The 57,113-nt window shown below is 58.1% G+C and carries 53 protein-coding genes and 1 pseudogene (1 of these 54 running past the window's edge); 26 read left to right on the plus strand and 28 right to left on the minus strand.

Going from position 1 to position 57,113, the window contains the following annotated elements; all coding sequences use genetic code 11:
• Window positions 1-1,197: 4Fe-4S binding protein (locus AC53L6_RS22825; protein WP_496909509.1), on the plus strand; the 1,197-nt coding region annotated here is incomplete at its 5' end.
• On the opposite strand, the gene AC53L6_RS22830 is transcribed toward AC53L6_RS22825, so the two are convergent.
• Window positions 1,191-1,922 (minus strand): hypothetical protein, encoded by a 732-nt coding sequence (locus AC53L6_RS22830; protein WP_496909510.1) that lies wholly within the window; start codon window positions 1,920-1,922, stop codon window positions 1,191-1,193. The genes AC53L6_RS22825 and AC53L6_RS22830 overlap by 7 nt on opposite strands.
• 57 nt (window positions 1,923-1,979) lie before the next feature.
• Between AC53L6_RS22830 and AC53L6_RS22835 the strand changes: the two genes are divergently transcribed.
• From AC53L6_RS22835 to AC53L6_RS22850, 4 genes are read left to right on the plus strand one after another with little or no spacing between them, the layout of a single operon-like run.
• Window positions 1,980-2,171, plus strand: a complete 192-nt coding sequence (locus AC53L6_RS22835; RefSeq protein WP_299775043.1) for a DUF6494 family protein — start codon at window positions 1,980-1,982, stop codon at window positions 2,169-2,171.
• A 3-nt stretch (window positions 2,172-2,174) separates the two neighbouring features.
• Entirely contained in the window at window positions 2,175-3,236 is a 1,062-nt protein-coding gene (locus AC53L6_RS22840; RefSeq protein ID WP_496909511.1) for an Mrp/NBP35 family ATP-binding protein, read from the plus strand.
• Complete coding sequence (locus AC53L6_RS22845; RefSeq protein WP_496909512.1) at window positions 3,233-3,943, plus strand: biotin/lipoate--protein ligase family protein; 711 nt, start codon at window positions 3,233-3,235, stop codon at window positions 3,941-3,943. The genes AC53L6_RS22840 and AC53L6_RS22845 overlap by 4 nt, the downstream gene beginning before the upstream one ends.
• Window positions 3,940-4,425: a DUF6505 family protein gene (locus AC53L6_RS22850; protein WP_496909513.1), complete on the plus strand. Its 486-nt coding sequence runs from the start codon at window positions 3,940-3,942 to the stop codon at window positions 4,423-4,425. The genes AC53L6_RS22845 and AC53L6_RS22850 overlap by 4 nt, the downstream gene beginning before the upstream one ends.
• Window positions 4,426-4,540: 115 nt before the next feature.
• On the opposite strand, the gene AC53L6_RS22855 is transcribed toward AC53L6_RS22850, so the two are convergent.
• The 5 genes from AC53L6_RS22855 to AC53L6_RS22875 all read right to left on the minus strand — a co-directional run bounded on the left by AC53L6_RS22855 (window position 4,541) and on the right by AC53L6_RS22875 (window position 9,150).
• Window positions 4,541-5,344 carry an ABC transporter substrate-binding protein gene (locus tag AC53L6_RS22855; RefSeq protein WP_496909514.1) on the minus strand — a complete coding sequence of 268 codons (804 nt, stop codon included), beginning with the start codon at window positions 5,342-5,344 and terminating at the stop codon, window positions 4,541-4,543.
• A complete protein-coding gene (locus AC53L6_RS22860) occupies window positions 5,341-6,057 on the minus strand; it encodes an ATP-binding cassette domain-containing protein (RefSeq protein ID WP_496909515.1) in 717 nt (238 codons plus the stop codon). Before AC53L6_RS22860 ends, AC53L6_RS22855 begins: the two co-directional genes overlap by 4 nt.
• Window positions 6,051-6,755 carry an ABC transporter permease gene (locus AC53L6_RS22865; protein ID WP_299210119.1) on the minus strand — a complete coding sequence of 235 codons (705 nt, stop codon included), beginning with the start codon at window positions 6,753-6,755 and terminating at the stop codon, window positions 6,051-6,053. Before AC53L6_RS22865 ends, AC53L6_RS22860 begins: the two co-directional genes overlap by 7 nt.
• A gap of 203 nt (window positions 6,756-6,958) precedes the next feature.
• Complete coding sequence (locus AC53L6_RS22870) at window positions 6,959-7,948, minus strand: ParB/RepB/Spo0J family partition protein (RefSeq protein ID WP_496909516.1); 990 nt, start codon at window positions 7,946-7,948, stop codon at window positions 6,959-6,961.
• A complete protein-coding gene (locus AC53L6_RS22875) occupies window positions 7,945-9,150 on the minus strand; it encodes an AAA family ATPase (protein ID WP_299707252.1) in 1,206 nt (401 codons plus the stop codon). Before AC53L6_RS22875 ends, AC53L6_RS22870 begins: the two co-directional genes overlap by 4 nt.
• Before the next feature lie 617 nt (window positions 9,151-9,767).
• Between AC53L6_RS22875 and AC53L6_RS22880 the strand changes: the two genes are divergently transcribed.
• The 12 genes and pseudogenes from AC53L6_RS22880 to AC53L6_RS22935 all read left to right on the plus strand — a co-directional run.
• The gene (locus AC53L6_RS22880) at window positions 9,768-10,784 is read left to right on the plus strand and encodes a replication initiation protein (RefSeq protein WP_299707247.1); all 1,017 of its coding nucleotides are present in this window, start codon (window positions 9,768-9,770) and stop codon (window positions 10,782-10,784) included.
• A gap of 9 nt (window positions 10,785-10,793) precedes the next feature.
• Entirely contained in the window at window positions 10,794-12,755 is a 1,962-nt protein-coding gene (locus AC53L6_RS22885; RefSeq protein ID WP_496909517.1) for a sensor histidine kinase, read from the plus strand.
• Between the two features lie 368 nt (window positions 12,756-13,123).
• Window positions 13,124-15,097: an acetate--CoA ligase gene (gene acs, locus AC53L6_RS22890; protein WP_496909518.1), complete on the plus strand. Its 1,974-nt coding sequence runs from the start codon at window positions 13,124-13,126 to the stop codon at window positions 15,095-15,097.
• Window positions 15,097-15,783: an adenylate kinase gene (locus tag AC53L6_RS22895; protein WP_496909519.1), complete on the plus strand. Its 687-nt coding sequence runs from the start codon at window positions 15,097-15,099 to the stop codon at window positions 15,781-15,783. Before acs ends, AC53L6_RS22895 begins: the two co-directional genes overlap by 1 nt.
• 259 nt (window positions 15,784-16,042) lie before the next feature.
• Window positions 16,043-16,327, plus strand: coding sequence for a DUF4212 domain-containing protein (locus AC53L6_RS22900; RefSeq protein WP_299209996.1), 285 nt, complete (start codon window positions 16,043-16,045; stop codon window positions 16,325-16,327).
• A 5-nt stretch (window positions 16,328-16,332) separates the two neighbouring features.
• Complete coding sequence (locus AC53L6_RS22905; RefSeq protein WP_299592766.1) at window positions 16,333-18,117, plus strand: sodium:solute symporter family protein; 1,785 nt, start codon at window positions 16,333-16,335, stop codon at window positions 18,115-18,117.
• 105 nt (window positions 18,118-18,222) lie between these two features.
• A complete protein-coding gene (locus AC53L6_RS22910) occupies window positions 18,223-20,043 on the plus strand; it encodes a DUF294 nucleotidyltransferase-like domain-containing protein (protein ID WP_496909520.1) in 1,821 nt (606 codons plus the stop codon).
• 3 nt (window positions 20,044-20,046) lie between these two features.
• The gene (locus AC53L6_RS22915; RefSeq protein WP_496909521.1) at window positions 20,047-20,565 is read left to right on the plus strand and encodes a hypothetical protein; all 519 of its coding nucleotides are present in this window, start codon (window positions 20,047-20,049) and stop codon (window positions 20,563-20,565) included.
• Window position 20,566: 1 nt separating this feature from the next.
• On the plus strand, window positions 20,567-21,976 hold the full coding sequence (locus tag AC53L6_RS22920; RefSeq protein WP_496909522.1) for a 3'-5' exonuclease: 1,410 nt from the start codon (window positions 20,567-20,569) through the stop codon (window positions 21,974-21,976).
• Window positions 21,977-22,039: 63 nt separating this feature from the next.
• Window positions 22,040-22,309, plus strand: a complete 270-nt coding sequence (locus AC53L6_RS22925) for a ribbon-helix-helix domain-containing protein (RefSeq protein WP_299210004.1) — start codon at window positions 22,040-22,042, stop codon at window positions 22,307-22,309.
• Window positions 22,293-22,652, plus strand: coding sequence for a type II toxin-antitoxin system RelE/ParE family toxin (locus tag AC53L6_RS22930; RefSeq protein ID WP_496909523.1), 360 nt, complete (start codon window positions 22,293-22,295; stop codon window positions 22,650-22,652). Before AC53L6_RS22925 ends, AC53L6_RS22930 begins: the two co-directional genes overlap by 17 nt.
• A 207-nt stretch (window positions 22,653-22,859) precedes the next feature.
• Window positions 22,860-23,066: pseudogene (locus AC53L6_RS22935) on the plus strand (EF-hand domain-containing protein); the annotation flags it as partial.
• 132 nt (window positions 23,067-23,198) lie between these two features.
• Here AC53L6_RS22935 and AC53L6_RS22940 read toward each other — a convergent pair.
• Complete coding sequence (locus tag AC53L6_RS22940) at window positions 23,199-23,426, minus strand: hypothetical protein (RefSeq protein WP_496909562.1); 228 nt, start codon at window positions 23,424-23,426, stop codon at window positions 23,199-23,201.
• 92 nt (window positions 23,427-23,518) lie between these two features.
• Here AC53L6_RS22940 and AC53L6_RS22945 point away from each other — a divergent pair, with 92 nt between their 5' ends.
• The 4 genes from AC53L6_RS22945 (at window position 23,519) to AC53L6_RS22960 (ending at window position 28,461) form a co-directional block, all read left to right on the plus strand.
• A complete protein-coding gene (locus AC53L6_RS22945; protein WP_299707200.1) occupies window positions 23,519-24,583 on the plus strand; it encodes a P-loop NTPase family protein in 1,065 nt (354 codons plus the stop codon).
• Window positions 24,580-26,094: an ABC transporter transmembrane domain-containing protein gene (locus AC53L6_RS22950; RefSeq protein ID WP_496909524.1), complete on the plus strand. Its 1,515-nt coding sequence runs from the start codon at window positions 24,580-24,582 to the stop codon at window positions 26,092-26,094. Before AC53L6_RS22945 ends, AC53L6_RS22950 begins: the two co-directional genes overlap by 4 nt.
• A gap of 12 nt (window positions 26,095-26,106) precedes the next feature.
• Entirely contained in the window at window positions 26,107-27,690 is a 1,584-nt protein-coding gene (locus AC53L6_RS22955) for a sensor histidine kinase (RefSeq protein ID WP_299707189.1), read from the plus strand.
• A gap of 99 nt (window positions 27,691-27,789) precedes the next feature.
• Entirely contained in the window at window positions 27,790-28,461 is a 672-nt protein-coding gene (locus AC53L6_RS22960; protein WP_299750734.1) for a response regulator transcription factor, read from the plus strand.
• A 114-nt stretch (window positions 28,462-28,575) separates the two neighbouring features.
• Here AC53L6_RS22960 and AC53L6_RS22965 read toward each other — a convergent pair whose 3' ends face one another.
• The 7 genes from AC53L6_RS22965 to AC53L6_RS22995 are packed head-to-tail and all read right to left on the minus strand — an operon-like array spanning window position 28,576 to window position 37,365.
• Window positions 28,576-29,313, minus strand: a complete 738-nt coding sequence (locus tag AC53L6_RS22965) for an amino acid ABC transporter ATP-binding protein (RefSeq protein WP_299606467.1) — start codon at window positions 29,311-29,313, stop codon at window positions 28,576-28,578.
• 16 nt (window positions 29,314-29,329) lie between these two features.
• Window positions 29,330-29,674, minus strand: coding sequence for a RidA family protein (locus AC53L6_RS22970; RefSeq protein WP_496909525.1), 345 nt, complete (start codon window positions 29,672-29,674; stop codon window positions 29,330-29,332).
• 3 nt (window positions 29,675-29,677) lie between these two features.
• Window positions 29,678-31,585 carry a propionyl-CoA synthetase gene (locus tag AC53L6_RS22975; protein ID WP_496909526.1) on the minus strand — a complete coding sequence of 636 codons (1,908 nt, stop codon included), beginning with the start codon at window positions 31,583-31,585 and terminating at the stop codon, window positions 29,678-29,680.
• Between the two features lie 10 nt (window positions 31,586-31,595).
• Window positions 31,596-32,339 carry an SDR family NAD(P)-dependent oxidoreductase gene (locus tag AC53L6_RS22980; RefSeq protein WP_496909527.1) on the minus strand — a complete coding sequence of 248 codons (744 nt, stop codon included), beginning with the start codon at window positions 32,337-32,339 and terminating at the stop codon, window positions 31,596-31,598.
• 17 nt (window positions 32,340-32,356) lie between these two features.
• Entirely contained in the window at window positions 32,357-34,003 is a 1,647-nt protein-coding gene (locus tag AC53L6_RS22985) for a hydantoinase B/oxoprolinase family protein (RefSeq protein ID WP_496909528.1), read from the minus strand.
• Window positions 34,000-36,087: a hydantoinase/oxoprolinase family protein gene (locus AC53L6_RS22990; RefSeq protein ID WP_496909529.1), complete on the minus strand. Its 2,088-nt coding sequence runs from the start codon at window positions 36,085-36,087 to the stop codon at window positions 34,000-34,002. The genes AC53L6_RS22985 and AC53L6_RS22990 overlap by 4 nt, the downstream gene beginning before the upstream one ends.
• A gap of 3 nt (window positions 36,088-36,090) precedes the next feature.
• Window positions 36,091-37,365: an NAD(P)/FAD-dependent oxidoreductase gene (locus AC53L6_RS22995; protein ID WP_496909530.1), complete on the minus strand. Its 1,275-nt coding sequence runs from the start codon at window positions 37,363-37,365 to the stop codon at window positions 36,091-36,093.
• A 117-nt stretch (window positions 37,366-37,482) separates the two neighbouring features.
• On the opposite strand from AC53L6_RS22995, the gene AC53L6_RS23000 reads away from it, so the two are divergent.
• Window positions 37,483-37,884 carry a rhodanese-like domain-containing protein gene (locus tag AC53L6_RS23000; protein WP_299210030.1) on the plus strand — a complete coding sequence of 134 codons (402 nt, stop codon included), beginning with the start codon at window positions 37,483-37,485 and terminating at the stop codon, window positions 37,882-37,884.
• Window position 37,885: 1 nt separating this feature from the next.
• Here AC53L6_RS23000 and AC53L6_RS23005 read toward each other — a convergent pair whose 3' ends face one another.
• Both AC53L6_RS23005 and AC53L6_RS23010 read right to left on the minus strand, forming a co-directional pair.
• Window positions 37,886-38,677 (minus strand): IclR family transcriptional regulator, encoded by a 792-nt coding sequence (locus tag AC53L6_RS23005; RefSeq protein ID WP_367181145.1) that lies wholly within the window; start codon window positions 38,675-38,677, stop codon window positions 37,886-37,888.
• Window positions 38,674-40,977, minus strand: a complete 2,304-nt coding sequence (locus AC53L6_RS23010; RefSeq protein ID WP_496909531.1) for a molybdopterin-dependent oxidoreductase — start codon at window positions 40,975-40,977, stop codon at window positions 38,674-38,676. The genes AC53L6_RS23005 and AC53L6_RS23010 overlap by 4 nt, the downstream gene beginning before the upstream one ends.
• Before the next feature lie 203 nt (window positions 40,978-41,180).
• Here AC53L6_RS23010 and AC53L6_RS23015 point away from each other — a divergent pair, with 203 nt between their 5' ends.
• Complete coding sequence (locus tag AC53L6_RS23015) at window positions 41,181-41,822, plus strand: VOC family protein (RefSeq protein ID WP_496909532.1); 642 nt, start codon at window positions 41,181-41,183, stop codon at window positions 41,820-41,822.
• A gap of 117 nt (window positions 41,823-41,939) precedes the next feature.
• On the opposite strand, the gene AC53L6_RS23020 is transcribed toward AC53L6_RS23015, so the two are convergent.
• The 7 genes from AC53L6_RS23020 to AC53L6_RS23050 form a co-directional block, all read right to left on the minus strand.
• Window positions 41,940-43,028: an amino acid ABC transporter permease gene (locus AC53L6_RS23020; RefSeq protein ID WP_496909533.1), complete on the minus strand. Its 1,089-nt coding sequence runs from the start codon at window positions 43,026-43,028 to the stop codon at window positions 41,940-41,942.
• Window position 43,029: 1 nt separating this feature from the next.
• Window positions 43,030-44,166: an ABC transporter permease subunit gene (locus AC53L6_RS23025; RefSeq protein WP_496909534.1), complete on the minus strand. Its 1,137-nt coding sequence runs from the start codon at window positions 44,164-44,166 to the stop codon at window positions 43,030-43,032.
• A gap of 63 nt (window positions 44,167-44,229) precedes the next feature.
• Entirely contained in the window at window positions 44,230-45,252 is a 1,023-nt protein-coding gene (locus AC53L6_RS23030) for an amino acid ABC transporter substrate-binding protein (protein ID WP_299606505.1), read from the minus strand.
• 252 nt (window positions 45,253-45,504) lie between these two features.
• Complete coding sequence (locus AC53L6_RS23035; protein WP_496909535.1) at window positions 45,505-47,706, minus strand: hybrid sensor histidine kinase/response regulator; 2,202 nt, start codon at window positions 47,704-47,706, stop codon at window positions 45,505-45,507.
• On the minus strand, window positions 47,706-48,902 hold the full coding sequence (locus AC53L6_RS23040) for an FIST N-terminal domain-containing protein (protein WP_496909536.1): 1,197 nt from the start codon (window positions 48,900-48,902) through the stop codon (window positions 47,706-47,708). The genes AC53L6_RS23035 and AC53L6_RS23040 overlap by 1 nt, the downstream gene beginning before the upstream one ends.
• A 33-nt stretch (window positions 48,903-48,935) precedes the next feature.
• Window positions 48,936-49,637 (minus strand): response regulator, encoded by a 702-nt coding sequence (locus AC53L6_RS23045; protein ID WP_299210045.1) that lies wholly within the window; start codon window positions 49,635-49,637, stop codon window positions 48,936-48,938.
• A 109-nt stretch (window positions 49,638-49,746) separates the two neighbouring features.
• Window positions 49,747-51,516 carry a PQQ-dependent methanol/ethanol family dehydrogenase gene (locus AC53L6_RS23050; RefSeq protein WP_299606514.1) on the minus strand — a complete coding sequence of 590 codons (1,770 nt, stop codon included), beginning with the start codon at window positions 51,514-51,516 and terminating at the stop codon, window positions 49,747-49,749.
• A 217-nt stretch (window positions 51,517-51,733) separates the two neighbouring features.
• On the opposite strand from AC53L6_RS23050, the gene AC53L6_RS23055 reads away from it, so the two are divergent.
• From AC53L6_RS23055 to AC53L6_RS23065, 3 genes are all read left to right on the plus strand, one after another.
• Window positions 51,734-52,255, plus strand: coding sequence for a hypothetical protein (locus AC53L6_RS23055; RefSeq protein WP_496909537.1), 522 nt, complete (start codon window positions 51,734-51,736; stop codon window positions 52,253-52,255).
• Window positions 52,256-52,326: 71 nt separating this feature from the next.
• Entirely contained in the window at window positions 52,327-53,295 is a 969-nt protein-coding gene (locus AC53L6_RS23060) for an ABC transporter substrate-binding protein (RefSeq protein WP_496909538.1), read from the plus strand.
• A complete protein-coding gene (locus AC53L6_RS23065) occupies window positions 53,296-53,961 on the plus strand; it encodes an ABC transporter ATP-binding protein (RefSeq protein WP_496909539.1) in 666 nt (221 codons plus the stop codon).
• On the opposite strand, the gene AC53L6_RS23070 is transcribed toward AC53L6_RS23065, so the two are convergent.
• The 5 genes in view from AC53L6_RS23070 to AC53L6_RS23090 are tightly spaced (at most 54 nt apart) and all read right to left on the minus strand, a layout consistent with a single transcriptional unit that may run on beyond the window.
• Window positions 53,901-54,437 carry a tetratricopeptide repeat protein gene (locus tag AC53L6_RS23070; RefSeq protein ID WP_496909540.1) on the minus strand — a complete coding sequence of 179 codons (537 nt, stop codon included), beginning with the start codon at window positions 54,435-54,437 and terminating at the stop codon, window positions 53,901-53,903. The two genes, AC53L6_RS23065 and AC53L6_RS23070, sit on opposite strands and share 61 nt — an antisense overlap.
• Before the next feature lie 54 nt (window positions 54,438-54,491).
• Window positions 54,492-55,283, minus strand: coding sequence for an ABC transporter permease (locus tag AC53L6_RS23075; protein ID WP_496909541.1), 792 nt, complete (start codon window positions 55,281-55,283; stop codon window positions 54,492-54,494).
• Entirely contained in the window at window positions 55,280-55,996 is a 717-nt protein-coding gene (locus AC53L6_RS23080) for an ABC transporter ATP-binding protein (RefSeq protein WP_496909542.1), read from the minus strand. Before AC53L6_RS23080 ends, AC53L6_RS23075 begins: the two co-directional genes overlap by 4 nt.
• A complete protein-coding gene (locus AC53L6_RS23085) occupies window positions 55,993-56,445 on the minus strand; it encodes a hypothetical protein (protein WP_299210062.1) in 453 nt (150 codons plus the stop codon). The genes AC53L6_RS23080 and AC53L6_RS23085 overlap by 4 nt, the downstream gene beginning before the upstream one ends.
• A 24-nt stretch (window positions 56,446-56,469) precedes the next feature.
• Window positions 56,470-57,113, minus strand: partial view of a YVTN family beta-propeller repeat protein gene (locus AC53L6_RS23090; RefSeq protein WP_299606530.1) — the 3' portion only. Its footprint extends 319 nt past the window's final position; only the last 644 of its 963 coding nucleotides appear in the window; the start codon falls outside the window, past its right edge; it ends in the stop codon at window positions 56,470-56,472.

Genomic DNA, 57,113 nt, shown 5'->3' on the forward strand with positions numbered 1-57,113 from the left:
CATCTCACCGGCACGTTCGAAAAGACGCTCTACGTCAAGACAACCCCGCTGCTCTGCGCCCATTCCCGCGCCGAGCAGACGGGGTGCACCAACTGTCTCGACCTCTGCCCGACCGGAGCGATTACTTCTGCGGGCGAACATGTCGCCATCGACCCGATGATCTGCGCGGGCTGCGGGGCTTGTTCCGCCGCCTGCCCGTCCGGGGCGATTACCTATGAAGCGCCAACCGTCGATCTGACCATGCGGCGCGTGCAGACCATGGCCAAGGCATATCTGGATGCCGGCGGCACCGCCCCGCGTTTGCTGGTTCATGACGCCCACGGGGCCGAGATGGTGCGCCTCTCTGCCCGACACGGCCGTGGATTGCCGGCGGACGTAGTGCCACTTGAGATGACGGCCGTCGGCGCATTCGGTCATGCAGAGGCGGTGGCAGCCTTGGCCGCTGGCTTCGCCTCGGTCACCCTCCTGCCCGGTCCCAGGGCGGATATCTCTGCGTTAGAGACACAAATTGCTCTTACAAATGCCATCGCTGGCGAAGGAAAGGCAGCGCTGGTCGACACCCCCGACCCCGATGCGATGAGCGACGCACTGTTTGGGGCCGAGGCCCCTGCACCCGTCGCCACGCCCGTGCGGCCCATGGGCACACGGCGGCAGATCACGCGGCAGGCAGCCAAGGCCTTGCACCCCGACAATGACAGCATCGCACTGCCGGATGGCGCGCCTTACGGGGCGGTGCTTGTCGATACGGATTCCTGCACCCTCTGCCTGTCCTGCGTGTCGCTCTGCCCCTCCGGCGCGCTTGGCGACAACTCGGACAAACCACAGCTCAGGTTCCAGGAAGACGCCTGCCTGCAATGCGGCCTCTGCGCCAATATCTGCCCAGAGGATGCGATCACCTACGAACCCCGTCTCGACCTGACAGACGCGGCCCTGCGCCAAGAGGTGCTGAACGAGGAAGAGCCCTTCCCCTGCATCGAATGCGGCGCACTCTTTGGCTCAAAGTCGGCCATCGACCGGATCACCGACAAGCTCAAGGATCACGCCATGTTCTCAGGCGACAAGCTGCGGATGATCCAGATGTGCGACAATTGCCGGGTCACCGCGCAGTTCCATTCGGACGACAACCCGTTCCAGGGCGGCGAGCGCCCCCGCGTGCGTACCACGGATGACTATCTGTCAAAGCGGCGCGATCACTGATGTTCGAGCGGTTTGCCCAGATCGGCAGGGTCCAGCACGGCCACGTAGGCCAGGATCGCCTCAAGATCATCGAGCGTCAGTTCGATGGGCGCGATGGGCGACGGCCGGTCGATGGGAAACGGGTCTGTCACACCTTCGAGCTGGGTGAAGGCCGCGTGGGGTTTCAGCGCATAGAAGCCCGCAAAACGCGACTGCCAGTCCTCAAACCCACGCATCACGAAGAAGCTGGGGGTCGAGCCAATGCCAAAACTGTCCTTGCCCCGCTCGGTCACGTGACAGCGCCCACACTTTGCCCAGGACACGCCCTGCCCTGCAATGGCGTCGCCTGTCATTTCGACCTTGGTCACAGCGATTTTTTGCGCCTTCGGTTCGGTAAAAATCGGCGTACCCTCGGGCGCAAAACTCTGCACCGTGCGGCGGCCCACATCCGACGTCAGCCAATCTGCAAACCGCTGCGCGCCTTTGCCCTCACTGCGCACATCCATGTGCCACGTCTGGCCCAAACCAGAAAACAGCGCCCTGCCGTCCGGCCCAAGAACCAGATCAGCAGCAGCCGGATCGTCGGCAATTTCGACCCTAACCTGGGTCTTCAACGAAAAGCGCGGGGCGATATACTTGATCAGCCCACTCTCGACCAACGCAGGCGGGGCATAGAACACCACCCGCTTGTCATCGGCCATTGCCAAACCCGGCAACAAGGCCAAGATCAGAACCAAGATGCGCATTACGGCAGCCTACGGCCCGCCAGCGCAATCCGTCAACGTTAGGGAGGGGAAAGCCCCATGAGCGACGATTTCAACATGTCCATGCGCAAGTTCTTGAAGCAGGTCGGCGTGACCTCGCAACAGGCCATCGAAGAGGCTGTGCGCAATGCGGGTGGCAACGGCAAGACCTACGCGGTCAAAGCGGTGGTCACCATCGAAGAGCTCGACATGACCCACGAGGTCACAGGCGAGATCAAGGGACAGGACTGACGCGTGAGCACGAGCAGAGAACAGGTTCTCGAGGTCCTCAAGGGCCTCGACGCGCCGGGGGGTGACATCGTGTCGTCCGGCGTCATGCGGGCGTTGAATGTCGACGGCAGCACCGTGCGCTTCGTGATGGAGATCAACCCGGCACAGGCCGCAGTCTATGAAAGCGTTAAAGCTCAGGCAGAAGCCGCAGTGGGCGCGCTCGATGACATCGAAAGCGTGTCGATTGTACTAACGGGCCATACGGAAAAGACCCCGCCCCCCGATTTGAAACCGCAGCGCCCTGCCGACCCGAAAGGGCCACAGAAGGTCCCGGGCATTGACCGCATTCTCGCGATCGCCTCGGGGAAAGGCGGCGTTGGTAAGTCCACCGTGTCGGCCAACCTCGCCTGCGCGCTGGCGCAACAGGGACGGCGCGTGGGTCTGCTCGATGCGGATGTCTACGGCCCCTCTCAGCCCCGGATGTTAGGCGTGTCTGGTCGCCCCGCCTCCCCCGATGGCAAGACAATCCTGCCGATGCGCAACCATGGCGTCACAATGATGTCCATCGGCCTGATGATGAACGAGGATCAGGCGGTTGTCTGGCGCGGGCCCATGCTGATGGGTGCGTTGCAACAGATGATGAGCCAGGTGCAATGGGGCGCGCTTGATGTGCTACTGGTGGACCTGCCTCCAGGCACCGGCGACGTGCAGATGACTTTGGCCCAAAAGTTTGTCGTGGATGGCGCGATAATCGTCTCTACACCGCAGGATGTGGCCCTTTTGGACGCGCGCAAAGGTGTGGACATGTTCCAGCAATTGCATGTGCCGATCGTCGGGATGATCGAGAATATGAGCACGCATATCTGTTCCAATTGCGGGCACGAGGAACACGTGTTTGGGCACGGTGGGGTCAAGGCGGAAGCCCAGAAACTGGACGTGCCATTGCTGGCCGAAGTGCCACTGGATCTGCAGATCAGGCTGGCCGCAGATGGCGGCGCACCCGTTACGGTCAGCCAACCTGACAGCCCGCAAGCCAAGGCGTTTCAGGACGTCGCAGCGGGCCTCGTAACAGCGGGGGCAGCATGAGCGACGGATCGCAGGTCACCTTTCCCCCGCTGATGTGGGGCGAAGAAGCGCCGGACGGTGCCTTTGACCACGCGGTCATGCGCGCGACACTCGGTTGTGATGCTGGCCTCATCTCTTACAAATTGGGTGCAACCGAGATGGAGGCCGCGCTGGTCTTTGCTCCCGAAGTGCCATTGTCCAAGGCGATTGCCATGTTGCCGCTCTGCGGTGTGGGTTTCCAAAATGCCCTTGGTGCACTGGCCCCCCCCGAGGTGGCGGTGCATCTGGATTGGTGGGGCGGTATTCGCGTCAATGGTGCGCGCTGTGGCAAGTTCCGCGCCATGGCTTCGGGAACCGAGCCCACGACGGTGCCGGATTGGCTCGTTGTGGGCTTCACCCTTCCGCTGATCCCGGCGTCCGAGGACACTGGTCTAACCCCGGATGAAACCGCCCTGTTTGCCGAAGGCTGTGCCGAGGTGTCGCCACCGACCCTGCTCGAATCCTGGTCGAGACACACGCTGAACTGGCTGAACAGGTGGGAAGATGAAGGCTCTGCATCTTTGCACTCGGAATGGCGTGGACTGGCTGAAGGTATCGGGGAAGAGACTGAAAATCAGTCTCTAACCGGTACATTTCTGGGCGTGGACGAAGAGTTCGGCATGCTGCTGCGCAACGCAGACACAACCCACCTGATCCCGCTCATAACCGTGTTGGAGGCTCAAATATGAAACTCGCCCGCGCGATCCATTTTGACGAAAGTGACATGAACGTTTTCGCGTCCCCTGCCCGCACCGGCGAATGGTGCATTTCCGGTGGGTTCGAGTTTTCGAACTGGGGCGAAAGCGATCTGACTGGCAAGGCGCGCCAGGCCTTTGCCAATGGATGGTTCGGGCTGGAAACCGGGGGGCGTGTGACCTTTGTTGCCGTCACCCAGCTGGAACAGGCAGAGCTGGAAACGCTGACCGCCCTGCTTGCCCAACACTTCGTGACATATTACGGCGCCCCATCCGTTGAGGCGGCGCAACCCGTCGCGACCGAGGAACTGGCGCAGATGATTGATCTCTGCGAGGACCACGACCCCAACACGCTGCTGACGGTCGCACGTGAGCTGACGGAAGCGGGTGTGCGCGAAGCGTTCCGGACGATTCGACCGCAAGACGCCGGGCTGGATCAATTCGCGATCCACGGGGATACGGATCACGGACACTGAAGACTTGATTTCGAATTGGCTTTGCCAATCCGACCAATGCGATAGGGTTGTTATCCGTCCCGCGCGCTCCCCACCGAATTTCCGGTCAGAAGAAGCAAAAGAGACTTGTCAGAGCCTATTTTGCATTGAATACGAACAGCGTTTCACCGTCGATCATGTACCCGTCAATCAGTGATTGCGCGCGCTCGGATGTTAGCCACTCTTCCAACTTGGCCGTAAGATCAGTTTTGACATGATCATGCCGCGCAGGATTGACCGGCAGGTAAGCGTATTGGTTGAACAGCACCGGGTCGCCAGCAAACAGCAGGGCCAGATCACCTTTGTTTCCGAAGTTCAGCCAGCTTGCTCGGTCTGAAAGCACATAGGCGTTCAGGCCCGATGCCGTGTTCAGTGCTGCCCCCATGCCCGCACCGACAGCATTGTACCATGCGTCGAATGTGTCAGCGTCCAACCCCGCATCCACCCACAAGCTCAGTTCTTTCTTGTGGGTGCCGCTGTCATCACCACGACTTACAAAAGCAGCACTGGCGGACCAAATCTTTTGAAGGGCATCAGCGGCCGTTTTGGCCTCGGCAATCGCAGCCGGATCGTCCGCCGGGCCAATGAAAACAAAATCGTTATACATGATTTCACGCCGATGTGTGCCGTAGCCACCGTCCACAAATGCATCTTCAGCCGTGCGGGAATGCACGAGGATCGCATCCACATCGCCCGCCTCTCCTAGCTTGATGGCCTGCCCCGTGCCGACCACCAGCAGCTGAACCTCAAGATCGAGGTCCTTTGTAATCTCTGGCAGCAATACATCGGCCAGCCCTGAATTGTGGAACGACGTTGTCACTGCCATACGCATCTGATCAGCCGCCTGCGCGATCCCGGCGGCAAAAACTGCCAAAAACGTGAGTATCAGGGTCTTTTTCATTCCACGATGTCTCCATTCAAAAAGGCCCGTGCTTCGGGCGTTTGCGGCGCGTCAAAGAACCCCTGCGCGGGGCCGGTTTCGTGAACCTTGCCGCCTAGAATGAAGATTACCCGATCCGCAATCCGTCTGGCTTGACCCATGTCATGTGTCGACAAAATAAGACGCGTGCCGTCAGCCTTAGCTTGCAGCAGAATCGCCTCGATCTCGCGCATGGCGCGTCCGTCCAGCGATGCCGTGGGTTCGTCCAGAAACACAAGTGCCGGATCGGTGATCAGAGCGCGGGCGATGGCCAGTTTTTGCTGTTCACCCCCGGACAGAACCATGGCGCGGCGGGTCAGGTGCGCGCCCAATCCGACCCGTTCGGCCCATGTACGCGCCGCCGTCCGCGCAGTCCTTCGATCCGCGCCTCGTAGGCGCAACGGGTACGTCAGGTTCTCTTCGACCGTGCGTCGCAGAACGACCGGTTGCTGAAAGACAAACGCCTGATGATGGCGGGCCGTTTCGGTATCACAGGCCCATTGCACTGTGCCCCCCGTCAGGCGCGCCGTTCCGTGCATAAGGCGCAAAAGCGTTGTCTTACCGGCGCCATTTGGACCCAGAACCACGCACAACCCCTGCCCGTCCAAGGACAGATCCACCGGCCCAACCAGCCGCTTGCCACGGCGCGAGGTTTCAGCCCCCTTGAGCGTCACGGGAAAAAGTTCGGTCACCATCGGCTGTCCCGCTCTGTCTGACCAATCCAATGGATCGCAAGGTTGACCCCCAAGGCCAGGGCGATAAGGACGAACCCCAGTGCGAGCGCAAGCGCGAACTCACCCTTGCCCGTCTCAAGTGCTATGGCCGTGGTCAGAACGCGCGTCGCATTGTCGATATTACCGCCCACAATCATGATAGCGCCCACCTCTCCGATCCCGCGCCCAAACCCGGCCAGCGCTGCCGTCAGCAGCGCCCGCCGGGCATCCCAGATCAGCGTGCGCATTTTCTGCACCTGCGTGACATTCATCGAGATCAGCAAGTCGTGGTATTCGGCCCATAGCTCGCGCAAGGACTGGTGCGCAATGGACGCTATCAACGGAACAATGATGATCACCTGCGCCACGATCATGGCCGTGGGTGTGAAGAGCAGGCCAAGCGCGCCAAATGGACCGGAGCGGGACAGAAAGATGTAAACGATCAGCCCGACAACGACCGGCGGCAGGCCCATCAGCGCGTTGAGCAAGGCAATGGTCGCCCGCCGCCAGCGAAAACGCCGCACAGCCAGCATGGCCGCCAGGGGCAGGGCGATCAGACAGGCAATCACCAATGCGGTGAGGGTGACGCGGAGCGAGCGCAGCGCAATCTCTGCCAGCTCTGCATCAAACGTGACGACCAGCCAAAAGGCGTGTCGCAAACCCTCCCATAGATCGACGATGGCCGATCCTCCCGTTGTTTCTTTTTCCTGAAATTGGACGGTTTTGCGTGTGGATACCAGCCCTGTTATGCCAGCCTGTCAGGTTGTCTCTGCCAGAGCTGTGACGAGTACAGTTAGGGGTCAGTTTGTCCGCCAGGCAAAAAAATTGCCCGCGGGCAACTTCCGCGGGCAGGATAAGAATTGCCCATGGGCAATTCTCCGAACTAGCTGTCGAACTCGGCCTTGAGGTAGGCGTCGAACGCTCCCTGCAATTGCATACGGCTCATACCCGCTTCAAATTCGATCCGCACCTTACGGCCCTTTTGAACGACGGCAATGCCCTTGTCATGGACACTCCGGCGGAACACCTTTCCATCGGGTTCTGCCTTGGGCTTTGCAGGTTTGCCTACCCGTGACAACCGCCGCATGACTGTGGCTGCATCCACAAAGGATCCACGCCCGGTGCGGGCTCGCGCCTGTTCGCGACCAATGGCACCCGCTTCTTCCAACACCGCGCGCGCTGTATCCGGCTGTGCCAGAAGCGGCTTCAATTCGCGTGCATTCCGTTCGCGGATCTCTCGGATGTTCGGAAAGGCGTCGACAATGACTTGCGGCAGCTTCGCCAATTGCAGGTAGCGCGACAGCCACGGCTGGCTGACCTCAAGCCGCTCGGCCATCGCCTTTTGCTTGCCACCATAGTAGCGCGCAACCGCATCCGCATAGTCCAACGCGCGTTCGTAGTCTGAGATGTCTTCGCGGTCGCGGTTCTCGATATCCGCCAGCCGGAAAGCCTCTTCGTCCGACAGCTGCCGCGCTTCCACCAGGTATTTGAACTGTGTGTAGTTGTTGGCACGCAACCAGCTTACAGCGAAGTGCCGACGCGCGCCGCAGATCACTTCGAAATCATAATCCTCGTCATCGACGGGCCGCACTATGGCAGGAAACTCCTGCTGCCCCTGAGAACGGATACCGTCGATCAAGTCGCGGCAATTGTCTTCGGTCAGCAGAGCATAATCTCGGTTATGCCGCTCCCACATGCGGCACCGGGCCGGGTCGATCCAGCGCAGTGTCTTTTCCTCGACCTCTCCAGCCAACCTGTCGCTGATCGCCGTGGTGCGTTTGAGAAAGCGGGCACCGGCGCGGTCGGACGCATCAGGCGCCGCCTCCAAATCGCTGAGAACATCGTCAAAAATGGCATCATGTTTGCGGGTCATAGCAGTCCCTCCTTGCGCAGTTGCGCGTGATGGCTTGGCCAAGTCTTGCGGATCAGCACTTCGATCTCGCGGTTCACGGCATCCAGATAAGCGCGACAGCGTTTGTGCGTCTCGGTCCGGGTGGCCGGGCCGGTCAGCTCGTAGACGGTAGACAGGTTCGCCGCGGCATTGTCGATCTCGGCGCTGTCCTTGAGCACCGATTGCAACATGTCGAGGGGAAAGACTGCGTCCATCATCCGTTTGATCGCCATATGCGCTGATTTCGAGTCATTCATCTTGGTTGCGAGGATCTTAACGAAGGCATAATCGCGCGTACCCCCATGGCGGGCGAGCTCGTTGAGCGTGGCACCCAGCATTTTCAAAAAATGCGCGGTAGAGCCAAAATCGATGTTGTTGGGCGGGGCAGGGATCACTAATGCATCCGCTGCGCGCAACACCGAAAGTGACAGCATCCCGAGGGCAGGGGGTGGGTCCAGCAGGATAACGTCAAAGCGGTCCTTGATCGTCTCAAGCCCGTTGCGCAGGCGGTCGAGGACGAACACCTGCTCCCGTGCCATACGGGCCGCAAATTCGTATTCCGCGTCATAGAGGCCGAGGTTGGCAGGGATCAGCGCGATGTTGGGCCAGTAGGTCGCGCGCAGGGCGTACGACAGGTCCTGCGGCCCGCCGTGGCGGAAGAAAGGGTAGAGCGTGTCCTCGTCCTCATCTACGTCCACGTCGGGGTTCAGGCCAAAGACAGAGGTGGTACTGGCCTGGCTGTCACAATCCACGACGCAGACGCGGTAACCGCGCAGGGCGAGGTGCTGGGCGAAGTGGCAGACCATCGTGGATTTGCCGACGCCGCCCTTGAAGTTCTGGATGGCAAGCACCATCGCCGGATCGCTGTCGGCGCGGTGGGGCAGGGTGCCGAACACCTGCCGCATTCGGTTGACGTCCGCGAGGGAATATCCCGTGCGGCGCCCTGTGTTAGGGTCTTTTTCCGGCATTGGGAGACGGCCATCTGCTTCGGCATCACGGATCAGCTTGTCACTACGTCCCACCATGTCTGCGGCGCGTTTGACGTTGAAACGCAGATCGAGCGTTTTTTGTGCACCGGGCGCATAGAGCCTATCGCGTAGCCGATCGATCACTGTCGAGGCGCGAGTGGCAAGTTTGTCCAACTCCTCAAGGGAGACGGGGGGAAGGGCGGACTGCTCCATCATGGACCTCTTATGGGGGCGTTGGTCCGAATCATGACGGGTGCGGGCGTTTGCCTCAAGTGCAAACTTTGAAGGGTACGGCCGAAAAAAGCGGAAATTGGATGATAGGCGCCCAATGGTTGGAAATTGAGGGATCATTGCGCTCTGTTTGGAAGTTTAGCGCATCTTGTGCGCGACAGAACCCACTATGTACGTGGTTGGCTTCGGTGAGCCGACGTTTGCCACAAAACACAATCAAAACCCCAAACAGAAAACACCCCTCTATTCTAATTTCATAGTGTTCAGTGTTCCCTCAGCTCAAAGCGCTGAATTTCATAGGAAAAGAGGCGCTGGGACTTACATTCCGGGGCGGTTCTGCTTACGTCTTGGGACGATAACTCCTACATCTGGGGAGGCAAAGCTTACGTATCGGGTGGCCTCCAATCCTTACGTTTTGGGTGAGTCTCAGCAGCGACTCAGCCCTTTGATTTTTGGGCGTTATTCGAATCATTTGGCGGGACTACTGATTCCCTTATGCGCGTTTAACCTTACAAATTGGGTGCCTTCGTTTTCGTGGACGCGTCCCGCGCCTGCTGTTATTCTTACGTCACACTGCCCGTCAGAGGTAAGAGAAGAGCAGCATGGCGGATCGCCCATCTCAAACATACCGGACGATTGACGCCCGGCCAAATGCGCAAAGTCTGGTGAAGCCGGGCGAGCTGGTGGACCTGGTCGAGGTCACGCCGCTGACGCTGGCCGACCGGCGCATCTATAACCAGCTTTTGGAAAACGCGTGGGATGCCATCGAAAAGCCGGTGACCCATGTGATTGCCAAGTCCGATCTGCGTGGGTCGCACAATTCCAATGACAGGGTGGGGGAGTCGGTCGAGCGGCTGATGTCGGCCATCGTCAAGGTGAAGGTCACGCATGAGGGCGAAGATGCTATCGAGCGGGTGCAGCTTCTGGGCGGCAACATCGAAACGACGCGCCGGGATGGTGTGCTGGAATACGAGATCCCGCAGCGGCTGCGGAAGATCATCAAGGACTCGACTGTCTTTGCACGGCTCCAGCGCGAAGTGATGTTTGCCCTCAGCTCCAAATATGCGCTGACCCTTTATGAGATGATCCAGAAGCGGGGGAATCTGCGTTATCGGTCGTCTGAAAAATTTGCGCTGGATGACCTGCGCGGGGTGCTGGGCGTGCCCAAGGGCAAACTGACCTCTTGGTCGAACCTCAAGCTTCGGGCGATTGAACCGGCGGTGGCCGAGGTGAACATGCTTTCGGACTACGTGGTCGAGATTGAGCCGGTGAAGACCGGGCGACGGGTCACCCACATCGAATTGAAGTGGTGGCGCAAGGATGGGGCAGGGACGGCCGAGACGGAGCGGGAGTTGTCCTTCTCCAAGGTCGGGCGCAAGGCGCGGATGACCAATACCACCGAGAATCTGAAACCCCGGCCCGCGTGGCTGGAAGCCGCAGGCCCTGCGCTGCGCACGGAAACCTACGAGACTGCACGTCTGCGCTATCCTGGCTACGACATTTACCATGTCGAAAAGGAGTGGCGTGCCTGGGCACAGGGCAAGGAGCCGCCGCGCGATGCGGACCGCGCTTACCTCGCCTTTTTCCGGAGCTTTGCGGAAAACAACCCGCTGCGCTAGCGTGGACCCATGAACTCCGTTCGTTTCCGTCTGTTGATCCTGGCCCTTGCGCCGATGGTCGTGCTGATGCCGCTGCTCTTGTTTTTGGGCATGACGCGGTGGACGGCGGATTATGACGAGGTGCTGATTGCGAATGTGGAAAGCGATCTGCGGATTGCAGAACAATACCTGTCGCGACTGATGGTTCAGACGGGGGATGAACTGCAAGCCGTGGCGGGGTCGGTCGAGTTTGCACAGACACCGCCCTCAGGACGCGATGCGTTCTTTGAGGAAAAGCGCGCGGCACTTGGGCTGGATTTCCTGTACTACCTGCCGCGCGCGAACATGACGGATGTCTGGCCTGTCATCCAAAGCGCGGCGCAAGGGCAGGGGCGCACCGAGATCGACATTTTCAGCGGAGAGATGTTGGCCGCGATTTCGCCCAACCTTGCGGAGCGCGCGCGTCTGCCGCTCATTGATACAGAAGCCGCTGTGCCGACGGATCGTACGGTTGAGGATCGTGGCATGGTCATCCATTCCGCGATTCCCGTGACTTTGCCGGGGCGCGATGGCGTGCTGGTGGGCGGCATCCTGTTGAACCGCAACCTTGGTTTTATCGATACGATCAATGCACTGGTGTATCAGGACGCCGCGGGCGGTGGATCGCGGCAGGGGACGGCGACGTTGTTTCTGGAGGACGTACGCGTGTCCACCAACGTCCGCCTGTTCGAGGATGTGCGCGCGCTTGGCACCCGCGTGTCGGCGGCTGTCCGGGGCAAAGTGCTGGGCGAAGGGCAGACTTGGCTGGACCGCGCATTTGTCGTCAACGATTGGTACATCTCGGGTTATCTGCCGCTGACGGACAGTTTCGGCGACTATGTTGGTATGCTCTATGTCGGATTTCTGGAAGAGCCGTTCACCATAGCCAAGCGCAACGCCTTCCTGGCCATCCTTGGCGCCTTTGTTGCCGTGCTGCTGTTGTCTGCGCCGGTGTTCTTGCGGTTGGCAAAGGGCATCTTTGCCCCGCTTGAACGTATGACCCACACCATGTTTCTGGTGCAGCGGGGCAACCTGTCAGCGCGCAATGGTGAAGAGGGGGGCACGGGCGAGATTGGAGAGGTTGCCGGCCACCTTGATGACCTGCTGGACCAAGTACAGGAGCGGGACCAGGACCTGCGTACCTTGAACGAAGAGTTGAACGTGCGCGTTGAAAGGCGCACGGCCCAGCTACAAAGCGCCAATGAAAAGCTGGAAGAGACGTTTCGCCAACTGGTGATGAGTGAGAAGCTCGCCTCGATTGGTGAGATCACCGCAGGTGTTGCGCACGAGATCAACAACCCGGTGGCCGTCATTCAGGGCAACATGGACGTGATCCGAGAGAGCCTTGGGGAAGACAGTGCCGTCATCCGGACCGAGTTGGGGCTGGTGGACCGCCAGATTGCCCGTATCCAGACCATCGTGGGCAAGCTGCTGCAATTTGCGCGACCGGGGGAGTTTGCGGATCTTGAGCAGACCGTGCCTTTGGAACCCGTGGTGACGGACTGTCTGGTGCTGGTCAATCACGTGATTTCGCAAGCTGACATTGACGTCGAAACACGGTTTGATGCCGTGCAGGACGTACGCATTGATCCCGGTGAATTACAGCAGGTGCTGATCAACCTGATCATGAACGCGATGCAAGCGATGGGGTCTGAAGGGGTGCTCACGCTGCAGACCATGGATGTTGAGCGTGATGGTGTTGCCGGTGTCTGTGTGGCCGTGTCAGACACCGGGCCGGGGATCGCGCCAGAACAGGTCGATGATGTCTTTGCGCCGTTCTACACCACCAAACAGGCGGAGGGCACGGGTCTGGGCCTGTCGATCTCGCAAACGCTGATCCAGCGGGCAGGGGGGCTGATCAATGCGCGCAACGTGGAGGCGGGCGGCGCCTGTTTCGAGATTTGGTTGCCTGCAGCTGAACAGGAAACGGGCGCTTTGTCGTTCAGTGCGTAGCGCCGAGTCAGGTGCGCACCGGCTACGTGATTCTGGGTATGTGCCGCATACGTTACCGTCGGCTGACAATTTGTCACAGTCAGCACTGTCAACTTGTCTTACGCTAACAGTATACAAACGGATACCGTTCTATTTTTGCGGGAAAATGCTATGCCGCAGAAAAACATGGAAAAATCTGTTCTGATTTAAAAGAGTTTACAAATCGGGTAGTGTCTCAGAACAGAAATTTACAAAAAAACTGTTCAAGACCAGTGCCCAACGCATGATTTTACAAAACCGTGTATGGTCAACTTCGACAGGCGAGTGATGCACGCCCCGGGTGATGAAGCCGATGAAAAGCGGATCTGATCCCAAACCGGAGGAGACACATGAATATTCAAAGCACGCCGAATTCGGCGACCTTCCCCCCATCGGAAGAGACTAAGGCACGCGCCCATTTGGACGCGGAGGGCTATGCCAAGATGTATGCTGCGTCGGTGGATGATGCGGAAGCGTTCTGGGGGGAGCATGGCAAACGGCTGGATTGGATCAAGCCTTATACATCAGTCAAGAATACGTCATTCGAACCCGGCAACATTGACATCCGCTGGTTCGAAGATGGCACGCTGAATGTGGCGGCCAATTGTATCGATCGGCATCTTGAGACGCGTGGCGATCAGACGGCGATCATCTGGGAACCGGATGATACGTCCAAGGTAGAGCCAAAACATATTACGTATCGCGACCTGCACAGCTCTGTTTGCAAGATGGCAAACATCCTCGAAGAGCTTGGGGTTCGCAAAGGCGACCGGGTTGTCATTTACCTCCCCATGATCCCGGAAGCCGCTTATGCGATGCTGGCCTGTGCCCGCATCGGTGCCATCCATTCCATTGTCTTTGCTGGTTTCTCCCCGGACGCGCTTGGGGCGCGGATCAACGGCTGTGACGCGAAGGTCGTCATCACCGCTGACTACGCGCCCCGAGGCGGACGAGAGACACCGCTTAAGTCGAACACCGATGCGGCGCTTCTGCATTGCAAGGACAGCGTGAAGTGTCTGGTGGTGAAGCGGACAGGGGGTCAGACGACCTGGACCGATCGCGACTATGATTACAACGAGATGGCGCTGGAGGCGTCGGACTACGCCGCGCCAGCCGAGATGAATGCCGAAGATCCGTTGTTCATCCTCTACACCTCCGGCTCGACCGGTCAGCCGAAGGGTGTTGTGCACACTTCGGGCGGCTATCTGACTTATGCCGCGATGACCCATCAATACACATTCGATTATCACGAAGGCGATGTGTTCTGGTGTACTGCTGATGTAGGCTGGGTCACCGGCCACAGCTACATCGTCTATGGCCCGCTCGCCAATGGAGCGACCACCATCATGTTCGAGGGCGTGCCAACCTTTCCCGATGCGGGTCGGTTCTGGGACGTGTGTGAGCGCCACAAGGTGACGCAGTTCTACACCGCGCCGACGGCCATTCGCGCCTTGATGGGTGCCGGAAATGAGTGGGTTGAAAAGTATGATCTGTCGTCGCTGCGTTTGCTGGGCTCGGTAGGTGAGCCGATCAACCCCGAGGCGTGGACCTGGTATCATGAAGTTGTCGGCAAGGGAACATGCCCCATCGTCGATACGTTCTGGCAGACCGAAACCGGTGGACACATGCTGACCCCGCTGCCCGGCGCTACCGACCTGAAACCCGGATCGGCACAGCAGCCGTTCTTTGGCGTGCAGCCTGTCGTTCTGGACCCACAGAGCGGCGTGGAATTGGACGGCAACGGGATCGAAGGGGTCCTTTGTATCAAGGACAGCTGGCCCGGTCAGATGCGCACCGTCTGGGGTGACCATGAGCGCTTCGAAAAGACATATTTCGGTGACTACAAAGGCTACTATTTCTCGGGCGATGGCTGTCGTCGGGATGACGATGGTGACTACTGGATCACTGGTCGCGTCGATGATGTGATCAACGTGTCCGGTCACCGGATGGGCACGGCCGAAGTTGAAAGCGCGCTGGTGGCCCATGCCAAGGTCGCGGAAAGTGCCGTGGTGGGTTATCCGCATGAGGTGAAAGGGCAGGGCATCTACGCCTATGTCACCTTGATGAACGGCGAAGAGCCCAGCGACGCGCTGCGCAAGGAGCTGGAGGTCTGGGTCCGGACCGAGATTGGTCCGATTGCCAAGCCCGACCTGATCCAATGGGCGCCGGGCCTGCCCAAGACACGCTCGGGCAAGATCATGCGCCGCATTCTGCGCAAGATTGCCGAGGATGACTTTGGGGCGTTGGGCGATACCTCGACCCTTGCCGACCCGTCGGTCGTCGAAGATCTGATCGAAAACCGTATGAACCGGAGTGATGTCTGATGGATGGTGCTCAGGTAACGGCCACGGCGCCTGTTTTCATCCTGCTTGGACCGCCCGGAGCGGGGAAGGGGACCCAAGCGCGGATGCTGCAAGACGCCCATGGCTTTGTGCAGCTTTCCACCGGCGATCTGCTGCGGGCCGCTGCGGCTGCGGGCACGGACGCTGGCGAGGCGGCGAAAGCTGTGATGGAAGCGGGCGGGCTGGTGAGCGACGAAATCGTCATTGCCATTCTCAAAGACCGCTTGGGCGATGAGGACTGTGGCCACGGCGTGATCCTTGACGGATTTCCCCGCACGACTGGGCAGGCTGAAGCGCTGGACGAATTGCTGGCCGAAGCTGGGCAGCACATCAATGCCGCGATCAGCCTTGAGGTTGACGACGCAGCGATGGTCGCCCGTATCTCGGGCCGTTTCACCTGCGGGGACTGTGGTGAAGGCTATCATGACGTGCACAAGCCTACGGCTGTGTTGGGCACCTGTGACAAATGCGGGAGTACCCGTATGAAACGCCGGGCCGATGACAATGCCGAAACGGTCGCCCAACGGCTGACCGAGTATCACAAACAGACAGCGCCGCTGATTGCCTATTACGAGGGCAAGGGTGTGCTGCAATCCCTGGATGCGATGGGAGAGATCGACGCAATCGCGGCTACCCTTTCGGGGATGGTGCGGGAGGCTGAGGGCTGACGCCCGAACCCGCCTGACGACATTGAAAAACGCGGCTGTGTATTTGGCCGTGGCTGCGCCCCGCGAGGGCGCAGATAGGTCCCCGTGTACTTGGGGGCCGGGAAAGATCGCTGTGCCTGCCTTGATCTGGGTCATCGCTGACGGCCGCAAGGCGCAGCACAGTGACTGAAATTTCGAAGGCAACCCGCAACATCATTCGGGTGCCATAGACCAAAGGGGCCACGCGCGCCCCGCAACGGAAACGATAGGAGGAGCTACGATGTCGGAGGAAACGACAAACATTGCTCAAGTCACGGAGAGGGACAAAGGCTATTGGGCGGCCAATGTCCGCATGATCTTAATTTCGCTGGTGATCTGGGCCCTTGTGTCCTTTGGCTTTGGCATCGTCCTCAGGCCAGTCCTGAGCGGAATTTCCGTGGGTGGCACGGACCTGGGCTTTTGGTTTGCGCAGCAGGGTTCGATCATCGTCTTTCTGGTGCTGATCTTTTTCTACGCTTGGCGGATGAACAGGCTCGATAAGCAATACGGCGTGGACGAGGAGTAAGAACGATGGACCAGTTTACACTCAACCTGCTGTTTGTTGGCGCGTCCTTTGCGCTCTACATCGGCATCGCTGTTTGGGCCCGCGCGGGCTCGACCAGCGAGTTCTACGCCGCGGGTCGCGGCGTGCACCCAGTCACCAACGGGATGGCCACGGCGGCGGACTGGATGTCGGCGGCCTCGTTCATCTCGATGGCGGGCCTGATCGCCTTTACCGGCTACGACAATTCATCCTACTTGATGGGGTGGACGGGCGGTTATGTGCTGCTTGCGCTGCTTCTGGCGCCTTACCTGCGGAAGTTCGGCAAGTTCACGGTGTCTGAATTCATCGGCGATCGTTTCTATAGCTCATCGGCCCGCATGGTGGCCGTGATCTGCCTGCTGGTGGCGTCGATCACCTATGTGATCGGCCAGATGCAAGGCGTCGGCATCGCCTTTGGTCGCTTCCTTGAGATTGATGCGACATGGGGGCTGCTGATCGGGTCTTGCGTGGTGTTTGCCTATGCCGTGTTTGGCGGCATGAAAGGTGTGACGTACACGCAGGTGGCGCAGTACTGTGTTCTGATCACTGCCTATACCATTCCGGCGGTTTTCATCTCGTTGCAACTGACGGGCAACCCAATCCCCGCGTTGGGTCTGTTTGGATCGACTGAAAGTGGTGAGCCGCTACTGGCCAAGCTCGACCAGATCGTGACCGATCTTGGCTTTGCCGAGTACACGGCGGCCCATGGATCCACTCTGAACATGGTACTTTTCACCTTGTCCCTGATGATCGGGACGGCGGGTCTGCCCCACGTCATCATGCGCTTCTTTACTGTGCCCAAAGTGTCGGATGCGCGCTGGTCTGCCGGTTGGACGCTTGTGTTCATCGCCCTGTTGTACCTGACCGCGCCTGCCGTGGGTGCGATGGCACGCCTGAACATCTCGGAACTGATGTGGCCCAATGGGATCGACAATGCGGCGGTGAGTGTCGAGCAAATCGATAGCGATCCGGAATATGCCTGGATGGAGACATGGCAGCAAACCGGTCTGCTAGATTGGGAAGACAAGAACGGCGACGGCCTGATCCAGTATTACAACGACGAAAATGCTGATCTGCAGGCCAAGGCGGCCGAGAACGGATGGGTGGGCAATGAGTTGACCAAGTTCAACCGGGATATTCTGGTGCTGGCGAACCCAGAGATTGCGTCCCTTCCGGGTTGGGTGATCGGCCTTGTGGCCGCGGGTGGCCTTGCGGCGGCTCTGTCCACGGCGGCAGGTCTGCTTCTGGCGATCTCTTCCGCGGTGTCCCACGACCTGTTGAAGGGTCAGCTGACGCCGAACATGTCAGAGAAGTCCGAGCTGCTTGCGGCCCGTATTTCAATGGCGGCGGCGATTGTGGTGGCCGTGATCCTGGGCTTGAACCCGCCGGGCTTTGCGGCCCAGACGGTGGCGCTGGCCTTTGGTCTGGCGGCGGCGTCGATCTTCCCTGCGCTGATGATGGGCATCTTCTCGACCCGCATCAACAATGTGGGGGCTGTGGCTGGCATGCTGGCCGGTCTGGTTGTGACCTTGCTCTATATCTTCTTGCACAAGGGTTGGTTCTTTATCCCGGACACCAACATGTTCACGGATGACAATCCACTGTTGGGGCCGATCAAGTCGACATCGTTCGGCGCGATCGGGGCCATGGTCAACTTCGCCACAGCGTACGTGGTGTCCGGCATGACCAAGGAAACCCCGCAAGAGATCAAGGACCTGGTGGAAAGCGTGCGTATCCCCCGCGGGGCGGGTACCGCAGCCGCGGACCACTAAGGCCCTCGGGCGCATCGCAGTCTCTCTTCCCTGCGATGCGCCTTTTGATCCTGAACCTGTCCGCGATCCTCGTGGGCAGGTTTTTGTCCTCCGCAGGGTGATGTGATGCCTCTTGAGACTGAACACGCGCAATTCCTGGCCTCGGTCCATCCTTATGACGCGCTGAGCGCGGATGATCTGAAGACACTGGTTGGTAGGTGCACGGTCGAGACATTTGCCGACGGCGTGCCCGTGTTTCAGGTCGGGGACGCGATCCGGTATCTTTATGTCATCGTTGCGGGCGAGGTTGAGGTCACGGATGAGACGGATGTGCAATTGTCCCTATTGGGCCCGCGCAACTCATTTGGTGAACGCGCTTTGCTGCGAGGTGGCCCATCACAGCGCACGGCTGTCGCGATTGGTCAGACAACGCTGATCCTGGTACCGGCCCAGGTGTTGCACGAATTGATCCGTGAGCATCCCAAGGTGGCACGGTTCTTTGATCGTCGTCGTCCGGCGCAGGCGGCGGCAAAGGATTTGACGGTTTTACCCGTTGATCAGTTGATGACCCGTGATCCGGTCACATGCCTGCCGGATGATACGATCCGTGCGGCGGCGCAGCAGATGGCACAGCACCATATCTCATCCATCTGTGTGGCGGGGTCGGAGTGTTTTCAGGGGATCGTCACGGTCCGTGACATGAATGCCAAGGTTGTTGCCGGTGGTGTGGATTCTGGTCAGGCTGTGTCTACAATCATGACGCCCGATCCCCTGACCCTGCCGCCAAGTGCGTTGGGTATGGATGTGCTGCACATGATGATGGAACGGCGCATTGGCCACGTGCCCATTGTCGAAGATGGGCAGCTGTTGGGCATTGTCACTCAGACAGACTTGACGCGGTTTCAAGCGTTGTCCTCTGCCGATCTGGTGCGCCGTGTGGCCGAGGCGGATGATGCGCCTGCCATGGCACGTGTCACGGCCGAGATCCCGGCGCTGTTGGCACAGCTGGTGAGCATGGGGACCCGGCATGATGTTGTCACGCGTCTGATCACCGATATTGCCGATACAGTGACCCGTCGTTTGTTGTCTTTGGCTGAGGCAGAGTTGGGTGCTCCGCCTGTTCCGTATCTGTGGCTGGCCTGTGGATCTCAGGGTCGGCGGGAGCAGGCGGGTGTGTCGGATCAGGACAATTGCCTGATCTTGTCCGATGACGCGACGGATGCGGACTTGCCCTATTTTGCGAAACTGGCGCGGATTGTTTGCGATGGGCTCAATACCTGTGGCTATATCTATTGCCCCGGCGACATGATGGCGACCAACCCGCGTTGGCGTCAGCCGTTGTCTGTCTGGCGCGCGTACTTTACCGGTTGGATCGCTAAACCCAATCCCGAGGCGCAGATGCTGGCCTCGGTCATGTTCGATCTGCGGCCCATCGGCGGAGACGAAAGCCTGTTTGACGACCTGCAGGCCGAGACGTTGGCGAAGGCGTCGCGCAACTCGATTTTTGTGGCGCACCTGATTGCCAACTCGCTCAAGCATTACCCTCCTTTGGGGATGCTGCGTGGGCTGGCGACCATCCGGTCGGGAGAGCATCGCAATCGGTTGGACCTGAAGCACAATGGTGTGGTGCCGGTCGTTGATCTGGGCCGGGTCTATGCCTTGCAGGGGCAGCTAACAGCCGTGAACACCCGCGCGCGGATCGAAGCGGCAATGGCCGCAGGTGGGCTATCTGCCACGGGTGGCGCTGACCTGCTGGATGCCTATGACCTGATCGCCACTACGCGGCTGGAACATCAGGCTGCACAGGTGAAGGCGGGGCAGGGGCCGGACAACTACCTGTCTCCTGCGACCCTGTCGGATTTCGAGCGCAGCCACTTGCGGGACGCGTTCGTGGTGGTCAAAACCATGCAGTCGGCCATTGGCACAGGCAAAGGGGCGTTGGGGTAATCCATGTTTGTAGAATTGATCGCCACCGTTTTTGCCGGGATCGGCTGTGCGGGCCTTGTCATGGTGCTGAACATCGCATTGGGCAAGCGCTTGCCCAAGTGGCTGATGCCCGTCGCGGCGGGGGCCGGGATGATCGGCATGACCATTTCCAACGAATACACGTGGTTCGGACGCACGGCAGAGCGGCTGCCCAAAGGTGTCGAGATTGCGATGACGGTGGATGAGCAGAGCTGGCTGCGACCCTGGACGCAAGCCTACCCGTATACAAAACGGTTTGTGGCGGTGGACATGGCGAACCTGCGCCGGAACGAGGCACAGCCGGATCAGCGCTTGGTGGATTTGTACTTTTTTGGGCGCTGGTCGCCTGTGAACCAGATGCCCCTGTTGCTGGATTGTGCCGAAGCGCGGTCGGCGATTCTGATCGATGGTGCGGATTTTTCGGCTGATGGTGCGGTTGTCGATGCAGACTGGCAGGCGATGCCCGGCGATGATCCAATCCTGACGATGGTGTGCGAGACCTGACATGTTGACGCGCCTTTCCCTGCGCTTGCGCATTTTCCTGTTTTTCTGCCTTGTGGCGGCAGGCGGGGCAGGGCTGGCGGCAGGGGCGCTGTACTTTGGATGGGTGCGCGCCGAGCCCACATTGCCGACCGGACCATTCGTGACGGCCTTTGTTGTCTTCGCATTTCTCAACACCGGGTTGGCTCTCGTGATCTGGCTTTTGTTCGATGAGAATGTTGCCAAGCCGATCAACACGCTTGCTGCCAACTTGAGGCTGCGGGCACATTCAGGTGTTGAGGGAGAGTTGGATGTGGATGCGGCTCGTTACCTTGGGGATCTTGCTCCGGCTGCGCAGGCCGTATCGCACACGCTTAGCTCACGCGTCATGGACACAGCATCCGCCGTGGCGCACAAGACTGCGCGACTGCAGGCAGAGGCCGAACGTCTGACCGCTCTTTTGACCGAGATTCCGGTTGCCACGATCATGGTGAACGAGCGTATGGGGATCGTCCTGTACGACGGGCAGGCAGCGGACATCTTGTCTGGCATTGCGCCCCCGCGCCTCAAAGCACCTTTGGTTGACTACTTCTATGCGGCTGATCTGGGGCGGGCGAAGTCCACGCTGAACCAGATGGGGGGCGAGGTGGCCTTTGACCTACGGGACAAGGACGCAAAAACGACATTTATGGCGAAGCTGAAGCCGCTGGATGGGGCAGGGTACATGCTGCTGATCGACATGCCCGAGGTGCCCTTGAAGCCCGAGGCGGCGCGCCCGCTGGTCTATGACTTTGATCTCTTGAATGCCGGTGACGGCGTAGACATGCAGGACACGGCGTTGTCCGAGCTGTGTTTTGTGGCGTTTGATTCCGAAACAACGGGTCTGTCCACTGACAAGGACGACGTGGTGCAGTTGGGGGCGGTACGTGTTTTGAACGGACGGATTGTCGAAGGCGAAGTGCTTGACAGTTATGTCGATCCTGGCCGTCCGATACCCCCTGCATCGACGGCGGTGCACCGTGTGTCGGATGCCCATGTCGTAGGGGCGCCAGATTTCGCCACGGCGGGCCGTGCGTTGCATGGGTTCTGCCATGATGCGGTTCTGGTCGCGCATAACGCCCCATTTGATCTGGCGTTTTTGCGCCGTGCCGAGGGAGGGATGGGTGTGACATGGGATCATCCCGTTCTGGACACCGTCCTTTTGTCCGCGATTGTCTTCGGTACGACCGAAGAACACACGCTGGATGCGCTATGTGACCGCCTTGAGATCATCATACCGTCCGAACTGCGACACACGGCCTTGGGCGATGCGCAAGTGACTGCGGAAGCATTGGTCAAGCTGATCCCGCTTCTGGAAGGAAAAGGGCTGCGTAGGCTTTCGGATGTGATTGCAGAAAGCAAAAAGCATGGAAGGCTGCTGCAGGATTTGAACTGATGCATCTCTTGCGTCGGACCATTTTGCCCCTTTATACTACTGAGTAGCAATGGGAGACATGCCATGTCTGTGAAAGCCTCTGTATCGATCACGGATCAACAGGATGAGTTTACCCGCCGATTGGTTGCGGATGGGCAATATGCCAGCGTTAGCGCGGTTGTGCAGCGCGGTCTTGAACTCGTCCGGTCCGAGAAAGAGCGTGAAGCGGCAGAGCTGGCCGCGCTACAGGCCTTTTTCGCCGAGCGGGCGGCAGGCCCATTTGTGGCGGCGGATGAGGGACGCGCCCGAACCGAGGATATGATTGCGGCCAAAACTCGTGCCCACAGGGTTTAAGGTTCTCCGCAGCGCAGCTTGTGACGCGGATATCGAAGTCATCTTTGATCATCTGTTCCAATCATACCGCGATCTTGGCGAGCCGATTGATGATGCTATAAATCGTGCGGCCAGTCGCGTGCGCGGTGTCGAGGATGCACTAGCCGGTCTGGGCGATGTGCCGTTCCAGGGCACGCTGGTGCCGCAGATCATGGATGGGCTGCGGCATGTGACCAAGGATAGCGCCGTCTTCTACTTTATTTCGGACGCGGAACGGATGGAGGTGCGCGTTCTGGGTATCTTTTTTGGTGGTCAAAACCATCGGTCGCACATCCTGCAACGGATTGTGAAAAACAGCCTGTAAGCTTAATTATGTTAATTTATAAGCAGTCAGCACCTTGATTTCGCATAGAGTTGCGGAAGATCGCCTGATTGTATCCAGGATGTAGGGCATCGGATGCTGTTCATCTGGCGTTCATCTTTGGTAGTGGCTAACGTTCATCCACAAATGCAACTTACTACTGCTTTTGGGGCATACCCTGCATGTAACGCGGGTAGTATCGGGCATAGAATGGTGTACAGAACCAGCAAGCACGCAGATGGCGGTCACGCCATTGCTGCGGCGGACGTATCGGTTCGCCCGCGCAGGCTTCCAAAGAGCCTGCTCTTTGCGCTTGTTGTCAGTTTCGCATCGTCTTCGGCGGCACTTTGTCAATCGGCGAGTTTCCGATCTGTGGACACTAATTCCGACGGAATGCTCAGCTTTGATGAATTGGTGGCGGCCTTTGGGCGCGACGGCGCCAGACAGCTGATGCGAACCAATGACCACAACGGTGACAACAGAATCACCATTGGTGAGATTCGCAGAGGCGCGCGCGACGAACCCGAAGAGGGAACAAGCCGCCGTGGTTCAGATGCCGACGACAACGATGATGATGATGACGACGACGATGATCGGGATGAAAGAGACGATGATGATGACAATGGCGGCGGCAGCGACGGGGGAGGTGGAGACGGCGGCGGTGACGATGGAGGTGGAGACGATGGTGACAATGATGACTAGGGTGAGAATCCCCCAGCCATTGATTGCGGATACGCTGATCCGGTGAACGCCACCGTTCATCTTGCGTTCATCCACATTTCCGGCAGCGGTTCATTTGTCTGCCGGACAGCCATCATCCGGGTCGGCGAAACAAAGGTCATTCAAACGCTACACTACGGAGCAAACCAATGACCAAGATTTATCCTTTGACCCCCGCCCTCTGCGAGATCGCGAAATGGGCGTTCACAACGCGGCGCGTTGATCGCAGCGACGTCCGGGGTCTGTCCGTCAGTTTTCAGACAGCCAAGGCCGGTGATCTGATGCTGTGCGAAATCGTCGAGATCGGCCAACACAAGAAACTGCAACTGGCAGAGCGACGTGTTTCGCTAAGCTACCCCGGAGATCTGGTCGTCGTGTGTCTGGGTGACCGTTATGCGCCTGATCAGTTCCTGGCGAGTGCCATCATCGACGACGATCTGATCGACTTGGTTGCGGGCGGCGGTGTTGCCGGACGCATTGATGCCGCACATGACTTTATGGACGATGCCACCCGGTTGAAGCCTTTGGGTCTTTTAACCGGCGAACACGGTCGCGTGATGAATGTCGCGGACTATGCACTGCCGCCTCTGCCAGCCAATGACCGCGTGACGGTGATTGGGGTTTTCGGTGCCTCGATGAACTCGGGTAAGACCACCGCCGCCTCAAGCCTCGCCCATGGGCTTATGCGGTCCGGGTATTCGGTGGCAGGTGTCAAAGCCACCGGTACGGGTGCCTTTGGTGACTTCAACAGTTTTGAGGATGGTGGTGCCCCTGCGCTCGACTTTACCGACGTTGGCATGGCGACCACCTTCCGTAGGCCGCTTGAGCAGATCGAACAGGGTTTTGACACGCTGGTCAGTACGGCAGCCGCGCGCGGTGCCGAAGTGGTTGTCGTCGAAATTGCGGACGGTGTGTTTCAACAGGAAACGCGTGACATCCTGAAGGCCTCGCATATCCGCGATCGTCTGGATGGTATCCTATTTGCTGCCCCCGATGCGCTGAGTGCACTGGGTGGCGTGATGGTACTTGAACGCCTGCAGCTTACGCCATTTGCAATATCGGGAATGGTGAGCTGCTCTCCGCTTGCAACCGCAGAAGCGGCCGAGGTGACCGGCTTGCCCATTCTGTCACGCGAAGATCTGTGGTCGCCAGAGGCGATTGCGCTGCATGTCGCACCATTGATGCGCCGGGACCATCAAGGTGTGGCGGCATGACCTCCCTGCCGTCAATTGCCACTCAGGACCGCGTCATCGATGCGGTCCTGATCATATCGTGCGCCATTGTTCAGGCGATCGCGCTTGCCGTGGGTGCTTTTGCAACACGGGACGCTTTCATGGCGCTTCATTCACAACAGTCATTGCCCATGCAGACAGTTGCTGAATTAGGGGCCGCCGGACTGCTTGCAGCGTTGTGCCATTTGTTTGCACGCAGGCGTGCGGAGGCTTTGGGGCAGAGCTATGCGATTGCACTTCGCCGGACACTCTATTCCCAGATCGCCCGCCTTCCGAAAGCGCGTCACGAGGAGCGTCGGGTCGGCGCGTTGTCCCTTCGCTTTGTTGGTGACCTGGCTGCTGCCCGCCTTTGGTTCGGACGCGGTTTGCCTGATGTATTGTCTGCCATTGTCGTCTTGCCCGGTGCCATGTGGATCCTGTTCAGCCTCAATCCCACCCTCGCCGGAACAGGGCTTGTCCCCCTTGGCGTTGCGTTGGCGATCATGTGCATCACAGCCTGGCATCTGGAACAGCGCCACCGCAAGCTGAGAAAGCGTCGTGCCAATATTGCTATTTCGATGATCGAACGCATTGCGATTGCCCCCGAACTGGATCTTATGGGACGCACAAACAAGGAGCTGCGCGCCCTTGATGAGAAGGGTGCCGCTTTGAAAGGTGATGCGGTGTCTCGCCGTGGGCGGACCGCTGGGCTCCAAACCTTGCTTAAGGTCGGGACGGCATTGTCCGGGCTTCTCATGCTTTGGCTGGCCGGTCAGAATGGTCTTGCACCCGCAACTGCCGCGGCATGCATGTCGGTCCTCGCCATTGTTGCGCTGCCGCTGCAGGACCTTGCTGCATCTTGGGACCGCTATTGCGCGTGGCGTGTCGCACGGGAAAAGGCACAAAGGTTGTTGGACGAACCGACAGTCAAACGGCGGTCAAAACCCAAGAGCGAGCCGATCTCGGTCACTTTGGAAGGCCAGGTAGACGGACAGCCTGTCAGTTTCTCTGCTGGTGCTGGAAAGGTCACTCATTTGAGAGGCTCGTATGCCCGCCTATGCGCGCGTGTGATCGCGGGTCTGGATACGCACGGCGCGGTCGATCTCCGTTTCGGCAGTCAAACACGTTCGCCAAAGATCAGCTACATCGGTGACGAGCATGTCGGTCTGCAAGGCAGCCTGAGAAGGTCCGTGACCCTTGGTGCACCAAAGCGCCCAACGGACGGCGTGATCCAACAAGCCCTTGCTGCATTTGACTTGAATGAGGTGTTGCGTGCACCCGACGGCCTTGATCAACGCCTTGCAGAGAATGGAAGGAACCTGACCGCTGCGCAAACGTTGCGCTTGGACCTTGCGCGCGCGGTCCTTGGGCAGGCTGATGTCATCATCATTTCATCTCTACGCTGGGCCGCAGACCCGGACCGGGACATGCTTCTGGACACGCTGCGACACCTGACCCGGGCAACCGTTATACTCGCGGAGCCAACAAACACTTGCACTGCTACTTCGTACTGAAGGGACTATCAGATGCGCTCTACCACCCTTTTTGGCGTATACGCCGCCGTTATTGTTTTACTCTTGGGCGCATTTGCCGGCCTGACGCTTTACAGTGTGGAAAAAGCGCGCTGGTGGGATGCGCGTACACAGTTGGCTCAGGAATCCCGGGCCCTTCACCTGCGGCTTGAGGCCGATGTCTATCGGTTGTTCAAACAACATGGTGACGCGCTTCTGATTGGCAATCGCGATGGCGGTGAACTGGAAACGGAACTGCGTGAGAAAATTGCCAAAACTCTTGTCGAGATTCGGAAAACCATCGGGCGAGAAATCCAATTGATTGGAGACGAGGAGATCGAGGAACTCGATCTTCTGAATGAAATTGAAGAGGAAATACAGTCGATCAATGCGGCCATCGCGACTCTGACGGAGTCGGGTGATCCAGTTGAAACCTTCCTACAGATCGAACGTTTGGCGGCCTTGCTGGATGACGACATCGATATTGAACTGGACCGCAAGATACAGGCCGCAGTCGATGAAGAGTTGGAGGAAGTACAGGAGGTTCTGGCAGATGCCGATGCCTTCCGCACGTGGAATGAGCGGTTTGTATATGGTCTGCTCTTTGTGCTGATTGGTTTGCTGATCGTCGGTGCAGTTTCATTCAATGGTCAGATCCGGCTGCCACTCATTCGTTTGCAACAGAGCATCAATCGACTGCGCAATGCGGATTATTCCGGATCTGTCCAGCTGGGGGGCAGCCGTGAATTTCGTGAACTGGGCGTCATCCTGAACAGTATGGGTGAGGCTGTGGCGAAACGGGAGGCCAGCCGTGCAGAACAGAAAGCACAGCTCGAGGAACTGGTCGCCGCGCGTACGGCCGAACTTCAGAAAATGATCGACAAGCTGGAGTTGGGTGAAGAAAACCGAAAACGGTTGATGGCTGACATAAGCCACGAACTTCGCACACCGCTTGCCATTATTCTGGGTGAGGCTGATGTCACACTGCGTACATCCAGCGGTCTGAGTGACGACGTGTCTGATACACTTGCCCGTATCCGGGAATCTGCAAAGCACACGAACCAGATCGTGGACGATATGCTGACCGTTGCGCGCCATGAGGCGGGTCAGTTGCGTCTCGATCTTGCCGACACTGATCTGAGAAAAGTTATTCATGATGCGGTGTTGATGTTCCCCGGTTCGGTTCAGATCAACGAAGGCGATCAACCGGTGTCGGCATCTGTCGATCCTGTTCGGCTACGCCAGTCTATCCTTGCCCTTTTGCAGAACGCCCGGCGGTACGGCGGACCGTCAATTTCCGTTTCACTGGAGGATGGTACAAAGAATTATAGGATAGCGGTCGAGGATGATGGCCCAGGCCTTGATCCCGCCGAGAAAGAGCGGGCCTTCAACCGGTTCTTCCGTGGGTCCAATGCATCCGGTCAAGGGATTGAGGGCAGCGGCTTGGGCCTTCCAGTCGTCAAGTCCATCGTCGAAGCGCATGGCGGCAAGGTGGATCTTGCGGATCGGTCAGGCGGTGGGTTGCGGGTTGTCATTGCGCTACCAAAACAGCCCCGACCTCGCGAAGTGACTGCCCAAACTTCGCGCAATTCCGCCTAAACACGAAGCGGAGATTTGGATTATTCAACACAGAACGATAGCTGATGTCATGGGCCGGTTTCAGTCCCTGACACGAATTGAATTTGGGTGGAGCCAATTATGAACATCCTTCTTGTCGAAGATGAAAACCGCGTTGCAGACTTTATTCGGCGCGGATTATCCGCCGAAGGCTGGTCCGTTGACCATGCCGCTGACGGGGAAGAAGCGCTCGAACACGCAGCGTCCAACACATATGATGTCATCCTGCTTGACCTGATGCTTCCGGGCATTCAGGGGCAGGACGTGTGTCGCAAATTGCGCGCACGCAAGTCAAAAACCCCGATTTTGATGCTGACGGCACTCGATAGTCCGGAAGAGAAAGTCGAGGGTTTGAAAATTGGTGCCGATGATTATCTGCCCAAGCCCTTTGACTTTGATGAGCTCATTGCCCGTGTTGAAGCGCTTCATCGTCGGGCGACCAACTATGCGGTAGATGCCAGCGATACAGTTGTCACAAGTGGCTCACTCACCTTCGACCGTGAATCCTTGCAGGTCTGCATCAATGGCGAAGAGATCGAAATGTCAAAGAAGGAGCGTGATTTGCTCCTGCTTTTTTTGACCAATCCAGGTCGCGTTCTGTCGCGCGAGCGGATTTTGAACGCGGTCTGGGGGCTGAACGCTGACCCGCTGACCAACGTGGTTGATGTATATGTGGGGCGCCTTCGTCGCAAGATTGGCGACGAGGGTTCGCGGATCGTGACCCTGCGCAATGTCGGATACCGAATGAACTGAGCGGTATGGGTCAGGCTTGTCTGCATAGTGAAGACTCAAGCGCGAGCGGTGCCTGCTGTGGGTGCCTTTTCGCAGCAGTGCAGCACGTACGCGGCTTTGAACCGGCGCTGTGATCTAGTGACTGAGAACCTGATCAAGGAACGTCTTGGTGCGACCGCTTTTGGGGGCGCTGAAGAAGCTTTCGGGATCACCCTCTTCAATGATTTCGCCTGCATCCATAAATATCACACGGTCGGCGACCTTGCGCGCAAAGCCCATTTCGTGCGTGACGCAGATCATCGTCATGCCTTCCTGGGCTAGCGTAACCATCACATCCAGGACTTCACCGATCATCTCCGGATCAAGCGCCGATGTTGGTTCATCAAACAACAGGATTTCGGGTTTCATGCACAGCGCGCGAGCGATGGCGACACGTTGCTGCTGACCACCTGACAATTGTCCGGGAAACTTCTCGGCCTGATTGGCGATCTGAACCTTTGACAGATAACCCATGGCTGTCTCTTCGGCTTCTTCGCGGGAGATTTTGCGCGCTAGCATTGGTGCCAACGTGCAGTTGTCCAGGATGCTCAGATGCGGGAACAGGTTGAAATGCTGAAAGCACATCCCGACTTCGCGCCGCATTTCCTCAATGTTCGGTGCGTCTGCGCTGATTTCCTCCCCGTTGATCATGATTTGGCCGGACTGGTGTTCTTCCAACTGGTTGATCGTGCGGATCATTGTGGATTTGCCGGACCCGGATGGTCCACACACAACGATTTTTTCGCCCTTCATCACCCTCAGGTCGACGTCTCTTAGTGCGTGATAGGTGCCGTACCACTTGTTGACTTGCTTCATTTCGACAGCTGGCTGCATGACTATCTCCCTTGGGTCAGTCTTTTATGGCTGCGGTTACGATGATTTCGACTTTCAGAACGTCGCGTGCCAGTTTGGCTTCGCCACAGGCGCGCGCGGGGGCGTGCCCCTTAGGCACCCACGCATCCCAAACGGCATTCATCTCCACAAAGTCGGCCATATCGGCGAGCCAAATTACGGTTTGCAGGATATGCTCGCGATCAGAACCCGCCTCGGCCAACAACGTATCGACACGCGACAGGCAATCGGCGGTTTGTTCCGCAACGCTGTCCCCTGCCCCGACTTGGCCGCACAGATAGGCAACGCCGTTGTGCTTGACGATCTTGCTCATGCGGTCAGAGGTGTGGAGCCGTTCAATCATGCCTTATCCAATCAGGTTGCGCGCGTTCAAAGCGTCGGTGATTTCGGTCAGGATCGCAGGGTCATCGATTGCGGCAGGCTGTTTGTAGTCCGCAGCATCCGCAATCTTTTGCATTGTTCCGCGCAGCACCTTGCCCGACCGTGTTTTGGGCAGGCGGATCACGGGGACAGCTGTTTTGAATGCAGCCACGGCACCGATCCTGGCGCGCACCAGTTTTACCAGTTCCTGCTCAAGCTCTACCACGTCGCGGTTGACGCCATCGTTGGTAACGTAGAAGCCAAGCGGCATCTGCCCCTTGAGCGTATCGGCCTTGCCGACAACTGCACATTCGGCAATATCGGGATGGCTGGCGATGACCTCTTCCATGGCACCTGTCGACAGGCGGTGGCCCGCGACATTGATGATGTCATCGGTGCGCGCCATTATGAAGACATAGCCGTCTTCATCAATGATGCCTGCGTCCGAGGTGGCATAGAAGCCCGGGAACTCATCCATGTAGGAGGATAGGAAGCGTTCAGGTGCATTCCACAACGTCGGGAAGCCAGAGGGCGGCAGCGGCAGTTTGCACACGATGTTGCCAAGCGTGCCTGGGGGGACCGGGTTGCCTTCGTCATCCAGGACCCGGATGTCGTAGCCTGGCATGGGTTTTCCGGGTGAGCCAAGCTTGATCGGAAAGGCACCAAGCCCCACCGGGTTACCGGACATGGCCCAGCCGGTTTCAGTTTGCCACCAGTGGTCAATCACAGGCCGATCCAGTTTCTCTTGCGCCCATTCGATGGTCGCGGGATCCGACCGCTCACCGGCCAGAAACAGTGTCCGAAAATGGCTAAGGTCGTAGTCAGCGATCAGCGCCCCGGTCGGGTCTTCCTTCTTGATGGCGCGGAAAGCCGTCGGCGCGGTGAAAAGGGCCGCCACCTTGTGATCCTGGATGACGCGCCAGAAGGCACCCGCATCGGGCGTACCTACCGGCTTGCCCTCGTACATCACCGTGGCACAGCCGTGCAGCAGTGGCCCGTAGCAGATATATGAATGACCCACGACCCAACCCACGTCCGAAGCGGCCCAGAAGACCTCGCCCGGCGTGAGGCCGTAATGGTGTTCCATCGTCCATTTCAGGGCGACCATGTGACCGCCGGTGTCACGGACCACGCCCTTGGGTTGGCCGGTCGTGCCAGAGGTATAAAGGATGTATGCCGGGTCTGTGGCTGCAACCGGGATGCATTCGGTGCCTTGCCCTGCGTTCACGGCCGCATCGACCTGCTCCTCATAGTCAAGATCGTACCCCGGCGTTAGTTCGCAGCGGTGCACGTCGCGTTGCAGGACAAGGCAAGCCTCTGGCTTAGCCGTTGCAATCTTAATGGCTTCATCCAGCAGCGGCTTATAAGCTACAACCCGTCCCGGCTCGATCCCGCAGGACGCTGAGATGATCGCTTTGGGTGCTGCGTCGTCGATCCGCGTGGCGAGTTCGTTGGCTGCAAAACCACCGAACACGACCGAGTGGATCGCGCCCAGTCGCGCGCAGGCCAGCATGGCAAACACGGCCTCGGGCACCATCGGCATGTAGATGATCACCCGGTCGCCCATGGTCACGCCCATGCCGCGCAGGACATACGCCAAGGCACTCACGCGATCCGTCATTTCGCTGAATGTGAAACGGGACACGCTGTCCGTCACCGGGCTGTCATGCACCAGGGCCAATCGATCGCCATGTCCTGCCTCGACATGCCGGTCGAGGCAGTTGTAGCAGGTGTTGCACATCGCCCCGTCGAACCAACGCCCATAGACACCAAGATGAGGGTTAAACACTGAAGTTGCTGGTTCGAACCAGTCGATGCCCTCCGCCGCCTTGCCCCAGAAAGCAACCGGATCATCCCGCCATGCGGCGTAGGTTTCAGCGTAGCGGGAAGACATCGTCAGGGCCTCAGCACGTGTAGTTCAGGCCAAGGCGTCCACCATCAACATAGATGGTCTCGCCCGTGACATAGCTGGATTTCGGAGAGCACAGGAACGCGACCACATCGCCGATTTCCCGGGCGCTGCCCGCGCGGCCCAGCGGTGTGCGAGACATGGCCGTTTTGAAGGCCTCGGGGTTGGCGTTCACACCTGCCATCATTTCAGTGTCGATAGAGCCGGGGCCCACGGCATTGACGCGGATGTTGTGCTTGGCCAAGGCAAGCGCTGCAACCTTGGTCAATTGCATGACGCCCCCTTTGGACGCGCAGTAGGCCGGGATCGCGGGAATCGCCACCTGGGCGTTAATCGAAGACATGTTGACGATTGCGCCTTGGATACCCTTGTCCACCATGGTTCGCGCTGCACGTTGCGTTGCCACGAACACGCCGCGCAGATTGACGCCAAGAACTGTATCGAACGCGTCGAGCTCGTAGCTGAGGAAATCACCTGGCATGGCGATGCCTGCGTTGTTTACCAATGCACTGACGGGGCCGTGTTCGGCTTCGATGGTGTCAAACAGTGCGCTGATCGCATCCACGTCACCAAAATCGCAAATATACCCTGCTCCGCCCAGCCGCTCTGCCTCGGCCTTCACGGTATCCTTGATGTCGGCCAGGATGACTTTGTAGCCGTCTTCAGCGAGCGCTTCGGCGCAGGCCAGTCCGATCCCTTGTGCGGCGCCGGAAATCAAAGCGATGGGTGTGTCTGTCATGGTCAACGATCCTATGTCTATTCGTATCCGTAGTCGGATTTCGCTTGTTCGGGTGTGATCAGACCGGCTGCAATGTCAGCTGCAACCTGGCTCTTGTCACGGTTGGATGGCGCACCGTAGCCGCCTCCACCGGGTAGGCTCAACCTTAGACGCTGACCGTTCTTGATCAACTGGCGACCTTTCGAGCGCAGCGCGGTCCCATCCGACAATTCAACACGCCCAAGAGCGCCAGGATTGCCGCCGTCGCGGCCACGCGCGGCGTTGTGCACGCGGTCGAACATCGCATTGAAATAGAAATCGTACCTGTCGCGCGGCTCGATCTCGATGGTTTGTCCTAAGCCCCCTCGGAGTGCGCCTGCACCGCCTGACCCTGCGCGTAGATCCTTCCGCCAGACGGTGATCGGGCCGACATGTTCGGTTGCTTCTACGCTCATGGTCGATACGCCGGACGGAAAGGCGGTGGCCGACAAACCGTCATGCGCGGGCCGTGCCCCTGTGCCACCCGAGTTGAACATCAGCACTTCGCGATTTGGCAGATTGCTGCTTGGGTCGCTGGCGCGGGCTGAAATCTGAATGTTCCAGAGGGCGGAGGCTCCTTCAGCCGGAACGGTGTTGGGCATCGCCTTGTGTAGTGCGCCCAGTACGACATCCGGCACCAGATGTCCCATCACGTGTCGTACCGACACCGGTGCGGGGCGCTTTGCTGCCAGAATACAGCCTTCGGGGGCAGTGATCTGGAACGGCTCAAGTGAGCCGGTGTTGTTCGGGACCTGCGGGGCAATCGCACATTTCAAACCGTAGCAGGCATAGGCGCGGGTATAGACCTCGGGGCAGTTCACGCCGAACTTGCTCATGCCCGATGTGCCCGCGAAATCGGCCAGCAGCGTATCGTCCTTGATGTCCAACCTTACTTCCATGTGGACCGGAGCATCGTAACCATCGACCTGCATGGTGTGGGTGAAGCTGCCGTCGGCGACTTTGGTGATTGCTTCGTGCGTGGCCTTGCGGCTTGTGTCGATGATAAAGTCGGACAGGCCATCGATATTGTCGATGCCGAACTCGTCCAGCATGGCCTGCAAGCGCCGGTCGCCCGCCTCGTTGCAGGCGGCCAGCGAGTAGATATCGCCAACCGTCTGATCCGGTGTGCGGACATTGGCCCGGATCAGGCGCAACAGATCCTTGGAGACCTGACCACGCTCGGCAAACTTCATGATCGGGATCAGCAGACCCTCTTCATAGACCTCGTTCCCGTCCGGCCCAAAACCACGCCCGCCGATATCCACGACATGCGCCGTGCAGGCGAAGTAGCCGATATGCGTCCCCTTGCGGAACACGGGTGAAACGATGGTGATGTCGTGCAGGTGTCCTGTCCCCAACCAGGGGTCGTTGGTGATCACCACATCCCCTGCGAACATGTCCTGCGCGCCGATCTCGGCCACGAAGTGGGTCACACTCTCGGCCATGGCGTTCACGTGTCCGGGTGTCCCTGTGACCGCTTGCGCGATCATTCGGCCCTGTCGGTCGAACAGGCCAGCCGATAGGTCGCCGGCCTCGCGGACAGAGGTGGAAAAGGCGGTGCGGATCAGCGTTGTCGCCTGTTCCTCGACCACTGCGATCAGGCGGTTCCACATGATCTGAAAGTCGATGCTGCTGGGGGTGCTCATGCGGCGTCCTCCTTGCGCAGAAGAAGCAGACTTCCATCCCCCTGCCCTATCACTTTGTAGGCTGATGTGACGATGGTGGTGGTTTCACGCTCGACAACAATGGCGGGGCCGTCGATGGTCATTCCGGGTGTGAGCGCCTCGCGTGCGACTTCCTGTGCTTCGACAGTTTTTCGTTTGGCGGCGTCATAGAATGTCCTACTACGCAGCGCGTTGGCCCCGGCACCATTTGAGTGGCGCTCTGCTCTGGCGACCGCAGGCAACACGGTTGAGACAATCAACGACCAGTTTGTTATTTCACAGGCCAGCCCGTCAATTGTCCGACCAAAGAGCGTGCGATAGGCGTCCTCAAATGCAGCGAGGATCAAAGTGCTGTCGGACTCTTCAAACACCTTATGCGGGAGCGGTACGGGTATCTCCCATCCCTGCCCCGAATACCGCATGAAGGCGGTGAGCTTGGTTTCGGTCTCCTGACCTTTGGCACCGGCATCGACAAAGGCGCGCGCCTCGGCCTCCAGTTCCTGCAGCATGGTGTTGACTGCATCGGCGTCGAATGTCGACAATCGCTGGAACATCCCGCGCGAGGCTTCGTAGCTGAACGGTGCCTTCAAGAACCCGATGGCCGAGCCAACACCGGCCCCCGGTGGGATCAAAAGGGCCTTAATGCCCAGTTTCTCGCAGAGGCGGCATGCGTGCAGGGGTGCGCCACCGCCGAAGCCGATCATTGTGAAGTGTTCGATATCGCGACCATTCTCGACCGTGTGGACGCGTGCGGCGTTGGCCATGTTTTCGTCGACCATCTCGGTCACGCCGAAGGCCGCGTCCTGTACGCTAAGCCCGGTCGTTTCGGTCAGGCGCGACGCAACGGCCTTGTCAGATGCATCGGGGTGCAATGGAATTGCACCGCCGGCAAAATTCTCGGGGTCCAGACGACCCAGCAGCAGGTTGGAATCCGTGACTGTCGGTTGCTGTCCACCTCGCCCATAGCACGCTGGTCCGGGTTCGGAGGCTGCGGATTTTGGGCCGACCTGGATACGGCCCATCGCGTCGATGGAGGCGATGGATCCGCCACCTGCGCCAATCTCGACCATCTCGACCACCGGGGTCGAGACGGTCATGCCGGACCCCTTTTTGAAGCGATAAGTGCGCGCGACCTCGAATGTGTTGGCGGTTTTCGGCGCCCCGTCTTCGATCAAACAGATCTTGGCTGTCGTGCCGCCCATGTCGAAGCTCAGCACCTTGTCCAGCCCATGGGCCCGTGCGTAGTCGGCGGCGAAGATCGCACCGCCGGCAGGCCCGGATTCGAGCAGACGCACCGGCTGTTCAGCGGCATCTTCGACCGACATCAAGCCACCGCCCGAGTGCAGCATGAAGACCGGCGCGCCGACGCCTGCGTCTTTGAGCCGCTGCACAAGGCGGCCCAGATAGTCTGCGACCTGTGGCTGCACATAGGCATTTGCAATGACGGTGTTGAAGCGTGGAAGCTCTCGCATCTGCGGGGAAATCACGGACGAGATCGAAATCGACAGGTCGGGCTCTGCTGCGCGCAGCGCCTCTGCCATCTGCACTTCGTGCGCGTCGTTGGCATAGGAATGTATCAAACCAATGGCGACAGCGTCATAGTCACCTGCTGTGATCGTCTGCACCATCTGCTCAACTTCGTCTCGGTCCAAAGGAAGCAGCACTTCACCGGATGGGCCCATCCGTTCGTTCAAGGTGAGCCGGTGTTGTCGCGCCACCAATGGTATAGGAAGTGTCAGGTTGAGGTCATATTGTTCAAACCGGTTCTCGGACCGCATTTCGATCACGTCCCTGAACCCTTCGGTTGTGATAAAGGCCAGCTTTGCGCCCCGACGCTCAATCAGGGCGTTGGTGACCAGCGTGGTGCCGTGAATGACCTGTTCAATCGCACCCAGATCAATCCCTGCCTGATCGGCAGCAAGCTGAATGCCGTCCAGAATCGCCTGTTCCGGCTGCGCGTAGTTGGTCAGAACCTTGCATGTCGAGAGACCGCCCGCGTGCGCAAGTGCAACATCCGTAAAGGTCCCGCCAATATCAACGCCGACGCGGGTCTTGAAATTCGTCATGTTCTATATTGCCTTGAGCACTTGGTTGGCGGTGAATGCAGACTGATAGATGCGTGAAACGATTGGTGCGGTCGGGACGGTTTGTAGGGCTGTCATTGGCAATGGCAGATCGGCGCGATCCATACCTGTCAACAAACCCGCCATCGTTTCGCCGAACATAGTACCGGTTGTAATCCCGCGCCCGTTGTACCCGATGGGTGTGAACAGATTGACGTCCAATTCGTAGATCCGCGGCAAGTGATCGGGGGTCATGGCGATCTGTCCATGCCATGCTTCGTCAAACTCAAACTGTCCCAAGTTGGGGAAGATGCGGGCAATCTGCTTTTTGGCCCAGCGATGTGACAGGCCTTGGTCCTTGGACCCTATAACCTTGCCCATGGAGCCGACCAGTAAACGATTGAACGCATCACGGCGGATGTTGAACATGATCTGTCCCGTGTCCCAAAGTCCCTGCTTGCCGGGCAAGATGTGATCAGCTTCTGGTCCCAGGGGTTTTGTCGCCAGCTGGAAATAATGGATCATCGTGAAAATGCGGCTCAGGTTGGGCCATAGATCATCCGTATAGGCATTTGTGCCCAGGATGACCGCTTTGGCCGTCACCGTACCTTTGTCAGTTTCCACTTTCCAAAGATTGCCATCCCGTTCCAACTTGGTTGCTCTCACCCCGGTACTGATCGCGGCACCTGCCCCCATCGCGGCACGGGCCAGACCACGGCAATAGCCCATTGGATTGATGGTGCCACAGCGATGGTCAAGCAAACCGCCATGAAAGTGGTTGGTCCCAATCATGTCCGAGACCTGTTCGCGCGAAAGCAGGTCCACCGGTTCACCAAGCCGTTGCCATTCTTCGTGGCGTTCCTTCAGGTCAATGTAGCCACTGGGGCCGTGCGCCGCGTGGATTGTCCCGGTGCGTGTGACCTCGCATCTGATCTGGTGCTTTTCGATCAGTGAAAAAACGTACTCCGGGCCACTGCCGAACTTCTTGATAAAGCGTGGGCCATATAGAGTGCCCAGCTTTTCGCGCACTTTCTGAGGTTGCAGCCACAGGGCGGCGTTGACCAGCCCGCAATTGCGGCCCGACCCTCCATATCCGATCTGCTTGGCTTCCAGAACATGCGCCGACAGGCCCTTTTCGGCGCAATGCAGTGCCGTTGAAAGTCCAGTGAAGCCGCCACCTACGATGGCAACGTCAACCGTAACATCGCCCAGAGTTTCGTTTTCATAATCCGCCTCTGCGGCTGACGTGTCCCAAAGAGAAACGGCGGCATCTTTTGTCATGATAGCGACCTCTTTCAAGGTTCAGACCAGCGGTCACATACGTTACCCTCAAGGTTGCAACACGCAAGATTACGTGTCAATATATGAAATATATATTCTAAATAACGGCACACTTAGATGAGCAAACTCAAGACAACAGCAGCAGACATGGTCAAGGCGGCCCGCGACCGGATCGAAGAGATTGAAACGGCGGATCTGATCGGTATGGTGGATGACCCGGACGTTGTCATCGTGGACATTCGTGACATTCGCGAGCGGCAGCGCACAGGCGCAATCCCCGGATCGGTTCACGCACCGCGTGGCATGATCGAATTCTGGGTCGACCCCGACAGCCCTTACTACAAGGATGTGTTTGGCCAGGAGGACAAGAAGTATGTCTTCCACTGTGCGTCAGGATGGAGGTCCGCTTTGACCGTTGCCACGTTGCAGGACATGGGTTTTCAGGCGGCGCATTTGAAAGAAGGTTTCTCGACCTGGGCGGAAAAGGGTGGTCCGGTTGAGATGATAGAAAAGAAGTAGCCTAGGTTTTGGCGACCTTGCCAGAAACGCTGGCTGCGGCGTGTGCCACCAATGATCCCAGCCAATCGATTCCTTTGTCCGGCATGTTTATGTTGGGCAAGGAAATGCCCAAGGCTGCAATCGCTTGGCCATTCGGGAGGCTGATTGCGGCACCCACACTCAGAATCCTATCCCGGAACTCGCCCTTGTCATAGGCATAGCCTTGGCGGCGTGTTTCATCGACGTCAGCGTCAAGGTCAGTCAGGTTGGTGATTGTCAGGTCTGTGTGCCGGGTCAGTCGTCCGCTAACCTGAGCCCGCAATGCGTCATAGTTCTGTGCAAGAATGGCTTTGCCCGTGCCCACGCAATGTATGGGCGCTGATCCACCTACGGGATTCCACGACCTGATCGGTTTTGAGCTCTCGCGCTTGTCGATATAGATCACTGAAAGATCTTCAGGCACTGCCAGATAGATAGCTTCGCCCGTTTCGCTCGAAAGGTATTTCATTTCGGGTGCAGCGAGTTCGCGCAGGTTGAGATTATCCAGAAGGATTCGGCCCACCTGCCATGTTTTCAGTGTGGCTGCATAAGTTTTGTCCGGGCTTTGGCGGACGTATCCGAGCACGGTCAGGGATTGCAGCAACCGGAACGTATTGGACTTGGTCAAGTCCAACGCTTTGGAAAGCTCGGTCACACCCATGCTCGAGGGTGAGGACGCCAACGTTTCAAGAATGGACAGGCCCTTTGACAGGGTCGAGTCGACCTTGGGTTCCTTCGTCTCAGTGATTGTGTCGTCCTCCGCTCTGGTCGCTATGAACCGCGCCCCGGCTCACTGTATAGAGTGGGCGCGTCATGTACAGTGATGTCCGGTAGGTCACCTTCAAAACGATGCAACGAAACTCTGGCCGAATGCGACGCCGGTGACTGCGACAGATTCGACGTCCGCAAATCGTGCGTCAGGACATTCGGGTTCCCATGCCGATCGCGGGACTGAGGGGCGCTAAAGTCCGGATCCCACCACGCGCCTGTCCAAAGGAAGATAGACCCTTCCAGGATTTCGTCAGTGACCCGGGCGCCGGCCATACAACGGCCACGCGCGTTGAATATTTCTACGATATCCCCGTCCGACACCCCTCGTCGGGTGGCGTCCTTTGGATGGATCAAAACTGGTTCACGCCCCTTGATCTTGTGGCTGAGGCTATAGTCTCCGTTGTCCAGCTGGCTGTGCAGCCGCGTTTTGGGTTGGCCGGACAATAGATACAGGTCACCTTGACCCGTCTCCAAATCGCGAGGCGGGAAGAAACTGGCGTGACCTTTGCAATCCGGTAGGTCAAAGGACGCCAGTGTTTCAGAATAGATTTCGATCCGTCCGCTTGGAGTTGGCAGCGGATTGGCAACAGGGTCTGATCTAAATTCGGCCAGAAAGACCTGATTTGGCGATGGATCTGGGATCTTAATAACGTCGCCAGCTTGGAAAGCGTCCCAATCGGGTAGATCAACGCCATGGTTTGCACCGGTCTCTTGCGTCTGGTTCCAAATGTGTTTCATCCAGTCGAGGCTGCTGCGCTGTTCGCTGAAGGCATTCTTTGTGCCCAACCTGGCCGCAAGATCACAATAGATGTCATATTCAACGCGCGCTTCACCTGGAGCATCTGCAAGTTTATGCATTGGGACAAGCGCGTTGTCTGATTTCCCGGCTCCGAAATCCTCCCGTTCCTGCGCAGCCGCAACAGGCAGAACGATGTCCGCGTGTCGCGCCATCGTTGTCCAGTTCAAATCATTGACGATCACAGTTTCCGGGCGCTGAAACGCGTCGTGGAGGCGGCCCAAGTCCTGATGATGGTGAAACGGATTGCCGCCCGCCCACCAAACAAGGCGCGCATCAGGGAAGGTACGGGTTTCACCACGATATGGATAAGTGCCACGAGGGTTCAGCAGCATCTCGGCAATCATTGCAACGGGGATGTAGTTACCGACCGGGTTCTTGCCTTGCGGCAGGCTTCCCCATCGAAACAACCTCTCCATATTGCCGACGTTGCCGTTCACCCCGTAACCGATCACATAGCCACCACCGGGCAATCCGATTTGTCCCAGCATTGCGGCCAACGTAACCGCCATCCAAAGCGGTTGTTCCCCATAGTCCGCGCGCTGCACTCCGGCGGCAACGGAAATCATGCAGCGGCTTTTGGCCATACGGCGGGCGAGTGTTCGGATACCATTGGCGCTGCATCCCGTATAACCCGCCGCCCATTCGGGTGTTTTGGGTATGCCGTCGGCCTTGCCTGACAGGTATGCTTCGAAGTGATCGAAACCTACGCAGTAGCGTTCGAGGAAGGCATGGTCCAAAAGATCTTCGGACCACAGAACGAATGCCAGTCCAAGCATCAAGGCCGTATCTGATCCGGGATGCACCGGCATCCATTCCGCCTTCAGGACCGGGTCGGTATCCGAACGCAAAGGGCTGATGTTCACGAACTCAACGCCGTTTTGAGCACATTTGCGTATGTTGTCTTGCATTCGATGTGTCGCAATTCCGCCGTCGCTCACTTGCGTGTTGCGCTTTGCCATACCGCCAAACATGACCACCAGATCACTGTGATCCGCAATGACAGTCCATCGCGTTGCCTGCGCCACATGCTGGCGAAACGGACCGACAATGTAAGGCATCATGACGAGCGCAGCATTGTAGCTGTAGTTGCCTTCCGAGAACGAAAAGCCGCCGACCGTGTTTAGAAACCGTTTCAGTTGACTTTGCGCATGGTGGAAGCGGCCGGCGCTTGACCAGCCATATGATCCGGCAAAGATGCTTTCGTTACCATGGTCGCGGCGCACACGCTGAACCTCGTCGGCAATCAGGTCCAGTGCGTGACCCCATGACACTTCGACGAACGCATCTCTGCCGCGTGGCTTCGCCGTTCGGTTCCCCTCCAGCCAGCTTTTGCGGATGGCTGGCCGTAGAATGCGTGCACGACCGTTCAAACTGCTCGCAATATTGTCATTGATGGGAGAGGGGTCCGGATCGTCCAGGTGGCCGGTCACTTTTACAATACGTCCGTTGACGATCTGGGCGCGCCCAACACCCCAATGATTTGCCGTGAGCCTTGATGTCGTCACCCGGTATGCCTCGATGTAATTGTGCTGCTATGTTGAACAGTCATGCTTTATATTGACACAATATTGCAGCCCTGTCAGGGTGAATTCAATATGGGATCACTCAATACCCAATTCATCAAGCCGCACGACTATTTCTAACCATTTTGTTCAATACGGGCGGCTCGCAAAGGCGGGTGGATTGAAATCACAAACGGACCCGCACCATGCCTAACAACAAGATCGACCATTTCGCCATAGGAGCAGATACGCTCGAACAGGGCATTTCAGCACTAAAGACTACGCTTGGTGTTGATGTGCCGCGCGGCGGCAAGCATGACGCGATGAGCACCCACAACTGTGTCATGCAATCTGGCAACGAAAGCTTTTTTGAGTTGATCGCCATTGATCCAGATGCGCCCGCCGATCCCGGCCGGGCGCGTTGGTTCACACTGGACGATCCAAAAACTCAGGCGCGGTTGCTGGAACGGCCTCGCGCGCTGTGCTGGGTGGTTGGCACAGATGATCTGGATGCTGTCATAGCCGCGTCACCGATCGAGTTGGGGGAGGTCGTGCTGTTTACCCGCGGTGACCGGTCGTGGCGTTTGACGGTGCCAAAGGATGGTAGCCTGCCGATGCAGGGCCTTTTGCCAGCTTTTATCGAATGGTCCCCGGGCCCGCACCCCTCAACTGGTCAACAGGATTTGGGTGTGACCCTGGAGGCTGTGCACCTGAACCACCCTGATCCTGCAACGCTGTCTGAAACGCTGGTTGCGCTTGGCGTTGATCATCTTGCGCAGGTGCATGAAGGGGATATGGCCATGTCGTTTGAACTGAACACGCCGAATGGCTCCGTCACCTTGGACTGACACCAGAGATATCTAAGAACCACGCCTAAAAAGTCATCGGCAAAGGCGTGGTGACCAATCCAGAAAGCAAAAAAGAGCTGCCGCTTGGGCGGCTTTTTAAGTTGCAGAGAGGTTGTTTTAACGCTCTGAAATCGCCATCCGACCCTTCAGATACTCGCCGTATTGACCGAGGGAAAAGATGAAAATCCAGTAGATAGCAGCCACAAAAACGTAGACTTCCAAATAGTATGGTGCCCATTCACCCGTACCGAACGCAGCCTTGGCCGACGCCATCACATCAAAGAAGCCGATGATGATAACGATTGCCGTTTCCTTGAAGGTGATCACTACCATGTTGATGGTCGAGGGGAGGGCATGGCGGAACACTTGCGGCAGTACGATCCGCCCCAGAATCTGCCAATAGGTCAATCCGAGCGCCTTGCCTGCTTCGAACTGGCCTTTCGGGATGGCCTGAAAACCGCCACGGAATACTTCAGCTTGATAGCACGCAAAGAACAACGCGAAGGCGATGATTACGCGCCAGATTTTGTCCCCCTCCAACCAGCTTGGCAGGATGATTGGCAGCACAACGGCGGCGGTGAATAGCGTGGTCAAAAGTGGCAGAGATCGAACGAAATCGATCAGCACCACGGCGAAACCACGGACAAATGGCATTTCCGAACGCCGCATCAGCGCGAGGCCCAGGCCCATGGGCATACCCAACAGAACGACTGACGAGAACAAAAACAGTGTGAGTGACAAGCCACCCCATCCATCAGTTGTGACCTGTTGCAGACCCAGCAGGCTGCCTTCCATCAGAAGGTAGTAGGTGGCAAAGCCAGCCATCCAAAGTGTCGCCAACCGCTTGGTGCTCCACATGATGGGAAAGCAGGACGAGACGACCGTCGCGATGATGGCGGCACATGCCAAGGTCGATCGCCAGTGTTGGTCAAACGGATAGAGGCCGAACAGGATCAGCCTGTGGCGGGCATCAATGACGGCCCAGCACGCCCCTGCCCCGGTGCCTTTTCCGCATTGGCTGACATTCTCTTCAAACCAGACCGCGCGGATGACGGCCCAGTCAAACAGGGTCCAGGCCAGCCAAGCCAGAAGACCAAAGACGACAATCGACAAAGCTGCATCGCTGGGCGACGAAAACGCTCGTTTCCGCAATGCCTGTAGCGCTGACTGTGTCCGGTTTGGTGGAGAAATCGAAAGATCCGCCATGTCAGTGCGCCTTCAGCTTCATACGGGCATTGAGCCAGTTGGTGAAAACAGCCAGCCCGCCATTCACCAACAGGAATGCCCCCATGAGAATTGCGATTAATTCCAGGGTCTGCCCGGATTGAGTGATGGAGATCGATACAATGTAGAATAGGTCGCTGAACCCGATCGCGACCCCGATCGTTGTCGCCTTCATCATAAAGATCCACTGGTTGCCAAGCGGCGGGATGATGGAGCGAAGAGCCATAGGCATCTTGATGCGCGACCAGATTGCCGCTTTGGTCAACCCAAGAGCCTGGCCTGCCTCAGTCAATCCTTTTGGCACCTGTGCCAAACCACCCCTGACCACCTCGGCAATATAGGCGCTGCCGTAGAGAGTGATCGCGATAATCATCCCGAACAGCTCAATGGGAATGGTTATCCCACCCCGAAACCGCAGGCCCTTAAGTTCCGGGACAGAGAACATTCCTGCGCCTTCGGGTCGAAAGGCAGCGGTAACGGCGAGGCACAGAACGATGGATCCACCGATCCAGACCGCCAGACCACGAAAGAATGGCAGCTTGGTCCAGATCAACAGTACGCCCATCGCCAGCGAAGCTAGTAAAAGTGCCACTGCGATGCCGGGAGAGACGCTCAGGCCCGGCAGCATCATGCCGCGGTTTGACATAAAAACAGTGTCTGCCAATGACATTGCCTGCCGCGGTCCCGGCAAGTTGATCAGAACAGCATAAAGAAACACAAGCTGCAGTATCAGTGGTATGTTTCGAAAGATCTGAACATATACCGTCGCAGCAGTCTTGACGGCGAGGTTGGATGCGTCCCGCGCAGTTCCAATCAAGAACCCCAAGAAGGTGGTCAAAACTATTGCGATAAACCCGACAAAGAGCGTGTTCAGGAAGCCCACGAACAACGTCCGTGCATATGGGTCCCTTATGTCCTTCTGGACCAGTGAAAAACTGTAGTCCCACCCCGTGCTGCGCTCCAGAAAGCCAAATCCGCTGGTCAGGCCCTGCGCTGCCAAGTTCGTTCTGGCGGTCGTGAATGCCCCATAGACTACAAGCAGGGAAACACCAATCAAGACCGCTTGTATGGTGATTTTGCGCCGTTTTACCTTGCGGCGTAACTCTTCTGCTTTGGACATGGCAGTTTCCCTACTCAAGAGTCAGAAAGGGCCAGCTTTGAAGCCGGCCCTTCCAGCATCTGATCAGTCGAGGATCGGCGCGTAGAGCACGCCGCCATGACTCCAAAGGTTGTTCAGCCCACGATCCAGCTTGTAAGGACTGTTCGCGCCCAGATTGCGATCGTAGACTTCGCCGAAGTTGCCTACGGCCGCGATCATCTCGCGCGCCCATGTGTCGCGCAGACCTAGGCGTTCACCCATGCCGGGCTCGACACCCAGCAGGCGGGCAACTTTCGGGTTCGGTGGGTTGGCGGCCATTTCTTCGACATTGGCCATGGTTACGCCTTCTTCCTCGGCGATCAGCATTGCTGCGAGCATCCAGTTGACCACATCAACGAATTCTTCATCGCCCTGACGCATGGCTGCGGAAATTGGCTCCGACGACAACTGGTCGCTCAGGATCACGTGTGCATCGGGGTTGTCGATCTCGGTCGCCCGCAGAACAGCGAGGTTGGGACCCCACCCAGCAAAGGCATCGCAACGGTTGGCCACATATGCCGCACGCAGCTCTGCAGCGCTTTCGTATGACACCATGGTGTGTTCGACACCGATTGTGGACAGGTAGTTCGCTGAAATCCGTTCGATGGTGGTCCCGGCCTCGACGCAGATTGTGCCGCCTTCAAGGTCCTTGGCTTCGGTGATGCCCAGATCACCGTGTGCCATGAATTGGGTACCGCCGAAGAAGTATGGCAGGCTGAACTGAAGGCCAAGTTCCGTATCGCGGCCCATGGTCCAACCGGTTGCCTTGATGATGACGTCAACGTCACCGGATTGCAGCGCTGGGAAGCGTTGTGCCCAGGACAGCGGTACGATCTGGTTCGCGTTGGGGTCGCCCAAAATGGCCGTTGTCAGCGCGCGACACAGGTCAATGTCCAGACCTTTCCATTCGTTCTTATCGTTCACCTCGACGAAACCAAAGTAGCTGCCGTTGTGACCGGAGCATAGCAGTGTGCCACGTTCCTTTATTTGTTTGACGGTTGCGCTCTCGGCCATCGCGGTGACCGGGAGCAGTGCAAGCGCGGCCGCCACCACGCTGGTAAGAGACATTTCCCTGAGCATCTTATTTCCCTATTGTTCTGTATAATGGCATATTTGTGCTGTTATGTAGCATGAAGTCGAAACTCAGTATGAGTCAAGCTTAAATCTTGATTGCAGTGCATCCCGAGGGTCAGCGGGGAGAAAGGTGCAACTGTTGTCGGCACGGGACAGAGGCAGCGGATCACTTTGGAAGTGGTATGATTGGAGAGCGTTTTGTGAGCGGCGTACCGGCAGTGCTGTCGCCGCCGCCGACAAGCAAGGTCAGTTTGCCTTGATGCTTTCACTCAAGAAATCGTTAACGCGCTGTGCGTTCACCGGCTTGGGCAGCAGTTTGATGTTCAAACGTTTGCAATGCGAGCGCAGTTCCGTCGTGCGATCCGCAGATATGATCGATGCCGGGACACGGCCGTATTTGTGCAGTAGATGCTCGTAAAGCGAGATGCCGGTCATGCCGTCACCCAATTGATAGTCCAGGAGAAACACGTCAGGCACAAGATCGATTTCCGATATTGTCGAAAGCGCTTCTTCTCCGGTTTCGGCCAAGATCACCTCGCCGCCGCAGCTTTCGATCAAATGGCTGATGGCCTGTGCGACACCCCGATTGTTCTCGACCAGCATCACCAACAATCCGTTCAGATCGCGGAGTGTGTGCGAGGGCGTCGTGTCATGAGGGCTTTGCAACCGTGCCGTGGGTGCAGAAATTGGCACCACTATGGAAAAGCAACTGCCTGTTCCCGGTTGTGACCAGAGTTCCAATGGATGGCCAAGGCCTTTGCAAGCCCGTTCGACAATCGCCAAGCCCAATCCAAGCCCTGAATTCGCTGCGCCGGATCCCAGCTGCTTGAACTCCTGAAAAATCGTTTGTTGATCCTGTTCGGCAATGCCGCATCCAGTGTCCCAAACTTCGATGCGCGCAAAGTCTCCGACCCGTCTGACGCCCGCTAGAACGCGCCCTGTTTCGGTGTAGCGGATCGCATTCGACAACAGGTTCTGAACGACTCGTCGCAAATACCCCGGATCGCTGACAACGGTCAGGCCACTATGGATCAGGTTGAATGCAAGACCTTTGGCGCGTGCGCTTGGAGCCAGTTCGTCCCTCAGAGGGTCGAAGATTTCTGTCAACGAGATGGGCTGGACATCAAACACAGCCTTGCCCGCATCCAGTTTTGAGATTGCTGACAAGGCTTCGATAATCTGCTCAACGCCCTGAAGTGCCGTTTCGGTCTTGGCAACGATCTGTTGGACATCCGCGTTGTCGATCTGATCGGCAATCGACGACACAAAAAGCTTTGCCGCGGACAAAGGCTGCAGCAGGTCATGGCTGGCGGCTGCTACAAAGCGGGACTTTGACGCATTTGCACGTTCTGCTTCGGCCAAGGCATCCTCGAGCTCTGCTGTGCGTTCCTCAACCCACATCTCCAGTTTCTCGTTGACGTTGGCCAGAGCGCGGGTCGCAGCACGCTCCGAGGTGACGTCGGTCAGACTGATCACAAAACCCTTGTCCGGCATTTCCTGAGCAAAGATGCTGTAAATCTGGTCACCTTTGCGGGTCACCTCGAACGCGATCGGTTCACGTGAGCGGGTGCGGTTGGCCCAATCGATCAGTCGCTGCGCGGTAAAACGTGATCCGAAAGTCAACTCCTCCCGAAACTGGTCCATAAGGTCGTCGAATTTCAGTTTGTCGCGCGTGCGGGCTGGCGCAACGTCCAACAGCCTGTCCATACGCTTGTTCCATCCGACCAGCGTTTTGTCGTGGTCAAAGATGCAGACACCCTGGTTCAGGTGATCAAGTGTTGCTTGCAACCTGCGCGCTTGCTGATGGCGCATCTTGTCCCGTTCGTGACGTTCCATCCGAATGATGTCGGTCACGTCAGTCTGCAGGATAACCGTCCCGTTGCGGGAGGTGCGGTGTTCCGAGGCTTGCAGCCAGCGATCCCAGATCAGACTGACGTTGAACACCACATGCTCTTCGCGGTGCCGCTCGATACGCAGTTGCGCCCAGTCTGCGGCAGTCTGCCCATCTGGCAGTGCCAGAAAGCGGCTGTTTGAAATGGAAGTGACATATTCCTGAAACGTCAGCCCTTCCTTTAGAACGGGCTCAACATCCTGCAGATCGCGACAAAAGCGGCTGTTGAACAGGACCAACCTGTCCTGTTCGTCAAACAGCGCGAAGCCTTCGTTGATTGTCTCGATCGCTTCGGCCAAATTCGACCGGGCGGTCTCAGTCTCAATATTTGCCTGTTCAAGCCGTGCGTTGGAATCCTGCAGGAGGTCCAATGTGCGTTCAAGGTCACGGGTGCGTTCCCGCACCTCGGACTCCAGAAGAGCCGCACGTTCGAATTGCTGATAGGCAAAGCCGGATTGTTCCGTCTTTTGTTCGACCCGCCGCATCAGCGCCTGAGATATCTGGAGAAGCTTTTCGTTCTGCCGCTCAAGCGAGTCCCGCGGATCGATCAGAGACATTATGCGCGTCCCTTGTCTCGCGGGTCTGGATGGTAGAAAGCTACACCACTCATCGTGTGGTTCACGTGCAAGGGTCCGATCTGTTCACCATAGGTCGAAAAGCCAGTGACCCGATGCTCGCCCAAAACGTCCGAAATTTGCCGCGTCTGTTGCGATTGCTCTGCTTCGATCCGGCGCAGAATGCAATCGCAGCCAATGATGTTTGTCGGTTTCCGTGGATGGCTTAGATCGGACAGTTTCTTTTGCAAATGCGCTGACAGGTTTTCTTGCGAAGCCACTGTCAGGACCATCCCTTCGTCAATAGCAGAAAAGAATACCAATTCGCCATGTTCGTTCACCTGCTGGATCGCACGCACGTGGTGCGTGTCGCCAATCCTGACGACAACAGGATGTGATGCGAAGGTGAAACGATCCAGCTGGTTTGGGTCCTTGCCCACAAGCCGGGCATATTCGCGTGCGGCAGGTTCTGCATTGATCTCTTTTACAATGCGGCGTGCGGGATCGGCGCCTGTCACGACCATTTGCGTTTCGCCAGGCACCAGATGATTCAGGCTGAACACGCGGGTCTGAAACTTGCTGCGGGCCAGGGTGAGGATCGCAGCGTTGCTGGCCACTTTGCCATTCAGCGCCACAAAGGTCTGAACAAAGCTGGTCCCATCGCCCGCCGATCCACCAAAAATGGGAAAGTCACGCAACGCCGGCGCAATCGTGGCCGCTAACGTATCCTCGCTGAGCGACAACCCATCCACGACAAGGAAGGCAAAACTGTCGTCGAGATCAGGCGTTTTGTCTCTCAGCGCGATCCGTTCAAGCGTGATTTCATCGATAGTTGCTTGTGTATCGAGAGCATTGATATCTTCGATCATGATCGATTTTGTCACGAACCCGTCTGACGGAAATCCGATGGCAACGACAAGACCTTCCTCATAGCCGGTTGCACCAATCTCGCCCGCAGTTGTGCAGGCCAAGACGTCGGTGTTAGGAAACAGCGCGGCGGCCTCGGCCACAACACCCTGGAAGTCGACCAGGGGCGTTACAAACAAGGCCACAAGCGCAAGCGGCCCGTCACCCAACTTGCGTTTCAGGTGTTTTACCGGCGATGTCGTCGAAGCGCGCACTTCACCTGTACGAAGTATATCGTACTGGTCTGCCACGGCACGTCCTTCAAGCCTGTCGGCCTTGGACTGCAATGTCATTTGATTATCTCCCTGACGCGAAGGATAGGGGCGTCAGTCCGATGTTGGCAAGACTTTTGAATACTTCGCTTCCTGCGCAACAAGGACGGCCTGGGTCCGGCTTTGAACGCCAAGCTTGCGCATGATCGCAGTGACATGCGCCTTGACCGTTGTCTCGGCAATCGACAGGTCAAAGGCAATCTGCTTGTTCAACTTGCCTTCACAGATCAGGTCGAGGATGCGCGCCTGTTGGTTTGTCAAAGACGAGAGGCGGCTCAGATGATCCTCTCTGTTTTCTGCCCCATTTCCTTCGACATAGCCCGCCGGTTTGTAAACATCACCGGCTGCAATGGTTTGTATGGCCTCAAGAAAGACGGACCGATGCGAATGCTTGGGCACAAATCCCTGTGCGCCTGCGACGATTGAATTGGCTATGATCGAATTGTCGGTCATCGACGACACGATGATGACTGGTGTGCTCTCGGCCGTGCGTTTCAGCCGCATCAACCCGTCCAGCCCATCAACGTCAGGCAGGTTCAGATCCAGCAAAATAAGTGATGGTGGCGCGTCATCCGCCAATCTGTTGAGTGCACTTTCGAGACTATCAGCCGTCACAACCCTGTCGAAATTCGCGACAGATCGCAGTGTCAGCTCAAGCGCGTCACAGAACAGCGGGTGATCATCGATGACCAGCGCCCAGCCTTGTGGCACCTTGGCTTCGGATGGGTTGGATAGGGGCGTGGTTTGAAATGACATGATGCCAGCTTAGACCACGGGGCGCAGGCCGGTCACTTGCCAAAAGGTACTACATCAAAAGACAAGCGCCCCCGCTGTTGCAGGAGCGCTTGCATGTGAGGTTCAAAGATCAGTTGGCCGAAGCCAGCTGTTCGGGCAAACGGAATGTCCAGAGCATACCACCTTGGTTCAGGTAGTTCACTTTCTTGGCAACCTCACCACCCCAGAGCGGAACCGCACCACCCCAGCCGGAAATGACGGTGACGTATTGCTCGCCATCCTGTTCCCAAGTGATGGGCTGACCCACGATCCCCGAGCCGGTCTGGAAGGACCACAGCTGTTCGCCCGTCTCGTCGTCAAAGGCGATGAACTTGCCCTCGGGCGTGCCGGTGAACACCAGGCCACCTGCTGTCGTCATCACGCCGCCCCACAGGGGTGCATCGTTCTTGAACTCCCACTTCAGCTCGCCGGTGTCGGGGTCGATCGCCTTCAGGCTGCCGATGTGATCATCGTAGTTCGGCTTGATGGTAAAGCCCGAGCCTAGATATGCAGCACCCTTCTTGTAGGTGATCGGTTCGTTCCAGATGTCCATGCCCCATTCGTTCGAAGGTACATAGAAGTTGCCGGTGCGCTGGCTGAACGCCATGGGCATCCAGTTCTTGCCACCGAGGAAGCCCGGGGATGAGAACACCACTTCGCCTTTTTTGCCATCAGCCGAGGCCGCAGGGTCACCGGGGCGGTTTTCTTCGATAAAGATCGGGCGGCCATTTTCATCGATGCCGCTTGCCCATGTGATGTCCTTGACGAAGGGTACCGCACTCACGAAAGCACCATCTTCGCGGTTCAAGACATAGAAGAAGCCGTTCCGGTCAGCGGTGGCATAGCGCATGTTGCCCGCGCGGTCGGTGTAGGATACGACCTCGTTGGTGCCATCATAGTCCCAGCCCTCGCGCGGGGTGGTCTGATAGTGCCACTTGATCTCTCCGGTGGCGGGGTCGATCCCGATGCGCGAGGCAGCATAGAGGTTGTCACCTGCGTTGCCTTCGGTTGGCGTGCCCGCGTTGCGCAGGTGGCTGTTCCATGGCGCAGGGTTGCCGGTGCCAAAGACCAGCGTGTCGGTGTCGGCGTCATAAGAGCCGCCGAGCCATGTGGCGCCGCCGCCGGTCTTCCACATATCGCCGGGCCACGTGGCGTTGAGCGTGCCGGTCATGGTGCTTTCTTCGCCGTTGAGCGTGCCCATGTGGCCTTCGATCACGGGTCGCGTCCAGACGGTCTCGCCGGTTATGGCGTCGCGGGCCTGCACTTCGCCAACAATGCCAAACTCACCGCCCGAATTGCCGGTGATGATCAGCCCGTTCACGATCAGCGGCGCGGCGGTGTAGCTGTATCCAGCCTTGTAGTCCGCAATCTTCTTGTTCCAGACAGTGTCGCCGGTCTTGGCATTCAGCGCCACGATGCGTGCGTCGAGCGTGCCGAAATAGATATTGTCGCCGTAGATGGCCGCACCACGGTTCACCACGTCACAGCAGGGCAGGATACCTTCGGGCAAGCGGGCATCGTACTGCCAGATCTCTTCACCCGTCTTCACGTCGATCGCGTACATACGTGAATAGGACCCGGTGATGTACATGACACCATCATGCACGATGGGTTGCGTCTCTTGACCGCGCTGTTTCTCGCCACCCAGTGAAAAGGCCCATGCAGGGACAAGGTTGTCCACGTTGTCCTTGTTCAGAATGTCGAGCGGAGAGTAACGCTGAAGGTGGCGGCCCATCCCGTTGGTCAGCACGTCGGACGTAGAGGCCGCATCGTTCGCCAGCATCTCTTCGGTCACACCTTCTGCAAATGCTGGCGAGGTCATAAGTACCCCCACAACGGCAGCTGCAATAAATCTGTTCATTTGTTTTCCTCCCAAAACCCGTTGGTGGGCAGTTCTTACAAAGGTGACATGCTGAAACAGGCCGACCTTTGCCCTGCGCCAATTATTTGCGCAAAAGGGGCGCGTAGGTATTGCACAATGGTCGTAAGACCCCAAAGAACTTGACAGATGACGTGCGACTTTGGTCGCGCTGCGACTCAATCAGACAGCTCCTATCCTGCGTGCGGGGGGAATTGTCATGACACTCAGAGCAACGCTTGCGCTTGTCGCCATGGCCTCGACTGCTGCCGCGGAAAGCCAAAGTGTTTACCTTGAATCGCAGGATGGAGATCAGATCAAGATCGCGACAATCACGATTGCCGACGGCGGTGATTACGCCATTGAAATGGAAGATGCGCCGTTCTCAAATCACTTCCTGTCCATGCGACCCTTCCGCTGCCTTGAGGGACCAAAGAAACACTGGTGCCATGTGCCCTACCCCTATGACATCAATCGAAACATCCATGCAGACCTGACCGACCTCGAATATGACTTCCTGTTCCTTTGGAAAGGGGCCACGGAATACGGGATCAATATGTGGAACGGCGTTTACTACAAGCTGGAAGAAGACGACGGTCGCCTGATCGGCACCTTGCACGAGATGGATATGGACCTGCTGTCCGCGCCGCCCGATGCGGGCAACCTTCGGCCCTTGAAGGCGACGGACCTGCATGAAAGCGACCCAGACAGCCACTGGTTACCACGCATGGTCATCGATTGAAGCTGCGGCTTCGGTCGCATTCCAGCGCAGCATCATACTGCTAGGCTTAGGCAATACGGGAGGATTACGTGATGTTTTTCAAAGCACTGACCGGAGCGATGGCCGCAGCTGTCGTCGCCACGGCCGCATTCGCTGAAGACCCGACGCTGCGGGCGTCGGTTCTGAAGTTCGGGACTGTGACCTGGGAACTGAATACGATCAAACATCACGGATTTGATGCGGCACACGGGTTCGATTTGCAGGTGCAGGGCGTTGCTGGTGGATCAGCAGCTAAGGTGGCATTTCAGGGTGGCGAAGCTGATGTGATCGTGTCTGACTGGCTCTGGGTCGCGCGCCAGCGTGCCGCCGGAAAGGACTACCTCTTCATTCCCTATTCCAAGGCCGTCGGCGGCGTCATGGTGCCTGAAGACAGCCCGGCCCAATCATTGTCCGACCTGTCCGGGCGCAAGATCGGCATTGCCGGCGGCCCATTGGACAAAAGCTGGCTAATCCTCCGCGCCTATGCGGAAAAGACATATGGTATCGACCTCAAGGCTGACACCAAACAGGTATTTGCTGCCCCACCCCTGATCTTCAAATCCGCTCTGTCAGGTGAGTTGGATGGGGCCATCAACTTCTGGCATTTTCTGGCTAAGATGGAGGCATCGGGAATGCGAAAACTTGTGGACGTTGCGGATGCGGCGACTGATCTTGGGCTGGATCCCGACACACCTTTGCTGGGCTACGTGGTGAAGGGCGAGATGCTGCGCGACATGCCTGACCTTGTGAAAGGCCTTGCGGCGGCTTCGCGCGATGCGAAGAACCTGTTGGCAACCGATGACGCGGAATGGGACCGTCTGCGCGACAAGATGAACGCCAAAACCGATGCACAATTCGAAGCACTCAAGGCCGGATTCCGCGCGGGTATTCCTGCCCCCGGTCCCGTGGATGAAGACGCTGCTGCGCGCATGCTTGCGCTGATGATCGAGCTGGGCGGCAAGGAGTTGATGGGCGAGGCGCAGGAGTTGCCGGCAGGCACATTCCTGCAATCCGGTAGCTAGTTGGCTTCCTCTTTGCTCGACGTCCGCTTGCAGAGTTTGCGCCATGACGACACCCGTATCCTGCAAGATGTCTCCTTCCAGCTGAGGCGTGGTGAAACACTTGCCCTTGTGGGCCCGTCCGGCATTGGAAAGTCGTCCCTTCTGCGTGTCATCGCCAGCCTTAACACCGAGTTTGAAGGATCATGTGCATTGGACGGAACCTGCGCCATGGTGTTTCAGGAACCGACGCTGTTGCCTTGGCGCACTGTCAGCGACAACATTCGCGTAACGACGGGTGCAACCGCCAAGCAGGTCAACGTAGCGCTTGCGGATGTGGGCCTTGCCGGACGCGGCGAGGACTATCCGGGGCAGCTTTCGCTTGGCCAACAACGCCGTCTGGCCCTTGCACGTGCCTTTGCGGTGAAACCTGATCTGTTGTTGCTGGACGAACCGTTTGTGTCGCTTGACCCGGCATTGGTGGACGAGATGATGGCCCTGTTTGCCCGCTTACGGGCCACGCACAACGTGACAACAATTCTTGTGACCCATGTTGCACAGGAAGCAGAGAAACTGGCGAGTCGCATCGTGACGCTGGGCGGCAACCCCGCGACCATTGTCGGCGATGTTCAGAACGAAGGCGCGTATTTCCAGTTGTCCGCGTCGGGCGTGACCTCGTCCAGATCGTAGTCGGCGCGCTGCAATCTCTGCGCGATCACAAGTCCCTCGCCCGCTGCTTCATCGACAAATTGTCGTCCCAAATCTTCATCTTGCGCAACGCCGTGCCCCCGCATCAGCGCAATGCCATAGTTGAATTTGCCCACAGGATCGCCAAGCTCCGCCGCGCGGCGGTCCCATTCGGCAGCGGCATCTGGATTGTAGTCGCCACCCAACCCGTTGTTGTCCAGCTGACTCATCCAAGTCATGGCACCGGTGTAGCCATCGTTTGCACAGTTCTGGAACAAAGTGCGGGCCGACTGGTGATCTCCGGACTTTGTCAGGGCATAGCCCATGGAACAAATGACCATGCCTGTCTCGCCACGCTCAGCTTCTTCCAGGAAATGCTGCCACGTCATCTCGTCAGGATTGAGTGTGCCAAACTCCTCGGCCAGAACGGTTCCAGCGCAGCAAGTGCAAATGAAGGTAGCGATCACAGAGTGTTTCATGGCCCTTCCATACCATAGTTCCTGTCAGTTCGCGACCGAGCCATTGGTCGGTGCCTAACCGCGCCGCCCAATTCGAGTACGCGCAGGATCATATCCAACCAACGCCGCAGCGGCGAAGACGGTTGCGGCCAATACAGTCCAAGCCAACGCTGCACCGTTCACCTCGACATATAGCGCAAAACGGATCAACTCGACCGCATGCGTAAACGGGTTGAACGCGCAGATGTCGTGCAAAAGCTCTGAACTCTCTGCCATCTTCCACAGCGGGTAGAGGGCCGACGACAGAAAAAACATCGGGAAGATCACGAAGTTCATGACGCCGGCAAAGTTCTCCAGCTGCTTGATGAAGCTGGATAGGAGCAACCCAAGCGCACCCAACATCAATCCCGCCACGATCAGGGCGGGCAATACGGTCAGATACCCCCAAACCGGCATCTTGATGTCAAACGCGGCAGCGATGACAAGGAAAGCATAGACCTGCAGGATCGAAATCGTGGTTGAGCCCAGCAACTTGCAAAAGAGCAACCACCAGCGGGGCAAAGGTGAGGTCAGCAACAGCTTCATCGACCCCATCTCGCGGTCATAGACCAATGACAGTGACGATTGCATGCCGTTGAACAAGAGGATCATGCCGCACAGCCCCGGCACAATGTAGGTCTCGTAGGTGATGTAGGTTTGATAGGGTGGGATGATGCTGAGCCCCAGGGCTGCGCGAAACCCGGCGGCAAACACCAGTAGCCAGACCAACGGGCGTACAAGGGCGGCAACAAAGCGTTCCCGTTGATGGATAAAACGCAAGGCTTCGCGCAGGACAATGGCGCGAAGAGACGTGAGATAGGCTGTCATGCAACCGTTCCAGTCAGCGAAAGGAACCGATCCTGCAGGCTCATATCACCGGCAATGTCTTGGGCTTTGCCGGTCTCCAGAATTCGGGCCTGGTGCAAAATGATCAGATCATCGTTTGGCTGTACCTCATCCGTCAGATGCGTGGCCCACAGGATCGTCTTGCCGTCCTCAGCAAGACCGTGGGCGTAGTCCGTTATCGACGCGCGGGTCGCGGCATCAAGACCGACAGTGGGTTCATCCAGCAGCAAGACACTTGGATCATGCAGCAATGCGCGGGCAATTTCGGTGCGGCGCCTATGCCCGCCGTTCAGGGCGCGCGCCTTCTCCCCTGCCCGCTCGCGCATGTCCAGTTGATCCAGCGCGCTTTCGATCCGGCTTTGGGCCGCACGACCGGAAAGCCCGTGCAGCGCAGCGAAGTAAGACAGGTTCTGTTGCACCGTCAAATCCAGATCAAGTGTGGTTTGCTGGAACACGATACCCAATTGCGCCAACGCGGCGCGCGGTGACTTTCGCAGGTCATGGCCTGCGATTGTGATCTGTCCGTCTGGTGCAACAAATAGACGGGTCAGCAAGTTAAGGAGTGTAGACTTGCCCGCCCCGTTCGGACCGAGCAGTGCACAGAACGTACCAGTGCGCACGCTGAACGAAACGTTGTCCAGCGCGCGCTTGGTGCCGTAGAAATAGCTGAGGTCCTGCGCCTCAAGTCCGTTCATTTAATGGTGATTTCCAACCGCTGTGTTTCGCCCGATGTGCCGGGAATCTTGATGTAGTATGCGCCGGGTTTGATCGCGATGAAACCAATCTCCATCTCACCGGCTTCATCAAACTCGATGCTATCAAGGCCGAGCGGCCGGATTTCCAAGCCTTCAACGACAATCTCGTCAATCCAGATGGCTCGGAAAAACTCCGGTCCGACCAAAGCAAGCTCCTGACTGCCATCACCCTGAATCTCGAACTCGTAATAGGTGCCGGACTTCAATTCCCACGCGCCCTCTGGTGCGATGGGTTCTCCTGCCGACAAGATGATCGGCGGCAGGTCTTCCTTGTTGCTACCGCCCAGCAGGCCCGCGGCGCCAAAGCTGGGGCCGTCATCATCGTTGTCGGCCAGGGCAAGTGTTGGCGCCGCGAGCGCCATCGCGGCGATCAAAGCCAAAGTTTTCATTGGGTTCCTCCCGAAATGTTGTGATTACGACCCCGTGGGGCGGTATGCAGCCCCCCAGGGAAAGCGGCCCACCTTGATGGACTTGATGGCTTCGCGTTTTTCGACGTCGATTACGGTGACGTCGCCTGACACACCGTTGGTGGTGAACAGCATCGACCGATCCTCGTTGAAATCCATGTGCCAGACGCGGCGGCCAACAAGGATATAATCCTCCACTTCGTAGGTTTCGGCATTGACGACTGCCACGTGATTTGACGGCCCAAGCGCCACAAAGGCGTGCGTATCCCCAGCGGTGAATTCAAAGCCCACAGGCTGCACCCGGTCGGGGTGCACGCCTTGCACCTCAAAGCTCATCTTGGCCTTTTCGGTCTGTGTGGCCGTGTCGAAGACGGTTAGCGTGCCGCCAATCTCGGAACTCACCCACATCTCAGCCCCATCCTTGATGAACTCGGCGTGACGTGGGCGACTGTCGACAAGCGTGTTGGCGAACAGCTCTTGTGTGTCAGTGTCGATCCAGTGGGCCATATTGGTGGTTTCGGACGTGGTGATGGCAATCTTCCCATCAGGGGACACGGCCATGCCTTCGGGTTCCACGCCCACATCGATCTGGGCAATCACCTTGCGGGTCTCGACATCAACGACCGTCGTTATCGCGTCATCCTCGTTCG

It is taken from the genome of Tateyamaria sp. LSS28 (assembly GCF_059611725.1).

Excerpts from the sequence above, each read along its gene's own strand:
- AC53L6_RS22835 (WP_299775043.1), top strand. The coding sequence starts at position 1,980 with ATGAGCGACGATTTCAACATGTCCATGCGCAAGTTCTTGAAGCAGGTC.
- AC53L6_RS22870 (WP_496909516.1), bottom strand. The coding sequence starts at position 7,948 with ATGACCCGCAAACATGATGCCATTTTTGACGATGTTCTCAGCGATTTG.
- AC53L6_RS22980 (WP_496909527.1), bottom strand. The coding sequence starts at position 32,339 with ATGACAGACACACCCATCGCTTTGATTTCCGGCGCCGCACAAGGGATC.
- AC53L6_RS22860 (WP_496909515.1), bottom strand. The coding sequence starts at position 6,057 with ATGGTGACCGAACTTTTTCCCGTGACGCTCAAGGGGGCTGAAACCTCG.
- AC53L6_RS23030 (WP_299606505.1), bottom strand. The coding sequence starts at position 45,252 with ATGTCTCTTACCAGCGTGGTGGCGGCCGCGCTTGCACTGCTCCCGGTC.
- AC53L6_RS23085 (WP_299210062.1), bottom strand. The coding sequence starts at position 56,445 with ATGAAAACTTTGGCTTTGATCGCCGCGATGGCGCTCGCGGCGCCAACA.
- AC53L6_RS23000 (WP_299210030.1), top strand. The coding sequence starts at position 37,483 with ATGAGCAAACTCAAGACAACAGCAGCAGACATGGTCAAGGCGGCCCGC.
- AC53L6_RS23035 (WP_496909535.1), bottom strand. The coding sequence starts at position 47,706 with ATGTCTCTGATCGATCCGCGGGACTCGCTTGAGCGGCAGAACGAAAAG.
- AC53L6_RS22945 (WP_299707200.1), top strand. The coding sequence starts at position 23,519 with ATGACCAAGATTTATCCTTTGACCCCCGCCCTCTGCGAGATCGCGAAA.
- AC53L6_RS22830 (WP_496909510.1), bottom strand. The coding sequence starts at position 1,922 with ATGCGCATCTTGGTTCTGATCTTGGCCTTGTTGCCGGGTTTGGCAATG.
- AC53L6_RS22845 (WP_496909512.1), top strand. The coding sequence starts at position 3,233 with ATGAGCGACGGATCGCAGGTCACCTTTCCCCCGCTGATGTGGGGCGAA.
- AC53L6_RS23025 (WP_496909534.1), bottom strand. The coding sequence starts at position 44,166 with ATGTCCAAAGCAGAAGAGTTACGCCGCAAGGTAAAACGGCGCAAAATC.
- AC53L6_RS22910 (WP_496909520.1), top strand. The coding sequence starts at position 18,223 with ATGCCTCTTGAGACTGAACACGCGCAATTCCTGGCCTCGGTCCATCCT.
- AC53L6_RS22970 (WP_496909525.1), bottom strand. The coding sequence starts at position 29,674 with ATGATTGAACGGCTCCACACCTCTGACCGCATGAGCAAGATCGTCAAG.
- AC53L6_RS22885 (WP_496909517.1), top strand. The coding sequence starts at position 10,794 with ATGAACTCCGTTCGTTTCCGTCTGTTGATCCTGGCCCTTGCGCCGATG.
- AC53L6_RS23070 (WP_496909540.1), bottom strand. The coding sequence starts at position 54,437 with ATGAAACACTCTGTGATCGCTACCTTCATTTGCACTTGCTGCGCTGGA.
- AC53L6_RS22985 (WP_496909528.1), bottom strand. The coding sequence starts at position 34,003 with ATGAGCACCCCCAGCAGCATCGACTTTCAGATCATGTGGAACCGCCTG.
- AC53L6_RS22995 (WP_496909530.1), bottom strand. The coding sequence starts at position 37,365 with ATGACAAAAGATGCCGCCGTTTCTCTTTGGGACACGTCAGCCGCAGAG.
- AC53L6_RS22990 (WP_496909529.1), bottom strand. The coding sequence starts at position 36,087 with ATGACGAATTTCAAGACCCGCGTCGGCGTTGATATTGGCGGGACCTTT.
- AC53L6_RS22855 (WP_496909514.1), bottom strand. The coding sequence starts at position 5,344 with ATGAAAAAGACCCTGATACTCACGTTTTTGGCAGTTTTTGCCGCCGGG.
- AC53L6_RS23040 (WP_496909536.1), bottom strand. The coding sequence starts at position 48,902 with ATGACATTGCAGTCCAAGGCCGACAGGCTTGAAGGACGTGCCGTGGCA.
- AC53L6_RS22875 (WP_299707252.1), bottom strand. The coding sequence starts at position 9,150 with ATGATGGAGCAGTCCGCCCTTCCCCCCGTCTCCCTTGAGGAGTTGGAC.
- AC53L6_RS22880 (WP_299707247.1), top strand. The coding sequence starts at position 9,768 with ATGGCGGATCGCCCATCTCAAACATACCGGACGATTGACGCCCGGCCA.
- AC53L6_RS23050 (WP_299606514.1), bottom strand. The coding sequence starts at position 51,516 with ATGAACAGATTTATTGCAGCTGCCGTTGTGGGGGTACTTATGACCTCG.
- AC53L6_RS23075 (WP_496909541.1), bottom strand. The coding sequence starts at position 55,283 with ATGACAGCCTATCTCACGTCTCTTCGCGCCATTGTCCTGCGCGAAGCC.
- AC53L6_RS22925 (WP_299210004.1), top strand. The coding sequence starts at position 22,040 with ATGTCTGTGAAAGCCTCTGTATCGATCACGGATCAACAGGATGAGTTT.
- AC53L6_RS22900 (WP_299209996.1), top strand. The coding sequence starts at position 16,043 with ATGTCGGAGGAAACGACAAACATTGCTCAAGTCACGGAGAGGGACAAA.
- AC53L6_RS22965 (WP_299606467.1), bottom strand. The coding sequence starts at position 29,313 with ATGCAGCCAGCTGTCGAAATGAAGCAAGTCAACAAGTGGTACGGCACC.
- AC53L6_RS22975 (WP_496909526.1), bottom strand. The coding sequence starts at position 31,585 with ATGTCTTCCCGCTACGCTGAAACCTACGCCGCATGGCGGGATGATCCG.
- acs (WP_496909518.1), top strand. The coding sequence starts at position 13,124 with ATGAATATTCAAAGCACGCCGAATTCGGCGACCTTCCCCCCATCGGAA.
- AC53L6_RS23015 (WP_496909532.1), top strand. The coding sequence starts at position 41,181 with ATGCCTAACAACAAGATCGACCATTTCGCCATAGGAGCAGATACGCTC.
- AC53L6_RS22850 (WP_496909513.1), top strand. The coding sequence starts at position 3,940 with ATGAAACTCGCCCGCGCGATCCATTTTGACGAAAGTGACATGAACGTT.
- AC53L6_RS22915 (WP_496909521.1), top strand. The coding sequence starts at position 20,047 with ATGTTTGTAGAATTGATCGCCACCGTTTTTGCCGGGATCGGCTGTGCG.
- AC53L6_RS23020 (WP_496909533.1), bottom strand. The coding sequence starts at position 43,028 with ATGGCGGATCTTTCGATTTCTCCACCAAACCGGACACAGTCAGCGCTA.
- AC53L6_RS22950 (WP_496909524.1), top strand. The coding sequence starts at position 24,580 with ATGACCTCCCTGCCGTCAATTGCCACTCAGGACCGCGTCATCGATGCG.
- AC53L6_RS23080 (WP_496909542.1), bottom strand. The coding sequence starts at position 55,996 with ATGAACGGACTTGAGGCGCAGGACCTCAGCTATTTCTACGGCACCAAG.
- AC53L6_RS22955 (WP_299707189.1), top strand. The coding sequence starts at position 26,107 with ATGCGCTCTACCACCCTTTTTGGCGTATACGCCGCCGTTATTGTTTTA.
- AC53L6_RS22960 (WP_299750734.1), top strand. The coding sequence starts at position 27,790 with ATGAACATCCTTCTTGTCGAAGATGAAAACCGCGTTGCAGACTTTATT.
- AC53L6_RS23055 (WP_496909537.1), top strand. The coding sequence starts at position 51,734 with ATGACACTCAGAGCAACGCTTGCGCTTGTCGCCATGGCCTCGACTGCT.
- AC53L6_RS23045 (WP_299210045.1), bottom strand. The coding sequence starts at position 49,637 with ATGTCATTTCAAACCACGCCCCTATCCAACCCATCCGAAGCCAAGGTG.
- AC53L6_RS22895 (WP_496909519.1), top strand. The coding sequence starts at position 15,097 with ATGGATGGTGCTCAGGTAACGGCCACGGCGCCTGTTTTCATCCTGCTT.
- AC53L6_RS23060 (WP_496909538.1), top strand. The coding sequence starts at position 52,327 with ATGTTTTTCAAAGCACTGACCGGAGCGATGGCCGCAGCTGTCGTCGCC.
- AC53L6_RS22905 (WP_299592766.1), top strand. The coding sequence starts at position 16,333 with ATGGACCAGTTTACACTCAACCTGCTGTTTGTTGGCGCGTCCTTTGCG.
- AC53L6_RS22920 (WP_496909522.1), top strand. The coding sequence starts at position 20,567 with ATGTTGACGCGCCTTTCCCTGCGCTTGCGCATTTTCCTGTTTTTCTGC.